21 protein-coding genes and 1 pseudogene are annotated in these 48,631 nt (G+C 63.1%); 14 read left to right on the top strand and 8 right to left on the bottom strand.

What is annotated here, in order from left to right:
* Positions 1 to 2,661, bottom strand: a 2,661-nt coding sequence (locus FBR05_04005; GenBank protein ID MDL1871350.1) for a tetratricopeptide repeat protein, incomplete at its 3' end; no start/stop codon positions are given.
* Between the two features lie 274 nt (positions 2,662 to 2,935).
* On the opposite strand from FBR05_04005, the gene FBR05_04000 reads away from it, so the two are divergent.
* On the top strand, positions 2,936 to 3,844 hold the full coding sequence (locus FBR05_04000; GenBank protein MDL1871349.1) for a hypothetical protein: 909 nt from the start codon (positions 2,936 to 2,938) through the stop codon (positions 3,842 to 3,844).
* A 148-nt stretch (positions 3,845 to 3,992) separates the two neighbouring features.
* On the opposite strand, the gene FBR05_03995 is transcribed toward FBR05_04000, so the two are convergent.
* From FBR05_03995 to FBR05_03980, 4 genes are all read right to left on the bottom strand, one after another.
* On the bottom strand, positions 3,993 to 4,376 hold the full coding sequence (locus tag FBR05_03995; protein MDL1871348.1) for a hypothetical protein: 384 nt from the start codon (positions 4,374 to 4,376) through the stop codon (positions 3,993 to 3,995).
* A gap of 10 nt (positions 4,377 to 4,386) precedes the next feature.
* Positions 4,387 to 4,902: a hypothetical protein gene (locus FBR05_03990; protein MDL1871347.1), complete on the bottom strand. Its 516-nt coding sequence runs from the start codon at positions 4,900 to 4,902 to the stop codon at positions 4,387 to 4,389.
* A 451-nt stretch (positions 4,903 to 5,353) separates the two neighbouring features.
* Positions 5,354 to 6,172 carry a class I SAM-dependent methyltransferase gene (locus FBR05_03985; protein MDL1871346.1) on the bottom strand — a complete coding sequence of 273 codons (819 nt, stop codon included), beginning with the start codon at positions 6,170 to 6,172 and terminating at the stop codon, positions 5,354 to 5,356.
* 57 nt (positions 6,173 to 6,229) lie between these two features.
* On the bottom strand, positions 6,230 to 7,993 hold the full coding sequence (locus FBR05_03980) for a hypothetical protein (GenBank protein ID MDL1871345.1): 1,764 nt from the start codon (positions 7,991 to 7,993) through the stop codon (positions 6,230 to 6,232).
* A 536-nt stretch (positions 7,994 to 8,529) separates the two neighbouring features.
* Between FBR05_03980 and FBR05_03975 the strand changes: the two genes are divergently transcribed.
* The 10 genes from FBR05_03975 (at position 8,530) to FBR05_03930 (ending at position 40,506) form a co-directional block, all read left to right on the top strand.
* Positions 8,530 to 10,272: a hypothetical protein gene (locus FBR05_03975; GenBank protein ID MDL1871344.1), complete on the top strand. Its 1,743-nt coding sequence runs from the start codon at positions 8,530 to 8,532 to the stop codon at positions 10,270 to 10,272.
* A 9-nt stretch (positions 10,273 to 10,281) separates the two neighbouring features.
* Positions 10,282 to 11,847, top strand: a complete 1,566-nt coding sequence (locus FBR05_03970; protein MDL1871343.1) for a hypothetical protein — start codon at positions 10,282 to 10,284, stop codon at positions 11,845 to 11,847.
* Positions 11,848 to 12,085: 238 nt separating this feature from the next.
* Positions 12,086 to 12,547 carry a hypothetical protein gene (locus FBR05_03965; GenBank protein MDL1871342.1) on the top strand — a complete coding sequence of 154 codons (462 nt, stop codon included), beginning with the start codon at positions 12,086 to 12,088 and terminating at the stop codon, positions 12,545 to 12,547.
* Positions 12,548 to 12,567: 20 nt separating this feature from the next.
* Entirely contained in the window at positions 12,568 to 13,842 is a 1,275-nt protein-coding gene (locus tag FBR05_03960; protein ID MDL1871341.1) for a hypothetical protein, read from the top strand.
* A gap of 141 nt (positions 13,843 to 13,983) precedes the next feature.
* Positions 13,984 to 15,639, top strand: coding sequence for a hypothetical protein (locus FBR05_03955; protein MDL1871340.1), 1,656 nt, complete (start codon positions 13,984 to 13,986; stop codon positions 15,637 to 15,639).
* The gene (locus FBR05_03950; protein MDL1871339.1) at positions 15,639 to 16,736 is read left to right on the top strand and encodes a hypothetical protein; all 1,098 of its coding nucleotides are present in this window, start codon (positions 15,639 to 15,641) and stop codon (positions 16,734 to 16,736) included. Before FBR05_03955 ends, FBR05_03950 begins: the two co-directional genes overlap by 1 nt.
* Positions 16,737 to 18,227 carry a hypothetical protein gene (locus FBR05_03945; protein ID MDL1871338.1) on the top strand — a complete coding sequence of 497 codons (1,491 nt, stop codon included), beginning with the start codon at positions 16,737 to 16,739 and terminating at the stop codon, positions 18,225 to 18,227.
* Positions 18,228 to 18,527: 300 nt separating this feature from the next.
* Positions 18,528 to 18,980 (top strand): hypothetical protein, encoded by a 453-nt coding sequence (locus FBR05_03940; GenBank protein ID MDL1871337.1) that lies wholly within the window; start codon positions 18,528 to 18,530, stop codon positions 18,978 to 18,980.
* 9 nt (positions 18,981 to 18,989) lie between these two features.
* Positions 18,990 to 22,754, top strand: a complete 3,765-nt coding sequence (locus FBR05_03935) for a hypothetical protein (protein MDL1871336.1) — start codon at positions 18,990 to 18,992, stop codon at positions 22,752 to 22,754.
* Complete coding sequence (locus tag FBR05_03930; protein ID MDL1871335.1) at positions 22,738 to 40,506, top strand: hypothetical protein; 17,769 nt, start codon at positions 22,738 to 22,740, stop codon at positions 40,504 to 40,506. Before FBR05_03935 ends, FBR05_03930 begins: the two co-directional genes overlap by 17 nt.
* Before the next feature lie 58 nt (positions 40,507 to 40,564).
* Here the strand turns inward: FBR05_03930 and FBR05_03925 are convergent, their stop codons facing one another.
* Positions 40,565 to 43,270 (bottom strand): hypothetical protein, encoded by a 2,706-nt coding sequence (locus FBR05_03925; protein MDL1871334.1) that lies wholly within the window; start codon positions 43,268 to 43,270, stop codon positions 40,565 to 40,567.
* A gap of 217 nt (positions 43,271 to 43,487) precedes the next feature.
* Between FBR05_03925 and FBR05_03920 the strand changes: the two genes are divergently transcribed.
* Both FBR05_03920 and FBR05_03915 read left to right on the top strand, forming a co-directional pair.
* Positions 43,488 to 44,069 (top strand): hypothetical protein, encoded by a 582-nt coding sequence (locus FBR05_03920; GenBank protein MDL1871333.1) that lies wholly within the window; start codon positions 43,488 to 43,490, stop codon positions 44,067 to 44,069.
* Positions 44,070 to 44,085: 16 nt separating this feature from the next.
* On the top strand, positions 44,086 to 44,565 hold the full coding sequence (locus FBR05_03915) for an FKBP-type peptidyl-prolyl cis-trans isomerase (GenBank protein ID MDL1871332.1): 480 nt from the start codon (positions 44,086 to 44,088) through the stop codon (positions 44,563 to 44,565).
* A gap of 322 nt (positions 44,566 to 44,887) precedes the next feature.
* On the opposite strand, the pseudogene FBR05_03910 reads toward FBR05_03915, so the two are convergent.
* A pseudogene (locus FBR05_03910) lies at positions 44,888 to 44,992 on the bottom strand (peptidase).
* Positions 44,993 to 45,127: 135 nt separating this feature from the next.
* Between FBR05_03910 and shc the strand changes: the two are divergent.
* Positions 45,128 to 47,119, top strand: coding sequence for a squalene--hopene cyclase (shc, locus tag FBR05_03905; protein MDL1871331.1), 1,992 nt, complete (start codon positions 45,128 to 45,130; stop codon positions 47,117 to 47,119).
* Between the two features lie 49 nt (positions 47,120 to 47,168).
* Here the strand turns inward: shc and ispH are convergent, their stop codons facing one another.
* Positions 47,169 to 48,125: a 4-hydroxy-3-methylbut-2-enyl diphosphate reductase gene (gene ispH, locus FBR05_03900; GenBank protein ID MDL1871330.1), complete on the bottom strand. Its 957-nt coding sequence runs from the start codon at positions 48,123 to 48,125 to the stop codon at positions 47,169 to 47,171.
* Positions 48,126 to 48,631 lie beyond the last annotated feature (506 nt).

The raw sequence follows: 48,631 nt of genomic DNA, 5'->3' as shown, positions 1-48,631 counted from the left end.
TGGCGCGAAGCTCCGGAACAAGGCCGCTTCGGCGTCGAGCTGGGCCGCGGGAAATTTTTTCGCGTCCCAATGCAGGTAGGCGCGGTTGAAATAGAGCTGCGGGAGCAGGGGCGAGACGCCTCTCGACTCCAGGAGGGCGATCGCCCGGTCCAGGTGACGCCGCTGAGCCTCCGCGTCGCCGCGCTGTCCGGCGAAGAGCGAGAGGAAGTTGAGTGCGGCGGCCTGCTCGTCGGGGAGATCCGCGCGCAGGGCCCGGCGCAGCAGCTCGTAGGCGCCGGCCTCCGCGTCGGCAGCGCGGCCCATGGTGTAGAGGAGGTTGACGCGATTGCGCAGCAGCTTCAGGCGCAGCAGCGGGTGGTCGGCGGCCTCGGCGGAACGCAGGGCGCGCTCGTAATGGGCGCGCGCGTCTTCCAGCCGGCCCGCGTCGTGATGGGCGTTGCCCAGATTCATCTCCGCCAGCCCTTGGGCGTAAGGGTCTTGGGCCGAACGCGCGGCCTCGATGGCCCGCTGGAAACAGGCGACGGCGGCTTCGCGGCGGCCCAGGCGGTTTTCCGCCAGGCCGCGCAGGTTGTGGACGCGCGAGAGGCCCGAGGGCTCCGGGATCTTTTCGTAGGCCTCTTGGGCGGCGGTCAGCGCCTGCTCCGCGGCCTCGAGTTTCCCAAGGCTGAGCTGGGCCCGGGCGCGGACCTCCCAATACAAGCCGGCCTCCTCGGCGGACGCCGAGGGCGCTTGAGCGGGAAGCAGGGCGAGGGCGGCCTCGTTTCGGCCGGCGGCCGCGTAATGGCGGGCGGCCAGGATCCGGACGAGGGGCGGGATCGCCTCGCGATCGGGGTTCGCCCGCTCCAGGAGGGAGGCGATTTGAGCCCCGAGGGCGAATTCGCCGCGCGCGTAATGTCGCTCCAGCTCGAGGCGCAGCCCCGGCCAATCGCGGTCGGCCCGCGCTGCCGAAGCCACCTGCGTCTCGGGAATAGCATAAGCCGCCTCGCCCGCCTCTTCGCGGCGCCGGAGGTGGCCGGCCTCCGTCCAGGCCTGAAGCCGCGGCTGCAGGACGGAAGGCGAAACCCCCAGTAGGCCGGCGAGGGTCTCGACGCCGAGGCCGAGCGGCGAGAGTTTGAGGATCTCGAGCAGTTGGGAGCGCCTCTCCTCCCAGCGCCGGGTCTGCCGCTGGAGCAGGTCTGCCGGAATCGCGGCCTCCGCATCCGCCCAGCGCCACCCGGCCTCGCCCCACTGCAGCAAGCCTTCTTCGCGCAGGGCCTGGAGCAGGTCTTCCAGCCGGTCCGCGCGTCCCGAAGACTGGGCGCGCAGGGAGCGGCTCGCGGCGGAGAGCGGAAGGTCTTGGATCTCGCTTCGCAAGAACTCCGCGAGCTCCGCCTCGGTCAAGGGCTGGAGGGTCTCGGCTTGGAAGCCCGAGGGCAGGGCCTCGGGGGATTCGACGGCGAGGAGGACGGGGCCTGCCGCCGCATCCAGCCACGCGGCCGCCGGCGGCGAAAGCGGAAGACCCGCTTCGGCCCCGTCGACCAGGACGGCCTGCCCCGCGGAAAGCGGCACGGCGGCCGCGGCCGCGGAGTTCAGGGTTTCCGCGTCGGCGAAGTACAGCGGATGGCGCCCCGCTAATTGCAGCAATTCCTTGAGTCGCCGCAGCAACCGGCTTTTGCCCAGACCGGGGCCTCCCACGATCGCGAGACGCCTCGGCGCCGAGGATTGCAGCTCCTCGGTCAGGCGGTCGAGGAGCGCGTGGCGAAAGAAATGGTCGGATTCCTCGAGGATGGCCGCCGGTGCGGCGGCGCCGCGCAGGCGGAAATTCTCGTCCAGGACGGCGTTGATCGCCGCCAGCAGCTCCGGGATCGAGGCGAAGCGATCGCGGGGATCTTTGGCGACCATCTTGAATAGCAGCTCGGAGAAGGCTTCCGGCAGCGCGGGGTTCAATCCCCGCGCGCGGCGCGGCGGTCCGGAGACTTGGGTCTGCATCATGGCCAGGGGATCTTGGGACGGGAAGGGGAACTCTTTCGCGAAGAGGCGGTGGAAGAGCATCCCCAGGGCGTAGATGTCGCTGGCGGGGCCGGCGCCTTGTTCGAGCATAAGCTCGGGCGCCGCGTAGGGCGGGGTGCCGCTGAATTCCCCCGGGCCGCTCACGCCCCGGCGCTTCCATTCGGCCAGGCCGAAGTCGATCAGCTTGAGGCCGCGTTCGCCGCCCTCGGGCTTGGCGACGAGGATGTTCTCCGGTTTCAAGTCCAGGTGCAGCACGCCGCGGCGGTGCAGGTAGTCGAGGGCGCGCAGCAGTTCGACGACGAGGCGGAAGACGGTGTTGAGATCGGCGCCGCGCGCGGCGGAGAGCAGGTCCTCGCCGGGGACGTACTCCGAGGAGAAGAACATCTCCTCGCGGGTCGCGCCGAAGTCGTGGACTTGGGCCAGATTGCGGTGGCGCAGCAGGGCGAGGGCGGCGAATTCGTTTTGCATGGCGGCGGCCAGGGCCGGGTCTTTGCTTCGGCGCCGGTCGAGGATCTTCAGCGCGACTTCTTGGCCGCCCCGCCGCAAGTCGCGGGCCAGAAAGACCGTGCCTCCGCCGCCCTGGCCCAGGGGGCGCAGCAGTTCATAGCGTCCGGCGAAGGGGCCGGCGGCGGGGGAAGTTCGGCGGGATTTGGCGGTCGATTTGGAGCCCATAACGGCCTGAGCGGCGGTCTAATGTGCGAAAATATAACAAAAAACGAAGACGACCGTCTCCTAAAATATATTGAAATTTATGGAAAAATTTAAGTCGTGCCCATGATTGATACCTTTTAGACAGCTGCCGAGGGGAAGTGTGGCCCGCGCGCTTATTTAATGAGTTATTTCAAGGGATTAAAGGGCGAGTCTCCGGGGAAGTGGCCGGGAATTTGCAAAATCTTCGATGGGCCTTCGCGTGTTTCGAGGTCTAACAAGGCCCTAAGGAGTTTTTATGTCCGAGCTATTTCAAGTCCGGCACACCGATCCGTCCTGCCGCGAAAAAATCTGCCTTCCCGACTACGAAGCGGCCTTCGCGCGGCACCAAGAGCTACAGTTCCGGAAATACCGGGAACACGCCGTCTACGCCACGCCGGAGCAGGCCGAGATCGCGGGGAACTTCGATCGCTTCCGCGCCGCGATCTGGGGTGAGGGCAGCTATGCCTCCCGGATCTTCCTTCGGGTCCACCTGTCGGGCCGCGCCGGGACCCAGACCCTGCGTCTGGAAGACATCGCCGTCGACGGCGAGCTGCTCTACGAGGATATGAAGGCCTTGCTCGAGCAAGGCCGCGTCGAGATCCTGGTGCCGGGGTACTTTTGTGGCGCCTCGGGCGCCGGGATGAGCGCCGGGCTGGAGATTTATTTGGACAAGGCCGGGCGCTTTTCGCGCGGGGATTTTCGGGCCCTGATCCGCGAGCTGGACGAGCTGAGGCCCCTGCACGGCGAGGGGATGGGAAACGCCTTTTGGTTTCGCTGCGTCGAATCCGTCTTTCCCACGCCCTCGGAGCCGCAGGGGAGCTTCCTGCGCCATCCCCTGGTCTTAAGCCTCGCGCAAAATCTCTTGGTGGAATTGGGGCGAGTGGCCGTGGCGACGGAGGAATTTTCCTGTCCGGAAGACGATATCGCCTATTTTGACGAGGACAAGGGTCTCCCCGTCTGCGAAAGCGACGAGGGATATTCCGGGGAAGCGGAATCCGAGACGGGGATCGGCGGTGCCTGGACCTTGTTGAGCGGGGAGATGTCTCGGGGACTTGCGGGTGGCGCCGCCGCCGGCGGCATGCTGGTCTTCAGTAAGTTCGGGGCCGAGCGCATCGGGGCGGCGGTTTTGAAAGCGTCGTTGGGCTCTTCCGAAGAATCGGAATGAAAACAGGATCGACTTGCCGAGCCAAAGATAGTCCTATAGCCGAAATTTTTCCGATAAAAATAGAAAAGGTGGCGTCGCTTTCGCAACCGCCACCCTTTGCTCCTACCTAAGCCTTACGCTCGGCAGGTGGGAGTGCCCCCGAGTCGATCTAATCTTTCGGCGCTTCCAGGAACTTCTTGGCTCCGGAGCTTTTTTGGAGCTGTTTCATCAATTCATCCCGCTGTTTGGGAGAAAGGGACTCCAAAAATTTTTCCACCTTCTCGTGCAGCTCCTGCGGGTTGTAATTCATTTTCAAGATCATTTCGCTTCGATAGAAGACGTTCGGATAGGCCCGGGGCGGGCGACGCTTGAGCAGTAATTTGGGAGGCGGCGCTTCGAAAGAGCTGGCGCCTTCCGCGACCGCCTTCTTCGCCTCGCGCGCCGCGACGGCGCAATTCTCTTGGGTGGTGGGCGAGAGTTCCTCGCCCCTCAGTAGGGCGTCGACCGTACCCAGAAGGCACTTGCGAAAGGTTTTTTGAAAGTAATCCCCCATCTCGCTTCTCCTATTTCGCGTTGACGCTGTCGGAGGGCGTCTTGACGGCCTGTTTCAGCAGCTCGCGGACCTCGGGAGACAGGGAGTGGTGAATTTGCTTGAATTGCCGCAGCTGAACGCGCTTCAGCGCCTTCGCGCCGCCCATCAGCAGGACGCCGCCGACCAAGTCTTCCGCGAAATTTCGGAACAACTCCCTCGTATCCACCCGCTCCTCGATCGCGCGATGGACACCGTAGGCCAGGAGTGCCCCCGGGCCGGCGAAGGGTAGAACGGAAGAAAGCAAGAGCGAGGGATCGATCTCCGGAATCTGGAAGTCCTCCCCGCAGGCGATTTTCTGGAAGGGCACCGTGAGGGTGGTGACGGGGAAGGCGGGGCCGAAGAGCAACGGGAACATGCCCGAGCCCATGACGGGCTCCGAATCGCAAATTTTATCGCGCAGGAAGTCGTGGGCCTCGCGACCTCGATCCCCAACATCGTCCACGATCTTTTCCACGACCTCCGTGCAGGCCTCCACCGCGACGGGCAAGCCGGCACCGACGCCGAGGGCCGAAAGCCCCAGGCCCGCAACGCATCGCGTTTCCGATGTATCGAAAAGGTCAAAAATATTTCCCATAAGCTCCCCCGATCTTGGCGCCCCTGTTCCTCAAAAATTGGGGCCGCGGCCCTCTGATGCCGCGGCCCCGAGGATGAGGAATAGGGCTGGTACAGAGATTTTATTTTTGTGCCGCTGGACGGCACGTGTCTTTCTCTCATTACAAAGACAGTGCCAAGTGCCCAGGCTTTGGAAAAATATTAATAATATATTGAAATTATTATATTTATTTGTAGGTGTGGTTTTGAGGAGGGGTATTTGTGGAAGTGTATAAAATGTCTAGCTTTATGTAACATATCAAAAAAACGTTATTTATCATATGAATATATGAAAGCTAGGTTTAGAAACATCCGCGTTCTTATCTACAAATCAAACAATCTTATCGCTAAGCCACTCGCGCGACGACCTCGAGATATTCGCCGGCGATGCGGGTGGTTCCGTCTTTCGCCAAGTTGTGCTCGGCCCAGAGCGCCTCGAGCGCCTGTCCCAAGCCCGCCCTTTTCCCCTCGGGCAGGGAATCGAAGGCGCGTTGGATTGGGCCGAAGTAGCGGCGGTGAAACTCGACGGTCTCGGCCGGAGAGAAGGGAAAATGAAAGGTCACGGGGATTCGCGTGAGACGGAGTTCTCGGAAGCCCTCCTGGAGCCGTTTTCGAACGGTGTCTTCGTCGCCCCAGGCGATCGGCGGCGGCATCCCCGGCGGCGGCGGAACCTGGGAGGCCACGAGTCGAAAGAGTTTTCCGACGAAGCCTTCCGGGGTCCAATTGGCCATCGCGACTTCTCCGCCCGGCCTGCAGACGCGGCGCAGCTCGGCGGCGACCCGCTCGGGACGCGGCGCGAACATGGCGCCGTACATGCTGAAGATTCGGTCGAAGGCACCGTCGGGGAAGGGAAGCGCCTCGGCGTCCCCTTCTTGGAAGGCGATATCCAGGCCTTCGGATCGCGCCCGGGCGCGGGCTTGGTCGAGCAAATTGGTGGCGATATCGACCCCGGTCACCACGGCGCCGGTCCGGGCCGCCGGAATCGAGAGATTGCCGGTCCCGCAGGCCACGTCCAGGACGCGCTCCCCGGGGCTTAGTCCGCGCCTGGCGACGAACTCCTCGGCGTGGGCGACGATCATTTTTGCGACTTCCCCGAAGTCCCCCGCCATCCACGTATCTTTGAGGCGGGTCTTGAGGGTTTCGAGATCGGGTAGGGGAGAATTCATGGCGCCTCCGGGATTGGGGAGAATTTACCATGCGTCGGAGCGCCCGGCAATTCCGGGTCAGGGGCCGTATTCGTCTACCGGGTATTTTACCGGGCTTCCCGGATTTCCCGCGATGGAACGGACCAGAAAATACAGGCCGATTCCCACCACCGCGCCGCCGGCGCCGGTGAGCCCGTCCCAGATGTAGTGATTGCGCACCTTGCTCTTGCTCAACTTGGGCCAGAGGTAGTGGCCGGCCAGGGCGCCGCAACCCGCGCCCATCGCGCCGGAGCCGCCGATCATCAGGCCGTCGCGCAGGCCGGGCGAGTTGTCGCCGAGCCCCGCGCCGACGCCCAGGCTTATCCCGCCGGCGAGGCAGAGTCCTCCCTCCGCGAGCGGCAGCCAGGTGTCGCTGCGCTTTTGGCTGACGTGGAATTCCTTGGACATCCTCGCGAGGAAATCGCGCAACTCCTGGGTCTCGCCGGTGCTGAGCTGCCAGGGGACGGACTTGAATTCCCCGTCCCAAAAGACCCGCGGCGCTGGCACCGCGCCGCTCTCGCCGAAGAGGCGGCGTAGGACGGCGAGCGTGGCCAGGATGTATTCGCGGCGTTCTGTCAAATGGCCGTCTACGGCCACGTTGAGCGAGATCTCGAGCGCCGGGACGTCAAGGCCTATCTTGGGCGGGTCTCCGGCCTTCTGCGGGAGCTCGATCTTCAGGTGGTGGTCGATCAGCTTGTAAATCTCCTGAAAGCGCCCGCGGTCCTTGAGCCAGGCGGGCGTCATGTTCGCCTCTTTGCTCTCGTCGGCGATGGCGCGGCCCAGGAGGGCGTGGGCCGAAGTCCCGATCGCGTACTCGCGGAGACTTAAGCGCAGCGCCTTTTCCTTGTCGGCGCGCATTTCCAAGAGCCGCAGGACGAAGCGGCAGTCCTCGACGAATCTCTCCGGCAGGCCGCGCTCTCCGGCCAGGGCCTTGAGACCTTCCTCAAGCTTGGCGCAGAAAGCCGCGGGCGCCTTTTCGGCCTCCACTTCGGGATGCAGGCGGCTCCAGGCCTCGAAGGCCTGGAAGAATTCCTCGCGGAAATGCGGTTGGGGGTTTTGCGTCCAATAGGAGACGACCATCGGTCGGAGGTAGCGCAGCAGGACGTCGTAATGGTTTTTCCGCTTTTTGTCGCTCAGCTTGTGCCATTGGTCCGCCTCGGTCGCGTCGACGAAGAGGTCGCGGAAACCGCGGTACTTCTCGCGCAGGGCGTAGACCTCGAGGAGCCATTTCGCGCGCTTCTTGCCTTCCTCGGAGAGGCGCTTGTCCGTGACTAGGACGTTGATGCCGCCGACCAGCTTGCCCGAGGCCTCGTCCTTGGCGAGCGTGAAGGTCTCGAGCAGAAAGGAGGCGAGGCGCTCGCGCTGGAATTTCTCCTCCTTGGGGAATCCGACCGGGGCGTCGACATTGACCTTTCCCGTCGCCACGTATTGGGCGATCGTGAGCATCAGCTCGAACTCGGGCGCGCTGACGGCCGCGGCGCGCACCCGCAGCGTCGTCTCGACGACCCTCAGGATCTCGAGGACGTCCGAGAGGTTTTTCTGCTTCCCGACCCAGGTCAGGTTTTCCGCCGTGTTGTTGCTGGAGAGGACGAATTGGTCCTTGTTGCGGTCGAAGCGGATGGACTTGGCGGCGCCGGGCTTATCGCCCTCCAGCGCCAGCGGCAGGACGATGCTGCATTCGTCGGGCGGGGCCTTGGGGGCTTGCTTGGATTTGGGATCGGGCGCGGGCGCCTCGGGCGGCGCGCTGCTGCAGGCCTCGGGCGGGGCGGTCAAGCCCTCGTAGGTGACGGTCAGATTGGACATCAGGAGCCCCCAAAACAAATTCCGTCCCGCGCTGCCGGCGTCGCCGTCGGCAAATCGAGAGCGTGCGTTTTCGAGATTAACCTGACCTCGTCCTAATCTGAGCCCCGTGAGGTCCGTACTATTATCGTGGCACCCTCGCCGAAGTTTCGCCGAAGTGCAAGTGCGCTCTGCGGAAGGTTGGGAAATTTCCCGGCGGTTCCTTCGCCTAATCAGTCTAAAATTGGCTCACCTCGGGCGAAAGGCCGGTAATTCGGCGAGATCCCGGAGGGGTGTCGATGGCGTTCGGTCGACGAAGCGCCTTGTCGAAATGGACGGTTTCAGCGTGGCGCGAATGAGGTCTGGGCTGCGGAGTTTTAACGAGAGGATGCGTTTTTACGAGCGGCCGAGGTGCTTCGCGGCAAATGGCACGAGAATTGTATTTTTCCCGGCGGGGGGATCCTAATTGCCAAGGACTCCCTATGCCCGGACCGACCCGAGGATCGTCACGCCCTAAAATTTTCGAACCTATTGGAGAAGACAGATCTCGCCGCGGCCGAGTGTCGGCGGAAGGCCGGTTTCGTAGCGCCGCGTCGGCGGGCGCCGACTCAGCGCTTCCGGAATTCCGCGAGGCCGAAACCAAGGCCCGGCGTTTCGGCCGCGACCTGCCGGGGGACGCGCCGACCTTCCGCAGCGGGATTGGAACCGGGGGCTCCTTCCGGCGAGGTCTTTGGGAGAAGGCCTCGAGAAACTTCGCCGATTTCTTTCGCGGAATAGGGAAGGGTCCCGCGGGGACGGTCCTGCTCGCCTGCGGGGAAGGGTTGCGGGCCGGCTTGGAAACTTTGGCCTCCGTGCCTCGAGAGCTGTTCCGCGCCTGGGCTCGAGGCAGGCCCGCGCCCCTGCTGATGGGCCTGCACTTCCTCCTCATGGAGAGGGACGCCTTTTCGGTCGAGCATCCCCTCGACCGCGCCTGGGAGTTGGGGGAGGGCGGTCCGCTGCGGCTCGACGCCAGGTATGTGCCGGAGTCGGGCGCGGTGTTGGAGCTGCATGAGGGTCGTCCGCGGCTGCGCCCCGCTGGGGAATCCGCCGAGATCTGGATCCAGCGGGGCGATGGTTTCCGTCGTCTGGACCTCGCCGAGGAAGTTCTTTTGGAGGCGGGCACCCTGTTCTTCGTCGGTGGGAGGCCCGAGGCCGCGCATCGACGGGGCTTCGACGTCGGGCGCATGCGGGCCTATCGCGTCGAGGGCCCGGCGGAGGCGGGGCACTGGGTCCTGCGAGAACTCGCCCATGCGGAGGAGCGGTGGCAGGAATTTCAAGTCGAGGCGCTGGTCCGTCGCGCCGGCCTTCCGGAGGCCGAGGCCCGCGAAATGACCGAGGGCCTCCATCGTGAGATCGAGGCGACGGGCTGGAGCCCCGAGCAAAAGGCGCAATTCGCCAAGCGGGAACTCCTAAGCGAGGCTTGGCTTCAGGTCTTTCGACTCACCGGCTTCCGGCGTTTTCCGATCTACGACTCGCTGGCGGAGCTGCTGCGCCTGTTTCGGGAAGGCGCCTGGGCTCCGGAGGATTCCTATCTTTTGATGGAAGGTCTGGCCCGGCGGGGCTCCCTGAGCCCAGGTGGTTTCGATGCCGAGACGGCCTTTCCCGGTTGGGAGGGGATGCGCAAGCTGGGCGTTGCGCCTTCCGAGATGTTGGAATGGACCTCGGCCTTGGCGCGATCGGGGACGGAATTCGAGGTGGCGCTTCATTACTTTCCCAAGAACCTAAAGGTATTGACGGAATCCGGCCTGACGCGTCCCGAGGCGGCCGCCTGGCTCTTGGACATCCTCGCCGGCTTGGGCGAGTCGGCGCGCGTGGTCAAGCCGGACAACCTGCTTCCTTTCCTTCGGGACGCCGAGTTGAGTCCGGCACAGGTGCGAAGCCTGCTGCGGACCTTGATCGACGTCTTGGGGGAGGCCGCTCGGCGCGACGACCAGATACGCGGGGCGATGGAGGAGATCTTCGGCGCTGAGGCCGACGCGCATCTCGTCGACGCCTCCGAGTTCTCCAAGGTCTGGGGCAATCCCGCCGTCTTCAGCTATTTTGTCCAGGTGACCGCGGCCTTCGCCAAGGGATTGAACGGTTTCGGAATTCCCGCGGAGACCCGCCTGGAGCTGATGACCGCGATGATCGAGGCCTATCGCGAGGAAGTCGACAAGACCTTCATGGATCTGATGATGCCGGAATACGAGGGCTTTTTCGCGGCGTGGCGCGAGACCTTGCCCGAGCTGCTTGAAGAGATGCGGCAATACAACCGAAAAAACTAGGAGCGAGACATGGCCCCCAACGTGCGTGGAAATGCAAGACCCAAGACCCTCGAAGGAACCTGGCGCGAAGGCGGGAGCGGACCCCGCTCTTCGTCGACGCTTCCGGCCGCTCCGCTGGAAACTCGGGCGGTCTCGCGGGAATTCCGCGAGCCCTTCGACCGGCAACGCCGCTTCGGCGCGGCGGGCTCCGGTTTCGAGCTCGCCGTCTCGGCTCGGAGCTTCGCCCCAAGCGCCTCTCCCTTCGCGACCCGCGAAGGCTTGCTCGGCGCTCCGCGCCGGGCCGCCGCGCTGCTGGGCGAATTCGCCCGGGCGGCCTTCGAGGCCTGGCGGAGCGGGCCACACGGATTCCTCCTGATGGGCGCGGGATTTCTGTTGGGGGCCGGTGCCCCGCGACGCTACTTCGAGATCGACCGCGGCTACGAGGTGCCGATGAAGGAAGGCGATGCGCCCTTCGTCTTAGGCGGCAAGGCCGCCGGAGGCGATGCGCCCGACTTGATCCTCGATCGCTGGGCGCCCCTACCCCCGAGGCAGGCGGAGGTCTTCCGCAGGGGCGAGGAGCTCTATGTCCGAGGCCTGGCCTCCGAGCCGGGGAATTGGCTTTGGCACGAGTTCCAATGGAAGCGCCTGGAGGCCGGCCAAGTCGAGCGGCTGCGCGCGGGAGACTACTTGATCCTGGGCGTCGACGTCGAGCCGACACAGTTCCAAGAAAAGGCGCGCGACCGGCAGCCGGGGGTCCTGCACGTCGATTTCGGCGACGGGAAGGGCAGCTTTCGCCTGCGCGCCTGGCACAGCGGCTTGGCCGGATGGAGTCCCGGCTATCCCTACTTCTCCACCCGCCACCCGGTTTTTGCGCGGCCCCCCGAAAAGCAGAGCTACCATAAAGGACATCCTCGCTATCGCCACGCCTTCCAGCTGAGCTGGGGCGAGCGCTGGGACATCTGGCGCGCGCGCGGGGAGGCGCGGGTGACCCTGTTGTTGGGGCTTTTGGAAAAGCACGGCCTGGCCATGCCCGCCGACATGCAACGGCGATACCTGCAAGACGCCGTCGACACGGCGGCGGGAGTCACGGCCAAGGTCCCCGATCGCGCGGAACGCCGCGCCGACAAGGAGCGGGCCGACCAGGCGCTGGCCAGGGCCTGCCTGGCGGCGGGACGCTTTTGGAACTACCACGGGGATTTTTTCTTGGCCGACCGGCACCTCCGGCGCGCCTTCGAGACGATATCTCGGTGGTCGGAAAATTCCGCCAGCTCCGCGGAGCTGAGGGGGGAGATCGGCGAGAAGCTGCACGACATGCACGCCTGGGTCGCCGGGCGGGACGCCAACGACGGACGTCCGGGAGACGCGGCCCGTCATTACGAGGCGGCGGCGGAATTCGTTCGCTTCGTGAAATTGCTGGGTCCGGAGGACGAGCCGTCCGCGCTTTACCAGCCGCCCTTGAGCCAGGGCGAATACTTATTGAAGGCCGCCGGGTATTACTTCTCGGCCGGCCCGGAATATGCCGAGGATCTGCTGCGGGTGACGCGTAAGATCCAGGAGCTGCAGGAGGGTGCTTCCGAGAGGGGGCCGTTTCGGTAGTCCGGTGATATATTGTTTTATATGTCTATTTTAAATCAATATTGATCATGTCTATTAACTTATTGATTTTAAATGAAAAAATATAATTTAGCGTCTAAATTATCTATTTGAACTGTTTTTCAAAAATATCCGATCCGAACATATAATAAATAATACAATAATAACATGTAGTTGAAATAATAGCCCGTTGGGCCTGTTGGCACCAATTTTGGAATATATATCGACAGGAGGATGAGCGATGCGAGGTAGCCTGTCGATGAAACCTGAATTCCAAAAGCCCGGTATGAACCCCTTTTTCGTCGCCCTGGCCGGCGCGCGGGCCCAGGCCAAAGAGGCGACCCCCGTCCAGAAGCTCTTCACCGAGATCCGCGAGCTGGAAAAGCTCGCCGAGGCCGGCAACCTGAAGGCCTGGCAGGAGAAGGTCCCGCAGGTCCTCGAGCTGGCCGAGACGGTCCACGAGGACCCGATCAAGCGCCTCGAGATCCAGGTTCAAATCAAGAAGTACGAGCTCACCCTTTACTTGAAGGCGAGCAAGCAGGCCCTGCAGCAGGCCCAGGCCGCCGAGACCCAGGCGAAGGAGGCGGAGCTCGTCGACAACACGCCCGCCTCCCGCGAGCTGTGGAACAAGGCGCAGAAGTTCAAGCGCCTGGGCGAGCACTTCCAACAGCGCCTGAAGAGTCACTTGGGCGAGCGGTTCTAATTCATCGAAAGGGAGTCTTTATGGCGGGCGGTGTTCGTGGCGGCAGGGGTGCACGGGAAATCGTGGGTGTCCGGGATACCGGGCCTGAGGCGCGGCCTCGGGTCGGCCTGTCCTCGCTTCCGGGAGAGCTCGGCGCCGAGCGCCGGCTTCCAGAGTTCGCAGAGGCGGAGGCCGCGAAGCGGCGTTTCGACGCGGGGCATCGGGAGGTTGTGGAGTCTGAGTTCCATCGTGCCTTCGAAGTATTTCACGAACGGAAAGGGCCCGGGCTTTTCCCCGGAAAGAAGGGATTTTTGTTCTTTCCAGGTTTCCGGGAGGTCTCCCCCGCGGAATTTGCGAGCGTGAAACCTAAGGAAGAATCCGGGTGGACTTTTGAGGGCCTCTGGAACGCGGTGCAAAGCTCGGGGGCGATGATTTTATTTCTTCCGTTGGCCTTTCCGATAAAACCTGGGGCCGTTGATTCGTTTCTAGGCTTCCATTCAAGACAATTTTGGTTCACGAGCCTGTCCCGCGCATTGAATTTGGGACTTTCGCCATCCTCCATTTTGAATTGGCTCGGGATTAGAGACAAAGATTCCGGATTTCGGCTGAAGTCAAATCACGACTCACATTTGGATTATGATATTTTTCGTATTTCACCGGCTTTTTTTCCAACAGATTTCCTCGTGCCGAAGCGGAATCCAGAGGGTTTTTCAGGAAAGGATACGACGGGAAAGAACCCGAGCGCTTCCGGACCCCAAGGGCGAGATACCACCAATTTCGCGCGGCATATGGATGCGGTCCAAGTTCAAAGGGCTCGAATGGACGAGCTGGCGCTGCGCGGTTTCAGCACAGGGGAACAACTTGGATTCCTAAAGAAATTAGACCAAGCGCCGGTGGACCCGACCGCGGGTAGAAATGCGGCGGCGACTTTCTTCGAGAGAACATTAAAAATATCCCCGTCGTCGTGGTCGTTCGAGAAGCCGGGCCTTTCTCTACCCGCTTACAACGCGGAAATTCTTTGGGACGGACATTCCAATTCTTGGAGCTTCCGTCCCATGCCCAAGGCCAATTGGACCGTTTGGCGTGGAGACGAGCTCCGAAAAGCTCGTCATCCGGAAATACCCCTATTTCATAATGACTCCATGCGCACCACCATGCGGGTCGAATTCCTTCCAGAAGTCTTGGTCATGGTCGATATTTCGCTCCAGCTGAATGCCGAGGGCCGCAGGGAGCTCGTGGTTGCCGAAAGGTTTCACAAAGTAGATCCCAAGTTTACTGGAACTCAGCCCACCTGGGGAAGATCCACCATACCTTAACATCAAGAGGAGATGTCTATGCCGGGACCGGGGCGAGTCCCTCCGCGCGGCGGAAGGGGCGAAACTGAATCCAACAAACCGGAAGGCTTGGAACGATCGGGGTCGGCGAGGCCCTCGCCGCTCGTCGAGCGCGGCGCGGCTATGCCCGCGATTCCAGAGGCGAAGGCCCAAGCCGATTTTCAGAGGCGCTTCGGAGAATCGAAGGCGGGTGCCGGTGCCGCGGAATTTTTCATCGACTACGGGCGCATCCGAGGCGGATCCGGCTCCGCCCTTGAGAATGTCGCGATGCCCTTCCGACAAATCGTTTCCGCGAACGGACTGTTCGGGGGACCAGCGCACCTGCTGGATTTCCGGTCGCCGGGGCAGAAATTCACCTTCGGTTCCAGGGGCTCGACCGTCCGCAATTACCGCGAGCTGGACGGCTCCAAGTCGGGTCCGCCCAAGGCCTGGGTTTCGAACCGGGACGGCTTTCTGCACCATCCCGAGCGGGTTCAGGATCTGGAGATGCGCGGCCCGGATTTCAGAAATCTCTTTCGCAACGCCGTTATCCGTCCCGAGCAGGCGACGATCGAGCCGCAAGGGGAGGGGCTGCTTCTCAAAAACCTGAGTCGGGAGGCCTTGGTGTGGGTCATGGAGGGGGCGACCTGGGTTCCCGTCGGCGCCCATGCGCCGAAGCTATTAAAAGACGGATCCTGGGTCCTGTTCGGAAAAAATCCGAACGAGCTCGAGGCCAACAGCTTGGACCCGCAGGCCTACACCGTCCTGCGCGTCGAGCAGCACCGCGCGAAGCCCTTCGGTCCGACCCAATGGCGGATGATCGAATTCGTCCCCCGGGATCCCGCCGAGCTGGAAAAGCTCCCCGCCGTCGAGCCTTACCTCGCCGCCCTCTTGGGGCAGTCGCCGGAGTGGACGGCCTGGCGCTTTCGAGACTTGGTGGAGGCGATGCGAAAGGCGGAATGGAGCCTTCCGCAGCAAAAAGAGCTGCTCAATGCCATGGTCGCCGCGGATCCCGTCCAAGCGGAATTGCGCCTGGCCGAGACGTCCGGCGTGGTGCAGGCGACCCGCGAATTGGGTTGGTCGTTTGCAGAAGTAAAAGGCCTGCTATTTGACCCGGCGATCGTGAAGCATCTCGGCCTTAGCTCCCTGGCGCAGCTGCCCGCGATTTTGGTTGCGGCTTCGAAGGCGGGTGTCTCGCCCTCGGATCTCACCGGCCTCTTGCGCCGCATGAGCCGATGGGAAAAACCAATGGCCGCGGGCCTGACAAGGCTCCCGCGACTCTTGGAGACGTGGCGGGGACTGCCCGGCGGCGGGCCTCGTTTCCGCGAGCTGCTGGATTTCATCGATCGGACGGAGGCGACCCTGGCCTTCCTGGATCGAGTCTTCGACCGGCTTCCCGGCGGAAGCGACCTGTGGGTGAAGGCCGTCCGAGACCTGCTCCCCGCCATGATCGAGAGCTACGGCTTCCGCGGGAACACCCTCGCGGAGCTCAGCCTGGAGATCGCCGAGAAAATCCTCGACCATTCCCTCGAGAAGCCCCCCGCCGACGGCCGTTGGGCGGTCGCGGCGATCCAAGTGCTGCCGCGCGCCTTCGAGGTCCTGTTCGGCCTGCAGTTCCGGGTGGCCGAGCAAAGGGAGATCCTCGGCCGGGTCGCGGAGGAGCAGGGGGCGAACTTCGCCGATTGGTGGCGGGCCCTGCACCGGCGTTTTCGCGCCGGTGATTTGCAAAACGACCGGCGCTTCCTCGAGCCCTACCTGATTTCCGACGAAGCTCCGGCGACCGTGGGGAGGGGCCCATAATGCCCCCCGGAACCCCACGCGCCTCCCAACGAGGGGCCGTCGCTCCGGCGCCGGCGAGGCCGGTCCAGGATTTTGCGTCGCCCCATCGGTTTCGTCCCTTCGTTCCCGAGGCGGGGCGCGCGACCAACCAAGGGAAAGTCCACTTAGACTCTTGGGTCGCCTCGGAATCTCGGCGTCGCCGCTCCGGGGAGGCGCCGCTATTGAGTCCTGCGCCGCGGCCCCCGAGAAACATTTTTTCGGAAAGCCCCGTCAGCCGGTCGGATCCGCCCCTGCTGTGGGGGCTGACGGGCATTTTCCTGCTCGCGGCTCACCTGCTCCGTGGAGAATTTTTCGGGCTGCCCGAGGCGGGGATTCTTTTGGGCGTAAACTTCTCCGGAAAGAAAGGGGGAGAGGCGCCGGGGCTGGATTTCCTAGGTACCGCGCAAGATATTCCCATTATTCGAAGCGGCGACGGCGTCGCTTTCACTTGGAGAGACCAGCTCCGTCTTTGGACCAGCGGCGGACTGGAAAAAATCGCGCTCCTGCAAGGGATCGGCGGGCGCCTGGAGCGGGGCGGCCTGCTTCGCGAGGCCCGCGAGCGCTACGAGGCGGCCGTCGACCTGGCGGAAAGGATGCTTCAGGACCTGTCGCCCCGCGGTCCCGACAACCGCCGGCAGGCGGGCGAGGTCCATCGCGCCTTGGGCTCCGCTTATCTCTCGCTGGCCGCGTTTTGGGATCGCCGCGCGGACCATCGCAGTTTGGCGATCGAAAACTACGAGATGGCCTTCAAGTACTTGTCGCCGCTCGGCGGCCGGAGCGCGCGGGACCAAGGCCGGCTTGAGACTGCCGCGAGCCGCCTCCAAGCCCTTCACCTGGCCGAGGCCGAGCATTGGTCTTCGCAGGGCGAGCTCGCGCGGGCCGGGACGCATTTCGAGGCGGCGGGGGATTTTGCAATCCCGACGGAGGCCGCGGCGGCGGGGCGCGCCGACCTATCACCGACGCTTCCATCCCGAATCGAATATTGGCGGCGGGCCGCACGCGCCTACGCCCGGGCCCGTTCGCCCCGCTACGAGGACTTCGCCCGGGTCATGGTCAAGATCCACCGCGAGGAGGGCTGAATGGGAGGCATCCTGCGAGGCCGCGCCCCCGTGGCGGAAAAATCCTGGGAGCGGGAAAGGCCTCGCGGCGAGGGCGGCCCCGCGGCGCCCGCGCTCGGCGTCGCCTCGAAAGCCCCGTCCGGCGCGCCGGCGGAATGGCGCGAGGCGGAGGCGATGCGCCGACGCTTTGGGGAGATCCAATCCTCGGATCCCGCGTCAAAAATTTCCATGCATCGTTTTTCCAACGGCATCCGGCAGGAGCCGGCGGGGATTCGGAACGGCTTTCATTCCGCCGTAGACTTGCTACGCCGCGTCTTCGAGGCTTGGACCGGGGGGCCGCATGGCGCGCCGCTTTTGATGGGACTCGGCTTTCTGCTGGGCCAGGGGCGCAGGGCCTTGGGCCCGGGCGGTTGGCGCGGCGACGTGCTGCACCTGCGAGAGAGCTCAGCCCCCGTCGAGCTCGGGGTTCAGCAGGCGGAATTGTTCCGCAGCGGGGAGCATCTACAACTCAAGGCGCTTGTCGGCGGCGTTTCCGTGAACCTTTGGTCTCGTGGGCGCTGGCGGACCTTGTCGCCCGGCGCCTCCGAAAATTTAAATAGCGGGGACATCTTCGCCTTGGGTCTTCCGCCCGCACCTGAGGCGATCCGCGAAGCCTACCGTCGCCCCGAAGGGATCCAGGCCTTGGTCTATCGGGTGCAAAGAGGCCCGGAACTCGACACCGTGCGCGTGACGGAGATCCGGCCGCCCTCCTTGCAGTTTTTCCTTTTTGAGTCGTTCTTCTACGGAGACGGCCCCGTTTTCGAGCGGCGCGGCCGAGGCGCAGCGCCCCATCTCCCCGAACGCAGCTTTGGCGAGACGATGCGTCTGGCCTTGAGCTTCGGCCTCTCCAAGGCCGCGGCGCAGATTCGCATCGCGGAGCGGCTTTCGGGGCAAGGTCATTTGGAAGCTGCGGAGCGGGAGTTCGAGGCCGCGCAGGGCGAGCTTCGGCAGTTGTGGAAAAAGGCGTCGGGCATGCGGCCGGCATACTCCCCAGCGGACCCTCGGGTACCTATCACCCGAAAGGAGGCCGGGGTGCTGCGGGTCTTGGGCGAATTGGCCTTCGCCAAAGCTCTCCATTTCGAATGGAGCCAGCGTCCGGAAGCCGCGGCGGAGGCCTACGCCCAAGCGGCGGACGTCTTCTTTTCCCTGTTCGAACAATCGATCCGGCAGGAGCTGGCGTCTTACAATGCCTACAAGCTTTATCTCCGAACGGCGGAGGCCAACTTGGTCGTGCAGCGTTACGCCGCGGCGGCCGACGCCTTCGAGCAAGCGGCGCGCTTTGCGACCGTGGCGCGGGTTTATTCGCGACGGTCCATGCCCTTGCCGCGGCTTCGGCCGCAGGACCCGATCCAACTTTTGGAACAGGCGGTGCTCTGCCTGCTGCGAGCCGGCCCGCATTTCCACGAGCCGATGCGGCGCTTGCAAAGGAAACTGGAAGAACTGCGTGAAGAAGGCGGGAGAGTTTTTAGGTAAAGGCGGTAGCGTCGACACGACCTTAAAAAACGAGCCTTTTGAGATCCGGAGACCAATCTGTCGGGATGTAGATGATATTTCACAAAATTTAAAAAACTTAATAATATTAAATATTTATTTAAAAAACTGATTCCCGTAAAAATTGTTTAATATTATCCGATATGGACAGCGTTCGGGTCCGGGTTCTGGGCTCCCTCTTAAATAAAATATAAATAAATTAATAGGTTATACGGCAAATGCCGTCGACTCGACCTCTGGCATGCCGTTTGTATTGGTATCTCCTTGAGGAAGGAGCTACACATGTCGGAAAATCCCAAATTCCAAGTCGAGTTTCGCAAGCCCGGTCTGAACCCCTTCATGACCCTGCTCTCCGCCCAGCCGAAGGCGGGCGCCCTGACTCCCCTGCAGGAGCTGCACGCCGAGCTGCGCGCCCTCGAGAAGCTCGCCGAGACCGGCGACGCGAAGGGCTGGCAGGAAAAGCTCCCCCAGGTCCAAGCCAAGATCGAAGCGGTCCACAAAGACGAGCTGCGCCGCCTCGAGCTCCAAGTTCAGGTGAAGCAGTACGAGCTGACGCTCTTCCTCCAGGCGAGCAAGAAGGCCCTGCAGCAGGCCCAAGCCGAGGAGAAGCGCGCCCAAGAGGCCCAGCTGGGCGACGACGATAAGGCTTCGCGCGAGCACTTCAGCCGGGCGGTGAAGCTCAAGCGCCTCGGCGAGCACTTTCAGGCCCAGCTTCAGCTTCAGGTGGCGGCGTAAATGAGGGCCTTGCCGGGAAATCTAAACCTCGTCCCCTGGACTTGGTTTCTCGATGCGGAGAAGGCGTCGGGTGCGCCTCAACCTGCGACGCGGGGGGGCTTCAGCTCCACCGCTTTCCACGAAAGCGGCCACCGCCGCTTGCCATCCGTCCAAGCTCGAAGCGCCCGCGGCGTCTACGCCCCGGGGACTTCGCGGCATACGACGAAGACGCCGCGATTGCGCGGCGCGGTCGGGGCCGCCAAGCCCAATACCGAGGGTCTCGCGCTGGAGCGGGCTTACCAAGCGGGCTCTCGCGACGGCACCCTCCTGGAAAAACTCTCCGCCCGCTACGCCGGTCAAAAGGACTTCGCCAAGGCCCTGGCGATAGGCCTGGAGCGCCGCGCCCAGGGTTTCGCCGATCCGCAGGCCAAGTTGGAATGGGACTTGAAAGTCGGCCTCTGGGCCGAGCAGGCCGGCGAACTGCACACGGCGCTTCGGATCTACCTCCGCGACCGCGACCCCAAGATGCCCGCCAACCAGCGCGTCTGTTTCGTGAAGCCCGGCTATGAAGAGGCCTTCGCCCGGATCCAATCCGGTCCCGAGCCCTGGATCGAGGCGGCCCGAGGAAAGATTGCCGCAGTCGACTTCCTGGAGGCCGAGGCCCTGCTGCGGGAGGCCGGCACGATGAACCTCTACGCCCTGCACCGCCGCAAGGACTTGCCCCAGCCGCATTACTATCGCTTCGTCCTGACCTATCAGGGCGGCTTGGGCAGCCTGGCGGACGAGAAGGCCTTCGACGGCACGGCGAACGTCGTGCGCCTTAAAGAAGGCGCCGACCGGGACCCGGCGATCGAGGCCCGAATCGAGGCCCTGCGCGCGGAGATCCGGGCGGCGAAGGAGGGCGTACCGGAGCGCTTTGCCCAAGAGGCCGAGACTTTGCGCGGCCGGGTCCGCACGGCGAAGCCGCGCGAGCTCCCCGCGCTCCTCCAGCGCCTGGCCCGCGCCGAGCAGGCCCTCAAGACCCTTCAAGAGTTGGATACGCTGCCCATTGCCCGTTTCAACGCGGCACCCTGGCGGCAACGCGCCCAGGTCAAGCTGGCTTCCGGTTTCTTCCACGAGGACCCGGCGGATTGGGAAGAGGGGATGAAGGTCGTCGGCCTGCTGAAGCGCTACGCCGAGCTGGAGAAGCGCAAACAGGCGGTCTTCGACACCTTCGTCGGTCTCTACCCCGAGGGCAGCTCCTTTGTCTTCGCCGCCGAGGTGGATCTCAAGGCCAAGGACCAAAACGAGTGGCAGCCCAGCGCGAAGGCGGTTCACGAGTCGCAGGTCCTCAAGACCTTGCGTCGTCTCGAGGGGAAGGGCTTTTGGTTTGGCTCCATCGATGGGCAAGATCCCGCTTTGGCCGCCTACGCGCGCGAGATGCTGGCGGACCTCCGCGCCACGGCGAAATTCGAGGAAGAGCGGGAGGTCTTGGGTCTCGAGGCCTATGCCGACTATTTCAACCTAAAAGTCACCGGCTTCACCGAGGACCGGGAGCCCGTCGAGGATCTCGCGGCTCTCGAGGCCTTCGTCGCCAAGCGCGAGCGCCTTTACGCCGGTCCCGAGGCCGCGCGCTTCTTCGAAAAAATCGTCGAGGACGAGCGGAAAGACCAGATGGAGAACAACGAGGGCTATCGCCTGCGCCGCGAGCTGGACGACTCCCTCGCGACGCTCAAGGATTTTCAATACAACGAGGCCCTGTTCCGCCGCCTCGACGAATTCGGTTGGGTCGAGGGGGACCCGGGGCAGGGGTGGTTCGAGGCTCTCCCCGAATCGCCGGGCCCGGTTCCGCTTAGCGCTAAGGCGGTCGAGGAGTTTCCCAAGTTTCTCCTCAGCCGCGGCGAGACCTATCGAAAATACCTCGAGGCCGAGGTGCAGCGCGCCCGAGAGCTCGACGCGAAAGAGGCCGCTGTCCGCGGCGAGGTCGGTCAGGCTTGGAAACGCGGGCTTGCCGATCTCTTGACCGTGGGCCTTCAGGCCTACGAGGCCTACCGTGAAGGGAGGTCCGTGGAGATCGAGATAAACCAAGTTTGGCGGCGCGTTCATACGCCGCGCGAAACCGAGGCCCAAGGACGACTGGAGGCCTTCCAGAAGGAGTTGGCGGAGCTTCGGTCGCGGCTGGCGAGTCTGGAAGGACAACAAGACGGAGACGCGATCCTCCGCGGTTTCCGAGAGCTCCACGCCGTCGCCGCGGGCTGGGAAGAGGCCCATACGCGGGGCCTGCTGGAAAGGGAATTGGCGCTGCTGAAGGCCCAGGGCGCCCCGGCCCCGCGCCTCGAGGCCGTGGCCGCCGAGCTGAAAAAGATCTCCGACGATCCCTGGTCGCAAGGGGTCAGCGATCGCGCGGCGTCCTTTCGCCGCGTCCAGGACCGCATCGACCACGAGGCGCTGCGCGCCGAGATTGACGGGCGCCTGAAGGCCTACGCGGCGATGGAGAACGAGGTCGAGCTGAGCGACGACATCTGGAACGGCATCGGCGACTTCTATACCTTCCTGCCCTCCTTGATCGATGAGGATTGGGACTGGAAGGACCGCATGAACCAGGCCCAGCCCTTCACCGTCATGAAGCGGAAGTATCGGGAGCTCCTCGATAAGGTCGATTCGGGCGATGCGGCCCAGGTCGAAGCGGCGCGCAAAAAATTCCTTCGCCTTAACAATGCCTCGCTGCACTCCGACCTGTCCGGCGTTTATCATTCCGCCTCCAGTTTCAACCAATACACCGTGGGGATCGGTATCGTCGTCACCTCCGGCCTGACCGCGGGCCTGGCCAGCGCCGGCGTCGCGGCCTTGGGCGGCGGGACGCTGGCGACCGGCTTCACCAACGCGGCCGTCTTCACGCTCTCGGCCCGGGTCTATCGCGGCGCGGCCTACGACGGGCTCTCGGGCGTCGGCCAAGCCTTCGTCGACATCGCCAAGGACCCAGGGGGGTTCACGGAGGAGACCCTGCTCAACTGGGCCATGTTCAAAGTGATTGGGGGAGCGAACCACCGCTTCCACGCGGCCTTCGCCTCGCGCGTGGAAAAGGTCGTCGCGAACCGGATGGTCGAGCGCGGCTTGATCGCGAAGGCCGGGGATTTGACCGAGGACCTGATGAAGGCCGACCCCGCCCTTCGGCAGGCGGCCTTGGAAGAGGCGACCAAGCTGGGCGAGAGCTTCTGGCCCGAGATCGCGAAGCGCGGCGGGGCCTTCGCGACGGAGGCGGCGACCTTCCAAGGCTGGGAGTTCATGATGGGCAATTACGCCAATCTCAAGCAGTCCCGCTTCGACCCGCTCGGCGCGGCCGAGCGGGCCTTCTCGCTGCACGCCTGGATTCACGGCATTACCTTCCTGGGCGGGCTCAAGGTCGGCAACACCCTCGCTACCGCGCTGCCTCTCTATCGCGGCGCCCTCGGCTTCTTGCAGCAGCAGGTCCAAAGGCGTCAGGAATCGGCGATCCTGGAGGCGCGGCTCGAGGGGCTTCGCGGCGAGATCTATGCAAAGTTCGGCGAGACCTTGGAGGCGCAGCGCTCCTTTGAGGACAGCTTCGCCGCGGACAACCATTTGGGTCTGAAACCCGTCGAAGAGGGCCTGGCGACCTATCCGGCCGGCCGCCGCGGGCGGATCCTCGAGGAGCTCGACGGCCTTCCCTGGGTCCAGGACGTCGTCCTGGCCCCCAACGGCCTGATCGAAGTGTCGCTAAAATACCCTTTCAACGGCGGCGGGCCTGTCATTAGAATGTATCCGGAAGGTAGGGAAGCGAATGGCCAACGGAATTGAGGGAAATCGCGGGCTTTACGGCACTTTTTCCCAGTGGCTGCAAGAGGCCAAGATCTCCGAGCGAGAATACGACCGCAACGGCGACGGCAAGGTCGAGGGCAAGGAGATCGTCGCCTACGTCCTGAGCCATTTCGACAAGTTCTCCCCCAAGATTCAAAAGCAGATCGAAGTTCTGCAAAAGACCTTCCGCGCCCTCGGCTTCGGCGACGAGGAGGCCAAGGCCATCCTGACCGGCGAACCCAAGGCCGGCGCCAAAAGTCTGGTGGAAAAGGGCCGGGAATTTGAAAAGCGCGCCGGGCAGGTCAAAGGCCGGGACAATGGTAATAAAAAGACCTACCGGGACCTGATCGGAAACGCCGAACGGGCTTACCGTATGGCGGTCGACCTGGATCCCGGCGACGTCCAAGCGCGAAAGCATTTGTCCGATCTGCTTTATCGGCAGGGAGATGCCAAGGCGGGACGCGAACATGCCGCGCAAGCCGTGCGAAATGCCCCGCTCAAGGAGATTCCCGATCTGATCCGCTGGCTGCAGACCTTGCCGGATGCGGGGATCAAAAAGAATCCGACGATATATTTTGTGGGCGCCGAATTGGTTCGCGGAGGCCGTCATGCCGACGCCCGCGAGCTTTTTGAAGGCGTGGCTCGAAACCTGGCAAAAGACGGCGAGGCGGCCAAGGCCCAAAAATACCGCGAGAAGGCGATGCTCGCCGACGAAATGGGCAAGCCTTGGCGCTTGGATTTCGACGCCAAGACGAATCCCGAGGTTCATGGAATCTACGAGGCCTTGCGGGCTCGGGGAATTCCGACCGAGCTGATGGCCGGGGCGCTTCCCACCGGGAAGAGCGGTGCGGAGCGGGTTCTGACCGCGGCGCAGGTCCTGGCCTTTTGGGATCAAAACGGCAAGGACCCTCGCGTCCAGGAATTGGGAATCGAGCTTCCGAAGCCGAAATTCAAGGATGCCGCCGGGCAAGCCGAATTCGAAAAACTCTCCGCTTCGCAAAAACTCTCCGCCTACCATCAGGGCCGCGCCGATGCGGCCCGTGACGACAAGACGAAGGCGAAACACCTCGCCGCCGCGGCGCATTACGATCCCAACTCGGCCGAAAAGAGCCGGAAGCTGGGCGAATTCCATGCCGGGAGGAAAAACTATGCCTCCGCCGTCGCAGCCTATGAAAACGCCCTGCGCATCGAGCCGGCGAATGCCGCGGACCGCCGGGCCTTGGCCGATCTTCATCTCGCCGAGGGGCGCTGGGACCTTGCCTACAAGGTTCTGCCCCGCGACAAGGCCGAAAAGCTGATGACCGAAAAATTGGAGGAGGCCCGGCAATGCTCCCGGAGCGGGGAGCATGAGAAGGCCAAGGCCATCGTCCAAACGGCCCGGGGCCTATTGGAAGAACCCTTTAAGAAAGTCGGGGATCTGCCGGCGGACGAGGCGGGCCGCACCCTTCGGCTTAAAGCGCGGCTGGACCTGGCCTCCGGCGAGATTCACAGCCGCGAAGCGGGCTTGGTTCCGGAGGGCGCCCCATCGGGCCCGGATCCGGGAGTTCCGGACTATCAAAAGGCCGTGGAGGCCGCGACCCACGCGATCCAAAAAAATCCCAAGGACATCGACGCCTATCTCCTCCGTGCCCAGGCCCAAGACAAGCTGGGCTTGGGGGCGTCGGCGATGGCCGACTACCAGGCAGTGGTGAATATCGCGGGGCGAGACGCCTTGCCGGCGGATTATCGGGATTTTGCGGCGCGTTATCGCAAACAGGTGCGTGCGGAGTATCAGACGGAGGTGGATAACTTCAAACGCTTCGCTTACGAGACCGGCGAGGCCGAGCAAAAGCTGGCCCAAGAGAGTCTGGCCAAACTTGAGGCATTGAGTCTCGTCTTAAAATCGTTCCCGGAGGCCTCGAAATCCGAACGCTTTGAGGACCAGAAGATGGTCCGGGAGTTCTATCAGCTCCGCGTCCAATACAATGAAGCGCAGGGGACCATGGTCTATGTCGGGGTGCTGCCCAAGGAACCCGAAAAACTCGACGACGCGACCTCCATGGCCTCGCTGGCAAAAGATGTATTTTTGGGCCCTACCGGTCTTGGCCAAGTGGTGAAGCCGGTGACGGATGTGTTCGAAAAGGCCAAAGCGGACGCCCAACAGGCGGAGGAGCATAGCGCCCACCTCAAGTCGATCGGATATGCCGGGAAAAAGGGCACCTACCAAGCCGAGTTGGACGCCCTGGACGCCGAGATGAAGGAGTTGCGCCAGGACCTGCTTGCCAACCTGGAGCCGAAGGACAAATGCGTCGACCCTAAGGCCCAGCTCTCTCAAATCCGCCTAGTGATCCAGATCGATTTGGAGTTGGGACTCCTGGACTACGACCATATCGTCCGCGACTTCGAGGCTTGGGAGCGGATCGTCGGTCAGAACGCCGATGTATTGGCGCGAAACCCTCAGCTCTTTTTAGAAAACTGGAACGCCACCTGGGAGCTCAACCTGAAAATACCCACGACCCAAGTCGCGGGAGGCGTCTTTGAGCCCCAAGAGGCCATCCTCAAAAAGATGAAGGGAATTATCCGGGATCCGGAATTCCAGAAAAACCTTCGAGCGAATTACGAGAAAACGGGAGGTCCCGCTTGGGACCAAAGCGCCTTCGATCAATTGCTCCGCCAGTACGATGAGGGCTTTGACGTCACTAAACTAAAATTGCTCACGCCTTATATCTCCGAGCAAGGCCTCAAGATATATTTTGAGAAAAATGAACAGGCCAAGGTCTTGGAGAAGCGATACGATGAATCCACACTTCATCCTGACCCGGCCGGGGATTTGGAGGCCGGGCTCCAGGCCCTCAAGCTTTATGCGGAGCTGGGCAATGAGCCCAAGGTCAGTCAACTGATCGAACAATTTAGAAACTATGCCCAGCAATCCATCCACGTTCGTGAAGTCAACGAGACGCTTGGAAACATCGAGCTCCTTAATTTAAACCAGCAGATGGCCCTAGCCCTGCGCGGCACGGGTCTCAGGCCGAAGCCCGGCGAAGAAACTTATGAAAATCAAGTTTTGAACGATGCGCGACGTTTAGCCCGCTCCCTGCAAGGGGATTGCTTTGTGGTCTCGACGGAGGAAGTCCAGGGCCTGGTTGCGGCGCGGGCATTTTTTGAATGGGACCGCGATTCGCTGAACGTGGCGGAGGTCGATAAAAAACTCAAGGAAGGGCGAGACTACCTCGAAGTGGCCATCGAATCCCGGGTGCCTTTGCTGGAAAGCTCTACGGAACGGGAAATGAAGTCCTACGGTCCGGAGTTCAGTCTCTACAAACCGGAGGAAAGGCAAGCCACCCTGCGTCAAAATGCGGCCTTGGTGGAGGCCGACCTTGCGCTGATGGCAACCCAGGATCTCTCGAAGCCCGAGGTGCGTAAAGAGGTGGGAAGAAGATTACTCAAGCACCTCGATCTTTGGCGGAGAAATCTGGAGGCGAATCCGGATCTACCCTTGGAATTTCGGGTCGAACAATACCGGCAAATGGCCGCCACGACGGCCCTGTTCAATAAAAATTTCACCACCGGCGACGACCCCATCATGCACAAGGTGGAGCCCGCGGTTTCGGACGAGGTTAAGAACACCAGGGAATGGCAACATGACCAGGCCGGCGCCCCGCCCAACCTCGAGACTCAGACCAAGGCTATCGCCGAGTTGGGCAAGGCCCTGATCGAGGAGCATTCCTACGCCTTCTATCATCAACTCCCCGAGAACATGCACTACATCGTGGCCACCAGCCAGAGCCACGGTCTTTCCACAAGGATCGAAGAAGGCATCGTCGGTTATTACATGAAGCGGGCCGAGGATGCGGCCCGCCTAGGGATCAAGGTTGAGGAGTCCCATTACAAGGGAATCACCCAACAGGAATGGCAGGAGATCGACAAGATCCGAACGATGTATCAGGGGAGCGCCGCAACTCAAGAGGCGATGATCCAGCAATATCTGATCGGGATCGGAAAGTTTGAACCCATCGATGTCGGCGTCAAGGCGACCCGGGCCAAGGTCCAAGCCGATTATCAGGTCCGCTTCGACGAAGCCCTGAAAAACGGGGACGTGGATTTCATCTCGGTGATGGGCGGGGCGTCGTTTCACGCCTTCGCCCAGGTCGACGTCCAGGCCCACCAGAAGCTGGCGGAGTCGCGAAACGCCGACCTTCCCTTGGATAAGCGCTTCGAGGCCGGGATGGAGGCCGCCGGCATGTTCGGCCAACTGGGTCTGGAAGCAAGGATGGACGAATCCTTGGCGCCCATTGTGGCGCATGTGGAGACCCAAGAACCCGCCCAGCGCGCCGGGGATTATCTCATTCTTTCGCAGATCTACGAAAACTCCGGGATGGACGCCTCGGCCAAGAAATACCTGCAAAAAATCGCCGACCTGGATCCGGGCGCCAAGACCGAGACCAAGGCGGATCAGGCGCTGCACGAGACCGCCGTCATGGCCCGGGCGAAGATCCAGATGATCGACGGCAATCTGGACGAGGCCAAAAAGCTGCTTTCGGAAATTCAGGGCAACACGGTTGCTAAACAGTTTCTCGCCGGCATCGACGGGATTCAATTTAAGCAGCGGGTCGGCTATCCGATGGAGTTTCTCTCGGGGCTCCTGATGGCGGAGGTCGACAAACGCTACGGCCCCAACCGGGACAGCGCGGAATACCTATTGTCGGGGAAAATGGAGGAGGCCAATAAATTTCGGGAGGAGGCGCAGGCCTTTCTCACCGAGGCGCAGCGCCTTTGTGAAAGCGGAGAATGCCGGACCCTCCAAGAGGCGATCGACAAACTCCGCGGAGATTCCCGGTATGTCTCCGTCTTCGTCTTATTGGAAAGCACGGGGCGGGGTCAGGATACCATGGCCTACATTAAGACCATGGCCAATCCGGCCTTAAGCGACGTGCAGATGGCGGGCGAGACCCTGAAGCTGGCGGAAAAACTGCTGAGCCGGGAGGACTTCGATTTCGCGATGAATATCGCCGCCGGTTTGATGGACGATCCCTTCGTCTCGAAACAGGCCAAGGAATTGGTGAAAAACCGCATCCCCGACGCCGCCAAATGGAAGGCCCAGAAGGACGCCATTTGGAAAGCCGTCAAGGACATCCTGATCGTTCCCGCCATCATCGAGGGGCGCTACGGCGACGCCTTCGTCAGCGCGATCACGACGATAGGCTCCTTCGGCGTCGGGCGCATTTTCAGTGCCGGCGCCAAAATCGGATGGGCCGCGATGACCGCCCGCGGGGTGGCTCGGGCGGGCTGGGCGGCGCGGATCGCGGGTTCCGCGGGTTTTCGTATGACCGGATTCGTCTTCGTGGCGATGGCGGACAACGCCGGTTTCGCCGTCGGCAGCATGCTGATGGAATCCGCGGTCACCGGGACCAATCGATTCAGCATGGATCGTTTTTGGCACGAAATGTTGGTGGGGATCGCGCCCTTTGCCCTGGTGCACGGTTCCGGAAAACTGATGTCCGTGATCGGGAAACGGGCCGAGCATATTCCTTGGTTTAAGGTCGCCGGCCAAGCCGAAGCCGCTCTGCTCAAGAGCCAAGGGAAATTCGTCGTCAACCGCGCCGGACAGGTCGGCCTTTGGACGGGTCACCGTCTGTTGAACGCCAGCGCTTTCACCCTGGGCGGTATCATCAATAAAAAAACAGGACTGCTCGAAGACGACAATGCGCCCTTGGGTCTGATGTTTTTGCAGAATCTCGCCATGGATCTGCAGATGTTGGCCGCCCACAAGGGCGTGAACGCTCTGACCGGCGGCCGTATGGATGCGATGGACCGCAAGGCGGATCAAAAGATGTATCTCGCCGCCAGCATGGCTAAATTGCATATCCCAGGCAAGCATCCCGCGGCCGAGGCCATGGTCGCCTTTCTCCCGCATTATGCCGACGCCTTGGCTCAAAAACGCGGCAAGCCGCTGAGCTCCAACGAGCTGGCCAAAGAAGTGGGGAATCTGAACGACGGCATCCTCGAGGTTTTGAAGATCGGCGGCATGACCAAGGGCGACGGCTTCGAAGCTGCCCGGATGCAATGGTTCCTCCATGCAGCCAAGGAAAATCTCAGCGGCAAAGACTTGAGGGAATTCGCCAAACAAATAGGGGAGGTCTCGGGCCTGGATCGCGTCGCCGCGGATCTTTTGCCCAAGGACGGCTTTTCCAAGAGCGACCGGGATGCCATGAACGGCCATCTGATGCTTTGGGCCATGAGCCGTTGGAAAGATCCCGCCTTGGCCCGGAAAAAAATGCAGGAGATGGTCGAGCTGTCCCCAAAGATCGCCGAGAAATTGAACGTGGCCATCGACGGGATCCTGGGGCCCGGCGGCAGCAAGACGGTCGCGGGTCAACGCCTGAGGGAGGCCTTTTTGGGTCGAGCCCTGGAGGCCGGGAAAGACCCCGCCCAAGTCCTGACGCTACTCGACGGCGCCGCGAATCAGGGACCGTTTCTCGGCAGCAGCATGGACACCCTGCTCGCGGCTAACCACATCACGGATCCCGCGGCCAAGCTGCATTTAGTGGAATGGATGATGGAGAAGGGCTTCGATCTCGCCAGTTTTAATTATCTGCTCAAGGAAGTTGGCAACGGCGAAGTTATCCTTAAATTCGAAGATGGAAAGCTTTTCACCGAGCGAGTTCCGCCGGACAGCCAAGCGGCGCAAAGACAGACGGTCAAGGGCGCCTTGACCGAACGCGGGCTTCGGGTTCGGGGCCGAGACGCCGTAAAGCTCGCCCGAGACCTGAAGCTGGGCAGGCACCTTCGTTCGAAGCAAGACCGGACCGACTACGCCGAGATGATCCTCCGCGCCGCGATGGAAGGCAAGGTCCCGCTCGACAAGGCCAAGGAACTCTTTCTGGCGGTTCAGCCCACGCTGAAGAGGCACATCCCTGCCACCGATCTCCCCGCGGTGGAGGCGGCCGTCTTCCACGAAATTCTTGCCGGCAATATTTCGACCGACCAGGCCTGGGCCTTGGCCACGCGGTTGGCCAATGGCGACATAGCCCTGGATGTCCAAGGAATCGGACGAATGAGTGTTCGATATGTGCCGGTCCCCGAAACGGCCAAGCCGGACGTCGCCGTTCCGGGCGACTCACCGACCCTCACCCGGCCCCGCGACCAGGATGCCTCTCCGCCCACCGGCGGAGGCGACGGCACCCAGGTCAGCAGCGGTCGAGGCCGGCGCAAACCGGCCGCCGACGACGGACAGGACCAAGCCGCCGCCTATGCCGGAGACACGCGCGTGGACGACAAGGCCGCGTCGCGGGCCGCCGAAGAACCTCTCGCCTGGAAGCCGACCGGCGACGGCGGTCAGGAGGCCAAGCTGGGCGGGGGCGTCCTCAAGACGGACAAGCAAGGCAGCCTGACCTTGGAGTTTCCCGACGCCAAGGATCCCGTCTCGCTTAAGCACAACGGTCGCGAGCTTCGGCTGGAGTCGGACGACATCCTGCAGATTCGGGCGGGAGACACCCTCGAGATCGACGGCGCCCGCTACGTGCGCAGCGGCAACGAGCTGAGGCCCTTCACTCAGCCGACGCCCGGCAAGGTCCTCGCCGACGGCGGCAACGGGAAAATTTTCGACAACGGCGACGGCAGCGTGACCAAGCAGGGGAAGACGCGCAAGGTGATGACCGCGGACGGGATCGTCCGCGAGATCGACCCGGCGACGGCCTTCGACAACGAGCAGCGCGCCTTGGCTTTCGTTCAGGACATGGCCGCTCGCGAGCCCGCCTTGACGGATTTCGCGCCGGCCTTGATCGGACGCACGGGCGCGGGCGAGCTGGTGATCGGCAAGGTCCCCGGCAAGACCCTGGAGAACTTGAGCGTCGCCGAGCGCAAGGCGATCCCCGAGCAGGCCTGGAAGGATTTCGAAACGGCCCTGCGGCGCCTCGGCGAGGCCGGGCTCTATCACGGCGACATGAACCCGCAGAACGTCCTCTGGGACGGAAAGAAGCTGCGGCTGATCGACTTCGGAAACGCTCAATTCAAGGTCGCGGACAACAACGACATGAAGCGCTTTCAGGATATGAAGGCGGACGCCCGGTCGGACCGCGCCGATTTTCCGATCCGCTCCTACACGGTTTCGAAAGGCGCCGAAGCCATTCCGGATGTCCCCTTCGAACCCGCGAAGGCGGTGGGTAAAGGCGGGGATGCCGTAAATCCGCTTCATTCCGAAGTTGATTACCTGGTCAATACCGACACGCCTTTTACGGAGATGGCCAAACGATATCAGGAGCGCCTTAAAGGTCTGACGAAGGATTCGCCCGAATACCTAAAAGCCTTGGCCGAATATAAAGGCGAGCGGGACCGCATCGCTACCGCCTTGGTCCAAGAACACAGTCCGGCTCTGGATAAGGCGGAAGGCAGTTTCTTGAAATACCTGCAAGACCTCACGGGATCTCAGAAAGTTTGGGATAAAATTCATGGGAAATATGAATTCCTGAATCGCCCCGAGGGCATGGAAATTCTTCCGCCGCACGGGCGCCTGAAAGATCCCGCCGACGTCGTATCCAAATTGATGCGCCGTGGCTGGAAATCCATGGAGCCGTTCACGGACCTTGCGGCAACGCGCGTCGTGGTGGATTCCTACACCGACGTCCATTCCGTCATTGCCGCGATCACCGATAAATACCCGATTCGTTTGGTGCGGGATGCCAATGGGCAAATCCTTAAAGACGGGAAGGGAGAACCCATCCGCGATTGGAATCGGATTACGCGCTTGGTCGCCGGGGATAAGCAATGGGGCTACCGGGCCATTCACCTTGCCGTTGAATACACGCTGCCCAACGGCAAGAAAGTTCCTGTGGAAGTGCAAATCATGACCCGGGGCAATTACGAATGGGGCGAGATTCAGCATGATTTATCTTATAAAAACGCCTCACTTCCCAAGGAAGTCAAAGACGCGGCTAACGATCATTTCGTTGAAGTGGCGAATTATTTGGCCTACCTCGATCAGGGAGTGAGTCATCCCGAGCGGCCACAAGCTCCGGACATGAAGCTAATTCCGAATTACGAAACTCTTTCCGCAGACAGTCAGAAGGAAATTCAAAAATCCTTCGATGCTATGGCGGAACTCATGGATCGGCATGAGAGGGTCGCCGCACAAAAGGATGGCATTGCCGTTGATGAAAAGTCCCCAGCCGTGCGGCCCGATGGCGGAGGCAAGGTGATTCCGCTGCGTCCTGTCGCCGGGGACGGCACCAAGGTGGAGGGCAAGGGAAGGAAGGGGCAAAAGCCGCCCCCCGCTGAGACCGGAGACGGCTATTTCGAGGCGGCCGCTTTCTCGGGGGATCCCCGCGGCCCCGTCGATTCGGGGCCCGGGAGGCCGATGGGCTCGAAGGGGGACGACAAAGGGGGCAAGGGATCTTCGGACGAACCGCCGGTGGGCCTCCTGCTGTCGGCCGACGGACTGGACGGCTTCAGCATCCGAGCGGACCAGAAGAAGACCCAGCGTTGGAGCAGCCGGGACGGCAAGATCCCTGGAGAGCCTTGGACCCTCGAGGTGCAAGTCCAGGGGGATGGCAGCTTTCTCCTGGTTCCCGTTGAGGGTTCGGTCAAGTACCACGACGGCGCCAGCTGGGTCGAGGTCCCCAAGGGGGGGCTGAGGCTCACGGGCGACCGGCGCTTGCAGTTGGGAGAGATCGATTTTCAATGGCGGAAGCCGGGACCGGAAACGGGCAAGAGTATGGTGACGGGCAGCCGGCTGGCGGGAGAGTTTCAGGTCGGCGAGATCTTCGACTACTACCACGGGGCCGACACGCAGGCGACGCTAAATCATTTCACGAAGCGCGAGGATGCCTGGGGCACCGAGGCCAAGGCCTTCGAGAAAGATCTTGGGCGGTTAAAGGGCCTCTATCAGGAATACTACTCGCTGGTCGAGGCCTACCGCAAGGAACCCACGATCGACGGTCGCAAGGAGCTGAACCGCAAGTGGGAGGCGATTGAAGAGCTCTCCAAGAAGCTCCATACCTCGCGCTACCATCGTATGGAGGGCCAGCACGCTTGGATGGTTCGCGTGCGCGAAACCGAGCTCTTTCCCTTGGAGACCTTCCTCGGCATGGCCGAGTTTCAGGCGCTGAACGAGGCCAGGGACCGTCCCGATGGCAAGGCGGTTTTCACCTATGAAGTTGTCTTCGCGAAGCCCGAGGAATTGCCGGGCTTCGAAGGGGCCTGGGGCCAAGTTCCCTTCGACAAGTTCGTCCGCATCGAGGCGACGGTCAGGGACTGGAAAACCGCTCAAAAGCTGGTCGGAGAAATGAAGCAAAACGGCGACCTCCACGTCGTCGAGGATTTCTCCTTGAGCCCCGACGGCAAGAGCGGCCGTGCCGTGGTCGAGATCTGGGGCGAGAAGCCGCGCCGCGTAGAGATTCGCTTCGGGCTTCGCGGGTCCGCGGCGGCCAAGCCGTCGGCCAGGCTCAAGTTTTCGGGATTGGATATCTCCGGCTTGAAGCCCGGGGATTTGGTGATCCAAGACGGGGACGCCGCGCGCTCCATCGATTTCCACAAAAAGTACAGCCACCACGTCCGTCTGCCCCAAGGGGACTTGCTGGTGAAATGGGACCCCACCCAAGGGACTTACACCGCGATCTGGTTCGGCAAAGAGCCCTTGAAGATCCAAGACGCCTCCGGCGAGGTCCGGACGCTGGAGCCTTCGCGCCACGGCCGTCCGGCCACGACGCAGCCGTTGCGCGGCGATGAGAGGCTGGCAGTTGGGGATCGAAAGATCCGGCTGCTGACCCCGAAGGCCGCCGCGGACGAGGCGGTGCTCCGCGCTCAAATCCGTGAGAAGCGCCGGAAGCTAGAGGTCATGCGTGCTTCGGTCGAGAGGATGAAGACCAACCGGGAAGACCCCGCCAAGATCGCCGAAAGTGAGAAGAGCTTGGCCGAGGCGGAGGCGGACTTCGCCAAGAGCCTGCGAAGACAGCGGCATACGGCCGAGGGGATTCCTTACGCCGAGGCGACCCACGCCCAGATCGGAACCGCCAATCTTCCCGAGGGTCCGGGAGTCGCCGCCTTCAAGTCGATCCAGGACATCGAGGCGAAGGCCGACAAGATCGCCCAGGCCGCGCCCGACGCCGAGCGCATCGCCCGCTACGTCGAGCACCTGGTGGACAAGAAAGGCCTAAGTCGTCCCGACGCCGAGGTCCAGGCCCAGCGCTGGGCCGAGCAGGTGATCGTCGATGCCCGCGCCCATCAGGCCGGTCGCACGCACATCTACGATACCAGCCTGCCGCTCAAACCCGAGACCGCCCACCTGGACAAGGCCACGGTCGACCATCACGGCCGTTTCGCCAATCCGCTCAATTCTACCGAGCAGCTGCTCGGCAAGATGGAGGCGACGCTCGAGACGGTGAAGGGCAACGCCGAGGCCCTCGACGCCGCCGCGAAGGATGCGGCCGCGATGGCGGCGGCCCGCCGCGGTTTCGCGGAGGCCGGCGTCCGCAAGCCCAAGGAGGCCCAGGTCGTCGAGGTCGCGGCGGCGATCCGCGAGCTCAATCTCAAGGAAGCGACCACCGACAACCTGGCCGACGGCGGCTGGTCGGTGTGGGTCGCCCGCAACCAGGCCCGCATCCTCGCCGATCCGGCCCTGCGCAAGACCATCGCCGAGGCGACGCGCTTCGAGGACTTCAGCGCCTTCGGTACCGTCTACATCGAAGAGGCGAAGACGAAGAAAATCGCCGAGCTCATCGCGGCCGGGATGCCCGAGCCCAAGGCCAAGGCCCTGGCCGACGAGATGGCCTGCAGCGGCGAGATCTTTCCGGAGGGGATCCGCTGGCAGGCGGCCCTATTCCAAAAGTACGGCGAGATCCTCAAGAGAAACGGCATCGTCGGCATCGACCGCTTCGCGCCGGATAAGGCTGAAAAGGTGATGGGCGAAGCCTTGGCGGCCATCGACCAGATCGTCTACGACCCGGCCGCGCGGGACGCCGCCACCGCGGAATTTTTCGGAAAGGTGGAGGAGGCATCCAAGGCGGCATCCGAAAAGGCCCTGATCTCCGACGCCTCCGTGCATCGGGGAGAGGTCAACCTCAGTTTCTTCAACCTGGACGCCTTGGCCGATTACAGCGTCTTCCAACAATGGTTGGCGCTGCCGCGGGTAACTCCCTCCGGAACTCCGGACACGATTCAGGTTTCCGTCAGATCCAAGGATCCCTTGGAGGTTTCAGTGGAAGGACAGACGATCAAGGCCGATCGCAAGCTGCAGATCGTCGCCATCCCCGACGGGCGGGAGCTGCCGTCTCAAAAAGGCTTACTTTCCGCCGTGCAGGCGATGAACCGGGCCGAGGTCGCCAAGGCCGAGGCATTGGGCTTGACGCCGAAGGCCGGCGAGCCCCTCAAGCCGGGTCAGCTGCCTCGCGACCATTTCGAAAAGCTTTGGTTCGGCAAGGACAACGTGATCCTGCCCAATCCGATGAAGGGCGGCAGCCTGTTGAGCCCGAAAGAGGTCTCGGCGATCTTGACCGACGGCGTCCCCGGCGCCAAGCCCCTCGGCCTCTTTGAGTCGACGGATTTATCCAAACAAATCGATAAATTACCTCCTAAATCGAAACATTTGGTTGAGCTGATGTCGGCGCCTTACGACGTCGACGGCATCCTGGTTCAGCCCGACGTGAAGCCGATCGTCGATTTGATTCGGGAGCTCGGGCCCGACAAGATCGAGGCCGTCCTCGAGCGGGGCGAGACCTCGTCGGAGAATCTCTCGCGCCTGCTCGACCGTGCTACCAACCCAAACTTTCCAGGCCACGCCGCGGCGGTCCGCGCCTACCTCAAACAGGCGAGCGCCGAGGAGATCCTCTTCCTGACCGATACCAAGGCGATGTTCGTCGACCGACTGGCCAACCTCAAGCTCGAGGCGGGCGGCAAGTCGGTTTCGGTCTGGGAGCTTCTCACGACGGAGAATCCCTATCCCTACCTCGAGGCCGTCCAGGAGATCGGCTATCCAGGCCTACGCGACCACGTCCTGGCCGCGATGGCGCTGCGCGAATTTTACCATCCCACGCATACCGAGGCTGGCGCCGAGTTCCTCGCCATGTTCGGCATCGATCCGGCGACCCACGATCATTTTCCCTGGACGCCGAAGGACAACCTGGAGCGGGCCGAGCTCTACGTGACAGTCGCCAAGGAAAAGAAGAACCTCCTGTCGGCCTACCAGAAGGCCTTCCCCAATGCGGCGAAGGTCGACATCGAGGCCTTTGTCAACGACCTCTGGAAGACCCTGCGCACCCAAGACGTCAAGGACACTCATTTGCCCTATACGCCGCACGGCTGGAATCACTCGCTGACGGTGATGAACGACTCGGCGATGATTTTCGAGTCGGCCGGCCCGGTGCGCGAGGCCATCGTCGCCAAGCTTAAGCCGAAATACGGCGACCGCGCCGAGGTGGTGGCCCGCGAGCTGGTCAAGTTCATCGGCATCTTCCACGACACCGGCTACGGTTGCCTGCATAAGGACGACAGCAAAGGGAAGCACGCCGAATACAGCGGAAACCTGTTTCGGCAGGAATTCGCCGGCCACATGGAGAAGGTCTTCGGCATCAAGTCCGACGATCCGCTCTTCAATGAGATCTTCCTCGCCATCGACCGCCACGGCGCCGACAAGCCGGGCAAGGCCGAATACCTGCGCGCCAGCGAGAAGGAAAACCCCTTCCTCTTTGTCATCCGCATGGCCGACAACCTCGACCTGACCAACCGCCGGATGCGGCAAATCCAGCTCAATCGGCCCCTGATGGTCGCCTTGAAGGAGATGTATCTACGGGGGCAAGAGGCGGATTTCCAGGCGATGGACGAGGCGGGACGAAAGCGGGAGGTCGAGAAGATCCAGGCCAAGCACGCGAAGGCCTTCGACCAGGCCGTGAAGGAAGGCCGGATGAGCCGGGCCGAGGCCGACCGAAACAAGAAGCTATTGGGGCAGCTCAACGAATCGACCTACCCCCATTTCGCGGGGACCGAGCAGGTCACCGGCTACCGCCTGATTCAGGACCCGGCCAGCGGCCAGCTCACCGTCGAGATCGAATTGGCCGGTTATGCCCGCGGCCAGGCCATCGCTGAGTCGGGACTGCTGGTCGACCATCCCTTGTACCAAGTGCTTCGTACCTATATCGCCGCGCAGTCGATGACCTACGGCGTCGGCCCGGACGGTCGGGGTCTTCCCATCAAGTTCACCTACCGCGAGACCTTCCGGGCGACGACCCCCGACGGTCACGACCTCCCGATCCAGCCCGACAACGTCCGCGTATTCCGGCCCAAGGAAAAGCCGGGCGACGAACCTCCTCCGGCGCCAAGGGGCGGCGATGACGGCGTTCTGGCCGCGGCGGTCGGCGGGCGCGCGCCGGTCGGCGGCCTGACCGCGAGGGCGGAGGGCAGCAGCGGAGCCCAATCCGTCTCCGGCGTCTTGGACACCGGGGATCGCTCGCTTCCCGGAGCCGTCCTGATCCCGCATCAGGAAGGGGTCTTCGGCTATCCTTTTACCGGCTACCGGAAACTCAGCGTGGTTTCCGTCGACGAAACCTCCGGGCAGCTGGTTCTCGCCTCGGCCTCCGGCGAGACGCTGCGCTTCCAGTACGATCCCGCCTCGCTGCCGGAATTCGTGAGGCATCTGGATACAGGATCTCACGTCGACGTCCTGCACGGCGGCGGGGGGAGCGCTTTTCCGCCGGGTTTCAAGGGCAAAGGGGTCTCTCGACCGCTGTCGGAGGATTCCCAAGCGGCTCTCCCGGACCCCGCCGGTTGGACCGCCTTCTCGGAAGGCCTGGCTCGAAACGAGATTCCGCTCCCCCTTCTCGCGCCCCAGGTCGAAGAGATCAATCTCTTCGTCGGAGCGCAGGACAAGATCCATCCCCAGGCCGGCCTCGGTGTGGTGGTGGACGATGGCGCCAATCGAGTCCAGACGTCTTTTTGGGGAAAATTGCGCCGCGAGGGGGACCGTTGGCTTTATTACCCAGCCGAACTCCCCGAGGCCCACGAGGTTCGGGATGCCTTCTTCAGCCCCAAGGCGCCGCGTCCCGACGGTTGGATCGAGATGGGGGAGGGCGACCGCTTCTCGGTGGGATTCGCCGACTTTCAAATTCGGGACGGCGTCCCGGTATTGACGGAGGAAGTTGTCGGCCTCAGTGCGAGACTGGGGTTGCACCTGCCCACAGACATCGATGCGGCCGCCCGCGGCGCCGCGGTGGATTTCGTCGAACCGCTCTTTACCCACGGCGACCAGGATCCGCAGATGAAGATCGTCGCGGGCAACGTCGATTTCGCGTGGCGCGTCCCGGTGGCCCATTTTCCCGCCGACGCGAATCGCGGCGCCATCGCGATCGCCACGACCCAGGGCAAGGGCTACTCCCGTCCCAACGAGGACGCGGTGATGACCGTGCGCGGCCCCGCCGGCGAGACCGTCTTGCTCGACGTCGACGGCATGGGCGGACACGGCAACGGCGACGCGGCGGCGCTTTTGGTCACCGAGGCCTTTGCGACCGAGATCCCGCGTAGCGGGGATTCGGATCGGGCCTGGCAATTGGCCAACGCGGCGGTGCGGCGCTTCAACGGGGCGATGGAGGAGGGCTTGGGCCGCGAGGGCGCCATGGCCGCGGCGCGGCAGCTGATCGCCGACCCGGCCACGCAGCTCGACGGCAAAATGGGGTCGGGATCGGGCGCCGTCGCCGTGCAGCTCAGGATCGAGCCGCCCAAGCAGGCCGGCGATCCCCACGTCGCGAAATTTTCTTGGATCGGAGACGCCCGCGGCGCGATCTTGCGCCGGGACGCCCAGGGCGCTTGGCAATGGGTCTACCGCACCGTCGACGAGGGTCTCCCCAACCAACCCGGGAAGGTGGAGCCTGGACGGGATTACGATTGGGGAGGCGGACGGCGCACCCTGGCGATGTCGACGCATCCCCAAGCCAATGTAGTCACCAACTCGCTGGGCGGCGAGTCCTCTGCTCGGCCCAAGGGAACCCAGGACGGGGAGGTCCCCAATCCCGCCGATCCCACCGGCACCAGCCCGGCGGGCGAGATCTTCTCGCGGGGGATCGCCCTGCGCGACGGCGACATGGCGCTGCTGGGCTCGGACGGGTTTTGGGAAAACTTCGGATCGACCAAGGTCGTCCTCGAATTGATCCGGGGCGCGCGGAACTCGGAGGAGGCCGTTCAAATCCTCACCGCGGAGACCCATTACCGGATGGAAGTCCTGTCCCAGGCGCGTGCTGGAGCGCTCCCCGAGGCGATCCCCGGCTTGTATCGCTTCGACCGCCCGGAGGGAATTCTTTATACGGACGCCCAAGGGCAGGTGCGGCACGCGACCACGATGTACATCGACGTCGGAGGCCGGGTCTACGATTCGCCCGACGCGGCGCTGCCGGTGGATCATTACAAGACCGACAATTTCAGCCTGATCGGCTACAGCCACGATCCGCTTCGCCCGTCGGACGGCCCGGCAGGTCGCGGCGGCATCGATCCGCGGGATGCCGGCGGGGTGGGTAGCGGCGGCCGGCCGTCGCACCTCGCGCCGCCCGCGATGCCGCCGGCGCCCAGTCGCGAGCTCGTCGATTTTTCCAAGAGGATGGACGATCGCCGTTCGGCGATGTTGCGGAAGCTCTCCGACGCCGGCGAGGTGCAGGGCTCCGCGAAGCGATTCTCGACCGTCGAAATCCAGGAGCTCGCTTGGCTGGTGACGGAGCGGGGCATGGACCCGCAGAAGTTGCCGCGCCAGGTCCGCGAGGCGATCGAGGAATATATGGTGGCCTTCGTCGCCGAATACGGCCGCCTCTATCCCGAGGAATTGGAGCGCAAGACCAATCCCTTCACCGGCGAGGCCCTCCAGAGGCCCAACCCCAAGCGGTCGGGCGCCTTGATCCCGGTCTACGACGCTCAGTACCGCTACCTGCGCTCGCTCGTGAATCGGGACCTAGGAAAACCCTTGTTCGGCGAGCCCAGCCCGCGGGAGCGGGAGGCGCTGGTGAATTTCGTGGCTCGAGGGATGGGACTAAAGGTCGTCGATTTCGCCGAGGCTCAGAAAGTTCTCCGCGAGGAAATCCTGGCGCGGACCCCGCGCGCCGAGCAGGCCCTGCGCGCGGCGGACCCCAACTTGAAGTATTACGCCCTGCTGAGCCTGCGGGGAGATCAGACCTACCTGCCCTTGGCGGACGGCGCTCAGGGGCTGAATCTGGTGCGTTTTCTCGGAAAGATCGGCTTCGACCAAGAGGTCGGGGTCACCGTCGTGAGGAACGGCGACGCGCCGGAATACCGGTTTCTGATCGGCGGATGGGACCACGTGCTGCTGCAGAAACCCGGCGAGAGATTTTTGATCCACAGCCACACCAAGTATTTCCTGAATCCGAAATCCCAGGTGATGAACAAGGGCGAGGTCACGATGGCCTCGGAGGCGGGAAAGGAGCACCGCATGTCGGCCGCCGTGCTATTTTCCACGACCGACTTGGCGGGCATGGCGGGCGAGGCTTTGCAGGCCGCGCGGGAAGGCAGGGCGGTGCCGCTGCTTTACGACCCGGCCACGCGGGTATTTCGTAATTACGTGCAGCATCCCTACGGCATGTCCGCGGCGGAGGTCCATGTCGACGCCTCCGGCAAGGTGGACGGCGTCGTCATCCGCTATGCCTTCGACGACAAGGCCGGCCTGAATCACGATCGTCTGCCCGGCCACAAGCAAGAGCTGACCGACTTTTTAAAAAAATACCTGCCCGACGCCAAGGTGCAAATCCAGGAAGTGTCGATGAGCGAGCTGGAGCGCGGTCTGCCTTCGCCTTGAAAAAATATCGTCCGTACGAATGGTGGGCCTCGGGTCCGGCGCCCTTTTTCCCGCGGCGCTAATCGAGGGCCTTGGCCTCGTTCTCCGCCGCGAAATACTGCTGGTCGGCCAAGTTGCGCAGGTAAGTGACCGGCGTCAGGCCGAGGCGGCGGGAGACCTCCAGGTAATCCTGGTCGCTGTGCTTGACGCGCCAGCGCAGCTCTTCGAGCGAGGCCATCGCCTCCGAGACGAGGCGGTCCGCGCGGCTGATGCCGGCGAGCTGGATGGGCCGAGACCCCGCCTCGTCTCCGAAAAAATGCCCGCGGAAGTGCCGGAGGTGCTCGGCCTCGTGCACGAGGAAGCGCACCCGGTTGCGGATCTCGTTGAAGGCCAGGTCGAGGCCCCGCGCCGTGCCCAAGTCCAACGGCGGAAGCTCGGGGATGAGGATGCGGTCGCGTTCGCCCTGGCGCTTGGCGAGCAGGGTCAGGGCTAGGCTGCGCCCTTGGGTCAGTCCCCAGTGCCGGTCGATTTCTTGGAATCTCGCCATCGGCACGATCTCGACGGAGACCGAGGCGTCCTGCAGCAGGCGGATCTGGGCCTCGGCCAGGGGATTGCCTTGGCGGTCGGTGGGTTCGGGATGGCGGCTCGGCTCGGAAGAGCGGAGGTATTGGCCCGTCCGGGGGTCCTTGACGAGGCGCCAGAAATCGAAGAGGTCGCCGACCTCCAAGGGCCGCCCGCGTTGGACGAATTCCCAAAAGGCCTCCACCAACCGGGCCTTGCCGACCTCGGTGAGCCGAGGCTCGGCGAGGTGGGGTCCGATGTCTTGGAAGACCGACACCAGCTTGCGGGCCAGGCGCAGGTCGTTCAGATAGCCGGTATGCTCTGAGCCCGTCAGCTGGTAGGCGATGCCCTCGGCGGGGACGCCGGCGCGGCGGAGGGCCTCGATCCGCAAGTGGGTGAGGTCCGGAGCGGGGTCGGTGGCGAGCTCCGCGAGCTTGGCGGGGACGTCGCGCATCGCGAAGATGTCGTGCAGACGCTGTAGGACCACGCTGCCCATCGGGTGGGCGCGGGCGTAGTCGAGGGCCGCGTCGACGTCGACGGCCAGATAAAATCCCTTCGCGCGGCCCTCCCCGAAGGTTCGGATGATTTCGGAGGCGAGTTGCGTCCGTCCCCGGGAGCGGAGATAGGCGAAGTTCAGCAGCATCTCCCAATCTTTGTGCCGATAGCCGTCCCAGTGGAGGGTCGCCTCGTCGCGGTGCCGCGTCCAAAACGATTCGGGAAAGACGGCCTGAGCGGGCACCGCCCAATTTTCGTCGTAGGGCAGGCGGAGGATCAAGTCGTGCTGGGCCCTGCGGTCGAAGCCACCCTCGAGGGTCCGGAAGATCTTTTGAAAACTCTGCAGGCGGGTGGGGCGGTGGTCCTCGGCGGCGGCGCTGCCGATTTGGAGCTGGAGCAGGGCGTAGTCGAAGCTGCCGGTGCTGCGGCGCAGGGCGTTGGCGATGAAGACGTCCTCGATGGCCAGGACCGTGTAGAGCTGTTCTTTGCTGCCGCGGTTGGGGGCGTAGAACAGGGCGTCCAGCAGGCGCTCGTGGAAATTCGGCAGGCTGCAGGGGATGCGGCAGGCGGCGCGCAGGATCTCGCTCGAGTAATATCCCTCGGCGGTGGGGGGGAAGACCCGAAGGTACTTTTCCTCCAGCTCGCGGATCCGCGTTGGCGGCGGGGTGGACTCGCGGCCCACCATGAAGGAGAGGCCGGACAGCTTTTCCGCCACGGCGAGAGGCGGCGCCGGGACGGGGACGGGGCCGGCGAGGGCGAAGGCCGTCTTCGGCCGCGGGGCCGGCGGCAAGGGGCCTTGCTGCGCGCGCAGCTCGAGGCCCGCCTCGAAGCTTCGCCACGATCGCCCCATCAGCCCTCGGCTCAGGGCGCCCGCGACTTGCAACTGAAAGAAGGTGCCCAAGTCCTCGGCGAGTCCGGCGCCGGGCGCTCGGTTCGGGCGCAGCCCCGCGGCGATCTCGAGGCGATGGCCGAGGGCGATGCCCCCGAAGAGCGCGACCTGTGGCAGGAGACCCGCCGAAAGACGCGCGGCCGCATGGTCCGAGGGCAGGCGGCGGCCGGCGGAGGCGGCGAGGGCGCCCGTGCGCTTGAGGCTGCCCAAAAATAAAGCGGCCGCGCCCAATTCCTGAGGGAGCGGCGCGAAACCTCCTTCGGGCACTTGCCGGAGCAGGATTCGGCCGGCCCGGGTCCCGAAGGTGAAGGCGGGGACCTCCACGCTCAAGCCCGCGAGCGAGGCCCAGAGCCGCGCCAACGGCACGCCCGAGAGACGGCCGAGCGCGGCCAGGCGCACCCAGCGGTAAACGCCGCCCGCGAGACCCATCGCGATCAAGGAGGAGGGGTCTAAGACGTGCTCGGTGAAATGTCGGAATTGCGACTCCAACCGATCGGAAAATTTTCCGCCGCCGGACAATAGCTCCAGCGCTCCTCCCGCCCGCGCGGCGAGCGGGGCGGGGGCGGCCGTTTGGATTTGGGAGTAGAGGAGGGCGGCCAATTCCGGACGGCGCTTTTCTTCGAGCTCGCGGGCGAGCTCGATCAGGCCGGCGGCGCGAAGGGAGGCGTCCGATTCGCCTTGGAGGCCTCGGAACTTGGCCGCGGCCCAGCGCAAGCCTGGGGACTGCAGGCGCGAGAGAAATCCCGCCTCCCAGGATAGTGGATCCTCGAAATTTTTTGGCGTTCCGTGCCCCCTCGATGCGCGGATGGGGTGAAGCCGAGCCCCGGTCCAAAAAGTCAAGGTTGTGCCCTCCGCCGCTCCTTCCTCAAGCTGGTTGAAACCCCGTGGGACTTGACGAAGCCCGGACGGGCCCCTGCGATCTTCGCCGCATGGGACGCGCGCGTGATTTTTCACCAGCCTTCCAGGAGGAGCGTGCGAAAACCTGAATGACTGTGCTTAGATAGGTGACAGATTTTCGTGGCCCCCGAAAAAAAGTTGTGTAAAAATCGCCGCCTTCATGTTCGCCGCCCTGCGAAAATCCCTCCTGGCCTTTTGCCTGGGGGCCTTGACCTTCACTCCCTGGGAGATCCTGATGGCCCGGCTCGAGATCGTCCAGTACGCCCGGCCCGAATTCATGGGGATCTCATGGTGGTCGCCGGTGGGCTTCGGGGTGGGGACGGCCTTCGCGATCCTTCTCTTCGTCACCCTCGACCGCATGTTGCACTTCCAGATCGACTACCAGGGAGGAAAGCTCGTCTTGGAGTACCTGCTGCTCGCCATGGTCTACACCTTGATCCTCCTGTTCCGCGGCTCCCCATATCTATTGTCCTTGGGGCTGCTCCTGCTGATGGTCCTGCGCCTGATCTTCTTCCATCAGTCCTGGGACGTCTTGACCTTCCTGATCGGGGCCTGCGTGGGGCCGACGCTCGAGCTGGTTCTCACCAACCTCAATCTTTATTTCTTTACCGAACCGGATTTTTTGGGCATGCCCTATTGGCTGCCGCTCCTTTGGGGGGCGGTGGCCTTGGCGCTGCGGCGTTTGAGTTGGATCATTTCCCCGCCGCCGGCGCCGGCAAACTTGTATTCCGTGAAACTTTGAAGAGGAGAGAGACCCCATGAAGCGAAAGAAATGGACCGCCGCGGCGGTGGCGACGGCGATGTTGGCGATGACGGCGGGAACGGCCGCGGCCGCGGACAAGGCGGCCGAAAGCGTCCCCAGCAAGGCGGCCGCAAAGCCCGCCCCCTACCAGACGACGGCCTCGGGATTGAAATACCGCGACAAAGAGGTGGGGAAGGGCGCCAAGCCGGCGCAGGGGCAGAGGATCAAGGTGCACTACACCGGGCGCCTCACGGATGGTACCGTTTTTGACAGCTCCATCTCACGCGGCCAGCCGATCGAATTCACCTTAGGCATCGGCCAGGTCATCAAGGGCTGGGACGAGGGCCTGTCCACTATGCGCGTCGGCGGCAAGCGCGAGCTGGTGATCCCGCCCGAGCTGGGCTACGGCGCCCCCGGACGGCCGCCGGTGATTCCGCCCAACGCGACCCTGATCTTCGACGTCGAACTCGTAGACGTCGCGGCGGCGACCCGTTAAAATACCCTCGGTATGGAGGAATCCCGATGATCGAAGAATACGGCACGCTCTCTGAAGAAGAACTGATCCAAGAGATCATGGCCGAGCTCGAAGAAAACGGCGAGATCGATCCGAGCGACCTCGACTTCAAATTCGAGGACGACAAGCTCAAGATCACCGGCACCCTCCAAAATGAGGATGAGCTGGAAGTGCTGATCGGCGTCCTCGAGGATTACGTCGACCCTAAAGATTACCAATGCGACGTAGAGCTGATGGAAGAAGGGGTCGATTCCTCCCTGGTCCGGGAGCGCCGCGCCTCCCGCGAGGCCGAGGACGAGGACTATGAGGAAGAGGAAGAAGACGAAGACTTCGACGACGACGGCCTCGAGGAGGTCGACGAGGACGAAATGGACTTCGACGAGGACATGGATGAAGAAGAGGATGATGAGGGCGGCGACGATAAATGGTGATGGCCTTGGGATAAATATTACTTAACATAATGCATCTTATAAGTTTAACGGATAGAAAAGCGCGCCTGCTTGGACCTTGTTTTTAAGGTCGAAAAACGCTAAATCCCCCGGCCATGTCGACCTCCCCGAAAGCCCAGCCTCGGCCCCTCGGCCCCGCGGCCGAACCCTCGCTCCGCGAATCCCTGGACAGCTCGATCCAACGCGCCCAGCAGCTCCTGCTGCGGCACCAATTCCCCGAAGGTTTTTGGTGGTACACGCTCGAGGCCAACGAGACCATTGGCGCCGAATACCTCTTTTTACGGGAATTTTTAGGCATCCCCGATCCCCAGCTCAGCCGCGCCCTTTGCCAAAGGATGCTCAGCCAGCAGCGCGCCGACGGCTCCTGGGCCATCTACTATAACGGTCCCGGCGACCTCAGCACGACGGTGGAATGTTATTGGGCCCTTAAGATGGCCGGCACGCCGGTCGACGACCCGGCCATGGTCCGGGCCCGCGGTTTTATCCGGTCCCACGGCGGTCCCACCAAGGTTCGCGTCTTCACCAAGATCCACCTGGCGATGTTCGGACTGGCGCCATGGTCCGCCGCCCCGGCCATGCCCTATATCTTCATGATGCTGCCGCGCTGGGCCCCCATCAATATCTACGAGTTCAGCTCTTGGGCCCGGGCCTGCATCGTCCCGCTGCTCATCGTCCTCAATGAAAAACCTGTACATAAGCTATCGATCGACCTGGAGGAGCTCTATCCCGAGGCCCCGGCCGATCGCGACTGGTCGGTCTCGTCCTCCGAGGGCGATTGGTTTTCGATAGGTAAAGTCTTTCTTTCTGTAGATAAGTTCTTGAAAAACATAGAAAAAATAAAAATCCCCCGCTTCAAACGCGGCTCAGCGGTTAAGCGTTGCTTGCGGTATATCCGAGAACATATTGAAAAAACAGAAGATATTTATCCGGCTATGGCCTACAGTGCCTTGGCCCTCAAGACCCTCGGCTATCCCAACGAGGACCCGACGATGCGTCAGTGCCTCAAGGGGCTGGCGGCCTTCCATCAGCTTTGCGACGGCGATCTCTTGCACATCCCCAAGCAGGTCGGCGCGGATTTGGACGGCGACCGGCGCTACCTCCACCAGCAGTGCTGCATCTCCCCCGTCTGGGATACCCCTTGGGCGGCGGTCAGCCTCTGCGATAGCGGCTTGAACCCCGAGCACCCCGCCTTACGCCGCGCGGCGGATTGGCTGGTGAGCAAGCAGATCACCGACGTCCGGGGCGACTGGGCGGTGAAGAAGCCCCGGCTGAAACCCGGCGGCTGGTCCTTCGAGTTCAAGAACGACTACTTCCCCGACGTCGACGACACCCTCGAGGTCTTGAGCCTCTTCCACAAGATCGGCTACCCCTCGGCCGAGATCAAACGCTCCTTCGACTTGGGGCTGGACTGGCTGCTCGGCATGCAGAGCAAGAACGGTGGCTGGGCCGCCTTCGACGTCGACAACGACCTGCACCTGGTCAACAAGATCCCCTTCTCCGACCACGGCGCCTGCCTGGACCCGCCGACGCCGGACATCACCGGGCGCATGCTGGAGTTCCTCGCCCTGATCGGTTGGGACCGCGAATCGCCGGTCGTGCAGCGGGCCTTGAAGTTCGTCTACCGAGAGCAGCTGGAGTGCGGGGCCTGGGAGGGCCGCTGGGGCGTGAATTACGTCTACGGCACCTGGTGCGTCCTGCAGGGCCTGGCCGCGATCGGCGAGGACTTGAGCGATCCGCGCATCCAGAAGGCGGTCACCTGGCTGAAGCGGGTACAGCTGCACGACGGCGGTTGGGGCGAGTCCTGCGCGGGCTACGCCGAGGACCGCTTTGTCTCCCTCCCCTATTCCGTGCCCTCGCAGACGGCCTGGGCCTTGATGGGCCTGATCGCCGCCGGCGAGGCCGATTCGCCGATCGTCGAGCGCGGGATCGAATTCCTGATCCGCCGGCAGAACGACCACGGTTGCTGGGACGAGCGCGAGTACACCGGGACGGGATTTCCGGGGCACTTCTACATCCGTTACCACGGTTACCGGCATTATTTTCCGTTGCTGGCCTTGGGGAGATACCGCCGCGCGAGGCCGAAATAAGACCTAGGGTCGTCTCGGCGCAACCTTCGACGGTTTTTTCGACAGCTTGTTAGAACTCGTCTTCGGGCGTGAAGTCGCCGTCGAGGATCTCGCCGTCGTTGCCCTCTTTCCGGAAATGCACCTCGCCCTGATACAGCTCGGCCACGCGCTGCTGCACGTCGTCGATCTGCGACTTGGGCGTCGAGGTGCCGGCGCCGATGCCCAGGTGGCGGATGCCCTGCAGCCACTCGGCCTGCAATAGGTCCGGCGAATCGATATGGTAGGTCTTTTCGGGGAGATACTTCTTGGCCAGATTGGCCAAATTGGTCGTGTTGCTGGAGTTGAAGCCGCCGACGATCAGGATGGCGTCGACCCACTGGGCCAGGTCTTCGACCGCCTCCTGCTGGTTTTTCACCGGCTTGCAGCGCGTGTCGACCGCGCGCATGTTGGGGTACTTGGTGTCGCGGATGTACTTGACGATCTTCTCGAACTTCTCCTTCGTGATCGTCGTCTGGCAGATCGCGATGGTCTTCTCGAGGCCGGCGGGCAGGCGGTCGACCTCTTCCTTGGAATATACGACGTGGATGTTGCCGCCGTAGCTGCGGCTGGCAATGATCTCGGCGTGGTTGGGGTTGCCGATCAGGATGATGTGAAAGCCTTGATCCTCGAAGGTGCGGATCTTTCGATAGACCCATTTCAGCAAGACCGGGCAGGTCGCGTCGTGAAACTGGATGCCCTTCTCCACCAGTGCCTCTTTCAATTCTTTGGGATAGCCGTGGGCGGTGATGACGACCTCTTTCACCCCGTCGTGGATCAGGTTGTCGAGCTCTTGGTAGCGCTCGAGGATGGGGATGCCCTTTTGGGCCAGGTCGTTGACGATCTGGGGGTTGTGGACGATGGGCCCCAGGATGGGCTTGCGGTGGGTCTCGGCCAGCTCGATGGCGGCCTCGACGCCGAAGCAGGTGCCGGCGCTTCTTGCGACGATGACTTCCAGGGGCGGGAGGGCTTGCGTTGCGTTTTCTTGCATATTTTTGGGACTTTTGCGGCTTTTCTCGCGAATGTCAAGGCGTTGCGTGGGTTTCTTTCTGCAATATATTGTTCGTTGAGTATGGTGGTTTGCCGCGTCCGCCCCGAGCCGCGGAGGATGTGCCCCGTCGCGACACGGCTTGGCCCCCTCAGGCCGGGGGCCAAGCCTCCGCGAAAAAGTCGAAATTATATAGGCCTTAAGGTGTTCGACTTTTTCGAGGGTCGCGAGCAGGGGCACATCCTCCGCGGCTCGGGGCTCGTGCTAGATGCCTTCGGGAAAAAATGAAATGTGACGAAGGTCGAGCGCCGTAATTCTGAGAGTGAAAATTTTACTGATTGAGTATTGTGGAGCATGCTCCGTACGAAATGGCGCGATACAAATCTCATTTTTCGATACCGGTTTCGATACCGGCACGAGCCCCTAGCCGGGGGCGACATGTCCCCAAGCGGGACCCTCTGAAAAGCCGATCACCTTGAGGCATCCAATAATATCGGCTTTTCAGCGGA

The sequence above is a fragment of the Deltaproteobacteria bacterium PRO3 genome, assembly GCA_030263375.1.
GTDB lineage: Bacteria > UBA10199 > UBA10199 > DSSB01 > DSSB01 > DSSB01.
This window is presented reverse-complemented; position numbering and strand designations above follow the sequence as displayed.

Bases quoted from the DNA above. Each gene is read 5' to 3' on its own strand.
- FBR05_03980 (MDL1871345.1), bottom strand. From the start codon at position 7,993: ATGTCCAATCTGACCGTCACCTACGAGGGCTTGACCGCCCCGCCCGAG.
- FBR05_03950 (MDL1871339.1), top strand. From the start codon at position 15,639: ATGCCCCCCGGAACCCCACGCGCCTCCCAACGAGGGGCCGTCGCTCCG.
- FBR05_03945 (MDL1871338.1), top strand. From the start codon at position 16,737: ATGGGAGGCATCCTGCGAGGCCGCGCCCCCGTGGCGGAAAAATCCTGG.
- FBR05_03970 (MDL1871343.1), top strand. From the start codon at position 10,282: ATGGCCCCCAACGTGCGTGGAAATGCAAGACCCAAGACCCTCGAAGGA.
- ispH (MDL1871330.1), bottom strand. From the start codon at position 48,125: ATGCAAGAAAACGCAACGCAAGCCCTCCCGCCCCTGGAAGTCATCGTC.
- FBR05_03965 (MDL1871342.1), top strand. From the start codon at position 12,086: ATGCGAGGTAGCCTGTCGATGAAACCTGAATTCCAAAAGCCCGGTATG.
- FBR05_03960 (MDL1871341.1), top strand. From the start codon at position 12,568: ATGGCGGGCGGTGTTCGTGGCGGCAGGGGTGCACGGGAAATCGTGGGT.
- FBR05_03940 (MDL1871337.1), top strand. From the start codon at position 18,528: ATGTCGGAAAATCCCAAATTCCAAGTCGAGTTTCGCAAGCCCGGTCTG.
- FBR05_03995 (MDL1871348.1), bottom strand. From the start codon at position 4,376: ATGGGGGATTACTTTCAAAAAACCTTTCGCAAGTGCCTTCTGGGTACG.
- shc (MDL1871331.1), top strand. From the start codon at position 45,128: ATGTCGACCTCCCCGAAAGCCCAGCCTCGGCCCCTCGGCCCCGCGGCC.
- FBR05_03930 (MDL1871335.1), top strand. From the start codon at position 22,738: ATGGCCAACGGAATTGAGGGAAATCGCGGGCTTTACGGCACTTTTTCC.
- FBR05_03985 (MDL1871346.1), bottom strand. From the start codon at position 6,172: ATGAATTCTCCCCTACCCGATCTCGAAACCCTCAAGACCCGCCTCAAA.
- FBR05_04000 (MDL1871349.1), top strand. From the start codon at position 2,936: ATGTCCGAGCTATTTCAAGTCCGGCACACCGATCCGTCCTGCCGCGAA.
- FBR05_03955 (MDL1871340.1), top strand. From the start codon at position 13,984: ATGCCCGCGATTCCAGAGGCGAAGGCCCAAGCCGATTTTCAGAGGCGC.
- FBR05_03915 (MDL1871332.1), top strand. From the start codon at position 44,086: ATGAAGCGAAAGAAATGGACCGCCGCGGCGGTGGCGACGGCGATGTTG.
- FBR05_03920 (MDL1871333.1), top strand. From the start codon at position 43,488: ATGTTCGCCGCCCTGCGAAAATCCCTCCTGGCCTTTTGCCTGGGGGCC.